This is a genomic window from Pseudomonas sp. HN2 (assembly GCF_020736465.1).
In the GTDB taxonomy this organism is placed as follows: domain Bacteria; phylum Pseudomonadota; class Gammaproteobacteria; order Pseudomonadales; family Pseudomonadaceae; genus Aquipseudomonas; species Aquipseudomonas moraviensis_A.
On the sequence record NZ_CP085885.1, the window covers coordinates 5,223,020 to 5,278,088 of the forward strand.

At 61.1% G+C, this 55,069-nt stretch carries 56 protein-coding genes (1 of these 56 only partly in view); 30 read left to right on the forward strand and 26 right to left on the reverse strand.

The genetic code is table 11. From position 1 onward, the window contains the following. Nucleotides 1-326: 326 nt before the first annotated feature. From LIS66_RS23140 to LIS66_RS23150, 3 genes are all read left to right on the forward strand, one after another. Nucleotides 327-1,562, forward strand: coding sequence for an MFS transporter (locus LIS66_RS23140; protein ID WP_227973106.1), 1,236 nt, complete (start codon nucleotides 327-329; stop codon nucleotides 1,560-1,562). Nucleotides 1,563-1,661: 99 nt separating this feature from the next. Next, nucleotides 1,662-1,940, forward strand: a complete 279-nt coding sequence (locus LIS66_RS23145) for a type II toxin-antitoxin system RelE/ParE family toxin (protein WP_227974544.1) — start codon at nucleotides 1,662-1,664, stop codon at nucleotides 1,938-1,940. A 14-nt stretch (nucleotides 1,941-1,954) separates the two neighbouring features. Continuing rightward, nucleotides 1,955-2,242, forward strand: coding sequence for a HigA family addiction module antitoxin (locus LIS66_RS23150; RefSeq protein WP_227973107.1), 288 nt, complete (start codon nucleotides 1,955-1,957; stop codon nucleotides 2,240-2,242). Nucleotides 2,243-2,246: 4 nt separating this feature from the next. Here the strand turns inward: LIS66_RS23150 and LIS66_RS23155 are convergent, their stop codons facing one another. Continuing rightward, nucleotides 2,247-2,798 (reverse strand): DJ-1 family glyoxalase III, encoded by a 552-nt coding sequence (locus LIS66_RS23155; RefSeq protein WP_227973108.1) that lies wholly within the window; start codon nucleotides 2,796-2,798, stop codon nucleotides 2,247-2,249. A gap of 66 nt (nucleotides 2,799-2,864) precedes the next feature. After that, nucleotides 2,865-3,311, reverse strand: a complete 447-nt coding sequence (locus LIS66_RS23160) for a DUF4879 domain-containing protein (protein WP_064364089.1) — start codon at nucleotides 3,309-3,311, stop codon at nucleotides 2,865-2,867. A 220-nt stretch (nucleotides 3,312-3,531) separates the two neighbouring features. Between LIS66_RS23160 and LIS66_RS23165 the strand changes: the two genes are divergently transcribed. Then, on the forward strand, nucleotides 3,532-4,827 hold the full coding sequence (locus LIS66_RS23165; protein WP_064364088.1) for an NCS2 family permease: 1,296 nt from the start codon (nucleotides 3,532-3,534) through the stop codon (nucleotides 4,825-4,827). Further along, nucleotides 4,824-5,903 (forward strand): tRNA (uridine(54)-C5)-methyltransferase TrmA, encoded by a 1,080-nt coding sequence (gene trmA / locus LIS66_RS23170; protein ID WP_227973109.1) that lies wholly within the window; start codon nucleotides 4,824-4,826, stop codon nucleotides 5,901-5,903. The genes LIS66_RS23165 and trmA overlap by 4 nt, the downstream gene beginning before the upstream one ends. A 54-nt stretch (nucleotides 5,904-5,957) precedes the next feature. On the opposite strand, the gene LIS66_RS23175 is transcribed toward trmA, so the two are convergent. Further along, nucleotides 5,958-6,404 (reverse strand): DUF2442 domain-containing protein, encoded by a 447-nt coding sequence (locus LIS66_RS23175; RefSeq protein WP_227973110.1) that lies wholly within the window; start codon nucleotides 6,402-6,404, stop codon nucleotides 5,958-5,960. After that, complete coding sequence (locus LIS66_RS23180) at nucleotides 6,401-6,829, reverse strand: DUF4160 domain-containing protein (protein ID WP_083353612.1); 429 nt, start codon at nucleotides 6,827-6,829, stop codon at nucleotides 6,401-6,403. Before LIS66_RS23180 ends, LIS66_RS23175 begins: the two co-directional genes overlap by 4 nt. Before the next feature lie 325 nt (nucleotides 6,830-7,154). Between LIS66_RS23180 and aroQ the strand changes: the two genes are divergently transcribed. Further along, a complete protein-coding gene (aroQ, locus tag LIS66_RS23185) occupies nucleotides 7,155-7,595 on the forward strand; it encodes a type II 3-dehydroquinate dehydratase (RefSeq protein WP_042610534.1) in 441 nt (146 codons plus the stop codon). Between the two features lie 5 nt (nucleotides 7,596-7,600). Further along, nucleotides 7,601-8,455 carry a shikimate dehydrogenase gene (locus LIS66_RS23190; protein WP_227973111.1) on the forward strand — a complete coding sequence of 285 codons (855 nt, stop codon included), beginning with the start codon at nucleotides 7,601-7,603 and terminating at the stop codon, nucleotides 8,453-8,455. A gap of 116 nt (nucleotides 8,456-8,571) precedes the next feature. Here the strand turns inward: LIS66_RS23190 and LIS66_RS23195 are convergent, their stop codons facing one another. Both LIS66_RS23195 and quiC read right to left on the reverse strand, forming a co-directional pair. Further along, nucleotides 8,572-9,249, reverse strand: a complete 678-nt coding sequence (locus tag LIS66_RS23195) for a TetR/AcrR family transcriptional regulator (RefSeq protein ID WP_227973112.1) — start codon at nucleotides 9,247-9,249, stop codon at nucleotides 8,572-8,574. Between the two features lie 102 nt (nucleotides 9,250-9,351). After that, entirely contained in the window at nucleotides 9,352-11,253 is a 1,902-nt protein-coding gene (gene quiC / locus LIS66_RS23200) for a 3-dehydroshikimate dehydratase QuiC (RefSeq protein ID WP_116657747.1), read from the reverse strand. 355 nt (nucleotides 11,254-11,608) lie between these two features. Here quiC and LIS66_RS23205 point away from each other — a divergent pair, with 355 nt between their 5' ends. After that, nucleotides 11,609-12,946, forward strand: coding sequence for an MFS transporter (locus LIS66_RS23205; protein ID WP_227973113.1), 1,338 nt, complete (start codon nucleotides 11,609-11,611; stop codon nucleotides 12,944-12,946). Between the two features lie 129 nt (nucleotides 12,947-13,075). On the opposite strand, the gene LIS66_RS23210 is transcribed toward LIS66_RS23205, so the two are convergent. Beyond that, nucleotides 13,076-13,954, reverse strand: a complete 879-nt coding sequence (locus LIS66_RS23210; RefSeq protein WP_064364083.1) for a DMT family transporter — start codon at nucleotides 13,952-13,954, stop codon at nucleotides 13,076-13,078. 388 nt (nucleotides 13,955-14,342) lie between these two features. Here LIS66_RS23210 and LIS66_RS23215 point away from each other — a divergent pair, with 388 nt between their 5' ends. Both LIS66_RS23215 and LIS66_RS23220 read left to right on the forward strand, forming a co-directional pair. Further along, entirely contained in the window at nucleotides 14,343-15,227 is an 885-nt protein-coding gene (locus LIS66_RS23215) for a neutral zinc metallopeptidase (RefSeq protein ID WP_042610540.1), read from the forward strand. Next, a complete protein-coding gene (locus tag LIS66_RS23220; protein ID WP_227973114.1) occupies nucleotides 15,228-16,181 on the forward strand; it encodes an alpha/beta hydrolase in 954 nt (317 codons plus the stop codon). A gap of 116 nt (nucleotides 16,182-16,297) precedes the next feature. Here the strand turns inward: LIS66_RS23220 and LIS66_RS23225 are convergent, their stop codons facing one another. The 3 genes from LIS66_RS23225 to LIS66_RS23235 all read right to left on the reverse strand — a co-directional run bounded on the left by LIS66_RS23225 (nucleotide 16,298) and on the right by LIS66_RS23235 (nucleotide 18,437). Then, nucleotides 16,298-16,891 (reverse strand): HAD family hydrolase, encoded by a 594-nt coding sequence (locus LIS66_RS23225; protein WP_116657749.1) that lies wholly within the window; start codon nucleotides 16,889-16,891, stop codon nucleotides 16,298-16,300. Beyond that, nucleotides 16,888-17,757 (reverse strand): acyl-CoA thioesterase II, encoded by an 870-nt coding sequence (tesB, locus tag LIS66_RS23230; RefSeq protein ID WP_042610543.1) that lies wholly within the window; start codon nucleotides 17,755-17,757, stop codon nucleotides 16,888-16,890. Before tesB ends, LIS66_RS23225 begins: the two co-directional genes overlap by 4 nt. Before the next feature lie 110 nt (nucleotides 17,758-17,867). Beyond that, on the reverse strand, nucleotides 17,868-18,437 hold the full coding sequence (locus LIS66_RS23235; protein ID WP_042610544.1) for a GNAT family N-acetyltransferase: 570 nt from the start codon (nucleotides 18,435-18,437) through the stop codon (nucleotides 17,868-17,870). An 82-nt stretch (nucleotides 18,438-18,519) separates the two neighbouring features. Here LIS66_RS23235 and LIS66_RS23240 point away from each other — a divergent pair, with 82 nt between their 5' ends. Together LIS66_RS23240 and LIS66_RS23245 are read left to right on the forward strand one after the other, a co-directional pair. After that, a complete protein-coding gene (locus LIS66_RS23240; protein ID WP_227973115.1) occupies nucleotides 18,520-19,440 on the forward strand; it encodes a histone deacetylase in 921 nt (306 codons plus the stop codon). A 185-nt stretch (nucleotides 19,441-19,625) separates the two neighbouring features. Next, the gene (locus tag LIS66_RS23245; protein WP_227973116.1) at nucleotides 19,626-20,867 is read left to right on the forward strand and encodes a TIGR03862 family flavoprotein; all 1,242 of its coding nucleotides are present in this window, start codon (nucleotides 19,626-19,628) and stop codon (nucleotides 20,865-20,867) included. 126 nt (nucleotides 20,868-20,993) lie between these two features. On the opposite strand, the gene LIS66_RS23250 is transcribed toward LIS66_RS23245, so the two are convergent. Next, a complete protein-coding gene (locus LIS66_RS23250) occupies nucleotides 20,994-22,331 on the reverse strand; it encodes a DEAD/DEAH box helicase (RefSeq protein ID WP_042610547.1) in 1,338 nt (445 codons plus the stop codon). 52 nt (nucleotides 22,332-22,383) lie between these two features. Next, the gene (gene yedA, locus LIS66_RS23255; RefSeq protein WP_042610548.1) at nucleotides 22,384-23,319 is read right to left on the reverse strand and encodes a drug/metabolite exporter YedA; all 936 of its coding nucleotides are present in this window, start codon (nucleotides 23,317-23,319) and stop codon (nucleotides 22,384-22,386) included. Between the two features lie 163 nt (nucleotides 23,320-23,482). Here yedA and LIS66_RS23260 point away from each other — a divergent pair, with 163 nt between their 5' ends. Next, a complete protein-coding gene (locus LIS66_RS23260; protein WP_227973117.1) occupies nucleotides 23,483-23,935 on the forward strand; it encodes an Lrp/AsnC family transcriptional regulator in 453 nt (150 codons plus the stop codon). A gap of 255 nt (nucleotides 23,936-24,190) precedes the next feature. Continuing rightward, complete coding sequence (locus LIS66_RS23265) at nucleotides 24,191-24,796, forward strand: hypothetical protein (protein ID WP_227973118.1); 606 nt, start codon at nucleotides 24,191-24,193, stop codon at nucleotides 24,794-24,796. A gap of 116 nt (nucleotides 24,797-24,912) precedes the next feature. On the opposite strand, the gene LIS66_RS23270 is transcribed toward LIS66_RS23265, so the two are convergent. The 3 genes from LIS66_RS23270 to LIS66_RS23280 all read right to left on the reverse strand — a co-directional run bounded on the left by LIS66_RS23270 (nucleotide 24,913) and on the right by LIS66_RS23280 (nucleotide 27,003). Then, nucleotides 24,913-25,518: a PolC-type DNA polymerase III gene (locus LIS66_RS23270; protein WP_042610549.1), complete on the reverse strand. Its 606-nt coding sequence runs from the start codon at nucleotides 25,516-25,518 to the stop codon at nucleotides 24,913-24,915. A 35-nt stretch (nucleotides 25,519-25,553) separates the two neighbouring features. After that, on the reverse strand, nucleotides 25,554-26,033 hold the full coding sequence (locus LIS66_RS23275) for an NYN domain-containing protein (RefSeq protein ID WP_016773064.1): 480 nt from the start codon (nucleotides 26,031-26,033) through the stop codon (nucleotides 25,554-25,556). A gap of 208 nt (nucleotides 26,034-26,241) precedes the next feature. Further along, nucleotides 26,242-27,003: a DUF2076 domain-containing protein gene (locus LIS66_RS23280; RefSeq protein WP_123420033.1), complete on the reverse strand. Its 762-nt coding sequence runs from the start codon at nucleotides 27,001-27,003 to the stop codon at nucleotides 26,242-26,244. 177 nt (nucleotides 27,004-27,180) lie between these two features. Between LIS66_RS23280 and LIS66_RS23285 the strand changes: the two genes are divergently transcribed. The 3 genes from LIS66_RS23285 (at nucleotide 27,181) to LIS66_RS23295 (ending at nucleotide 29,983) form a co-directional block, all read left to right on the forward strand. Next, nucleotides 27,181-27,855, forward strand: coding sequence for a YciC family protein (locus tag LIS66_RS23285; RefSeq protein ID WP_016773061.1), 675 nt, complete (start codon nucleotides 27,181-27,183; stop codon nucleotides 27,853-27,855). A 75-nt stretch (nucleotides 27,856-27,930) separates the two neighbouring features. Further along, the gene (locus LIS66_RS23290; RefSeq protein WP_227973119.1) at nucleotides 27,931-29,010 is read left to right on the forward strand and encodes an endonuclease/exonuclease/phosphatase family protein; all 1,080 of its coding nucleotides are present in this window, start codon (nucleotides 27,931-27,933) and stop codon (nucleotides 29,008-29,010) included. A gap of 52 nt (nucleotides 29,011-29,062) precedes the next feature. Beyond that, nucleotides 29,063-29,983 (forward strand): hypothetical protein, encoded by a 921-nt coding sequence (locus LIS66_RS23295; RefSeq protein WP_227973120.1) that lies wholly within the window; start codon nucleotides 29,063-29,065, stop codon nucleotides 29,981-29,983. 12 nt (nucleotides 29,984-29,995) lie between these two features. Here LIS66_RS23295 and LIS66_RS23300 read toward each other — a convergent pair whose 3' ends face one another. The 3 genes from LIS66_RS23300 to hrpB form a co-directional block, all read right to left on the reverse strand. After that, nucleotides 29,996-30,421: a hypothetical protein gene (locus LIS66_RS23300; RefSeq protein ID WP_064364073.1), complete on the reverse strand. Its 426-nt coding sequence runs from the start codon at nucleotides 30,419-30,421 to the stop codon at nucleotides 29,996-29,998. Between the two features lie 13 nt (nucleotides 30,422-30,434). After that, nucleotides 30,435-31,007 (reverse strand): hypothetical protein, encoded by a 573-nt coding sequence (locus tag LIS66_RS23305; protein ID WP_042610554.1) that lies wholly within the window; start codon nucleotides 31,005-31,007, stop codon nucleotides 30,435-30,437. 129 nt (nucleotides 31,008-31,136) lie between these two features. Next, entirely contained in the window at nucleotides 31,137-33,656 is a 2,520-nt protein-coding gene (gene hrpB, locus LIS66_RS23310; protein WP_227973121.1) for an ATP-dependent helicase HrpB, read from the reverse strand. 110 nt (nucleotides 33,657-33,766) lie between these two features. Here hrpB and LIS66_RS23315 point away from each other — a divergent pair, with 110 nt between their 5' ends. Next, a complete protein-coding gene (locus tag LIS66_RS23315) occupies nucleotides 33,767-34,186 on the forward strand; it encodes a hypothetical protein (protein ID WP_042610556.1) in 420 nt (139 codons plus the stop codon). 13 nt (nucleotides 34,187-34,199) lie between these two features. Then, the gene (locus LIS66_RS23320; RefSeq protein WP_227973122.1) at nucleotides 34,200-35,096 is read left to right on the forward strand and encodes a cation diffusion facilitator family transporter; all 897 of its coding nucleotides are present in this window, start codon (nucleotides 34,200-34,202) and stop codon (nucleotides 35,094-35,096) included. Here the strand turns inward: LIS66_RS23320 and LIS66_RS23325 are convergent. Next, nucleotides 35,090-36,028: a DUF6515 family protein gene (locus tag LIS66_RS23325; RefSeq protein WP_227973123.1), complete on the reverse strand. Its 939-nt coding sequence runs from the start codon at nucleotides 36,026-36,028 to the stop codon at nucleotides 35,090-35,092. The two genes, LIS66_RS23320 and LIS66_RS23325, sit on opposite strands and share 7 nt — an antisense overlap. A 450-nt stretch (nucleotides 36,029-36,478) precedes the next feature. On the opposite strand from LIS66_RS23325, the gene LIS66_RS23330 reads away from it, so the two are divergent. Together LIS66_RS23330 and LIS66_RS23335 are read left to right on the forward strand one after the other, a co-directional pair. Further along, a complete protein-coding gene (locus LIS66_RS23330) occupies nucleotides 36,479-36,958 on the forward strand; it encodes an Lrp/AsnC family transcriptional regulator (RefSeq protein WP_007909658.1) in 480 nt (159 codons plus the stop codon). 248 nt (nucleotides 36,959-37,206) lie between these two features. Next, the gene (locus LIS66_RS23335) at nucleotides 37,207-37,416 is read left to right on the forward strand and encodes a DUF2788 domain-containing protein (RefSeq protein ID WP_042610560.1); all 210 of its coding nucleotides are present in this window, start codon (nucleotides 37,207-37,209) and stop codon (nucleotides 37,414-37,416) included. On the opposite strand, the gene LIS66_RS23340 is transcribed toward LIS66_RS23335, so the two are convergent. From LIS66_RS23340 to LIS66_RS23355, 4 genes are all read right to left on the reverse strand, one after another. Further along, nucleotides 37,411-38,046 carry a pseudouridine synthase gene (locus LIS66_RS23340; RefSeq protein WP_042610561.1) on the reverse strand — a complete coding sequence of 212 codons (636 nt, stop codon included), beginning with the start codon at nucleotides 38,044-38,046 and terminating at the stop codon, nucleotides 37,411-37,413. The genes LIS66_RS23335 and LIS66_RS23340 overlap by 6 nt on opposite strands. A gap of 72 nt (nucleotides 38,047-38,118) precedes the next feature. Then, nucleotides 38,119-39,618 carry an AMP nucleosidase gene (gene amn, locus LIS66_RS23345; RefSeq protein ID WP_161806087.1) on the reverse strand — a complete coding sequence of 500 codons (1,500 nt, stop codon included), beginning with the start codon at nucleotides 39,616-39,618 and terminating at the stop codon, nucleotides 38,119-38,121. Nucleotides 39,619-39,796: 178 nt separating this feature from the next. Then, nucleotides 39,797-41,446 (reverse strand): acyl-CoA dehydrogenase family protein, encoded by a 1,650-nt coding sequence (locus LIS66_RS23350; RefSeq protein ID WP_227973124.1) that lies wholly within the window; start codon nucleotides 41,444-41,446, stop codon nucleotides 39,797-39,799. Between the two features lie 95 nt (nucleotides 41,447-41,541). After that, nucleotides 41,542-43,893, reverse strand: coding sequence for a hybrid sensor histidine kinase/response regulator (locus tag LIS66_RS23355; RefSeq protein WP_227973125.1), 2,352 nt, complete (start codon nucleotides 43,891-43,893; stop codon nucleotides 41,542-41,544). A 440-nt stretch (nucleotides 43,894-44,333) separates the two neighbouring features. On the opposite strand from LIS66_RS23355, the gene LIS66_RS23360 reads away from it, so the two are divergent. The 4 genes from LIS66_RS23360 (at nucleotide 44,334) to LIS66_RS23375 (ending at nucleotide 47,851) form a co-directional block, all read left to right on the forward strand. Beyond that, nucleotides 44,334-45,131 (forward strand): hydroxymethylpyrimidine/phosphomethylpyrimidine kinase, encoded by a 798-nt coding sequence (locus tag LIS66_RS23360; RefSeq protein WP_042610662.1) that lies wholly within the window; start codon nucleotides 44,334-44,336, stop codon nucleotides 45,129-45,131. 18 nt (nucleotides 45,132-45,149) lie between these two features. Then, nucleotides 45,150-45,773 carry a thiamine phosphate synthase gene (thiE, locus tag LIS66_RS23365; protein ID WP_227973126.1) on the forward strand — a complete coding sequence of 208 codons (624 nt, stop codon included), beginning with the start codon at nucleotides 45,150-45,152 and terminating at the stop codon, nucleotides 45,771-45,773. 15 nt (nucleotides 45,774-45,788) lie between these two features. Continuing rightward, nucleotides 45,789-47,072, forward strand: coding sequence for a glutamate-1-semialdehyde 2,1-aminomutase (hemL, locus tag LIS66_RS23370; protein ID WP_042610565.1), 1,284 nt, complete (start codon nucleotides 45,789-45,791; stop codon nucleotides 47,070-47,072). Nucleotides 47,073-47,296: 224 nt separating this feature from the next. Next, complete coding sequence (locus tag LIS66_RS23375) at nucleotides 47,297-47,851, forward strand: tetratricopeptide repeat protein (RefSeq protein ID WP_042610566.1); 555 nt, start codon at nucleotides 47,297-47,299, stop codon at nucleotides 47,849-47,851. Between the two features lie 166 nt (nucleotides 47,852-48,017). Here the strand turns inward: LIS66_RS23375 and LIS66_RS23380 are convergent, their stop codons facing one another. Next, complete coding sequence (locus LIS66_RS23380; RefSeq protein ID WP_016773045.1) at nucleotides 48,018-48,347, reverse strand: DUF1820 family protein; 330 nt, start codon at nucleotides 48,345-48,347, stop codon at nucleotides 48,018-48,020. A gap of 132 nt (nucleotides 48,348-48,479) precedes the next feature. Here LIS66_RS23380 and miaB point away from each other — a divergent pair, with 132 nt between their 5' ends. The 5 genes from miaB to lnt all read left to right on the forward strand — a co-directional run bounded on the left by miaB (nucleotide 48,480) and on the right by lnt (nucleotide 53,885). After that, nucleotides 48,480-49,808 carry a tRNA (N6-isopentenyl adenosine(37)-C2)-methylthiotransferase MiaB gene (miaB, locus tag LIS66_RS23385; RefSeq protein ID WP_064364064.1) on the forward strand — a complete coding sequence of 443 codons (1,329 nt, stop codon included), beginning with the start codon at nucleotides 48,480-48,482 and terminating at the stop codon, nucleotides 49,806-49,808. A 214-nt stretch (nucleotides 49,809-50,022) separates the two neighbouring features. Then, entirely contained in the window at nucleotides 50,023-51,021 is a 999-nt protein-coding gene (locus LIS66_RS23390) for a PhoH family protein (protein ID WP_042610568.1), read from the forward strand. Continuing rightward, complete coding sequence (gene ybeY / locus LIS66_RS23395; RefSeq protein WP_064364063.1) at nucleotides 51,014-51,508, forward strand: rRNA maturation RNase YbeY; 495 nt, start codon at nucleotides 51,014-51,016, stop codon at nucleotides 51,506-51,508. The genes LIS66_RS23390 and ybeY overlap by 8 nt, the downstream gene beginning before the upstream one ends. 5 nt (nucleotides 51,509-51,513) lie before the next feature. After that, nucleotides 51,514-52,353: an HlyC/CorC family transporter gene (locus LIS66_RS23400; protein WP_227973127.1), complete on the forward strand. Its 840-nt coding sequence runs from the start codon at nucleotides 51,514-51,516 to the stop codon at nucleotides 52,351-52,353. A gap of 8 nt (nucleotides 52,354-52,361) precedes the next feature. Further along, nucleotides 52,362-53,885 (forward strand): apolipoprotein N-acyltransferase, encoded by a 1,524-nt coding sequence (lnt, locus tag LIS66_RS23405; protein WP_064364062.1) that lies wholly within the window; start codon nucleotides 52,362-52,364, stop codon nucleotides 53,883-53,885. 90 nt (nucleotides 53,886-53,975) lie between these two features. Here lnt and LIS66_RS23410 read toward each other — a convergent pair whose 3' ends face one another. Further along, nucleotides 53,976-54,755, reverse strand: coding sequence for a YdcF family protein (locus tag LIS66_RS23410; protein WP_227973128.1), 780 nt, complete (start codon nucleotides 54,753-54,755; stop codon nucleotides 53,976-53,978). Nucleotides 54,756-54,858: 103 nt separating this feature from the next. Beyond that, a protein-coding gene (locus tag LIS66_RS23415) for a hypothetical protein (RefSeq protein ID WP_024014441.1) crosses the window boundary here: on the reverse strand, nucleotides 54,859-55,069 show its 3' portion. The gene runs 113 nt beyond the window's last position; only the last 211 of its 324 coding nucleotides appear in the window; the start codon falls outside the window, past its right edge; it ends in the stop codon at nucleotides 54,859-54,861.

The window sequence follows — 55,069 nt, forward strand, 5'->3', positions numbered from 1 at the left end:
CCCCCACGGATATGGAGTGCGGCGAATTCGGATTCGTTCTTTTTTTACAACCATCGCTACGCAGGGAGTCTGGCCAACTGGCCGTCAGATCAGTTCCGGTCGGGGTCTTGATCTGGATCAAGCAACGTTGAAAGAGTAGTCCCATTTTTGCCAATGAACTGCGTGGTCGTTTGCCGCGTGACAAGTTGTCTCATTGGCGCAGCAAGGTTCTGGCCTGGTGAACCCAAAAAGATTGATGCACATCTGACTGAATTTTTTCTCGTAGCAACTTCCTGTTACAGACTGGTGATAATCTCGCCGTTCACTCGTCCAAGACCTGCCTTCAGATGCCCACTCAAGAGCCCCTGCTGTTACGTCAGCATCGTCCGTTCATGGCCTTTTGGCTGGCGCGGATTTTCACCGCCAGCGGTTTTCAGATGCTCACCGTGGCGATTGGCTGGAACCTCTATCAACTGACCGGCAACGTGCTGGATCTGGGCCTGGTCGGCCTGGCCGAATTTGCCCCTCGCGTATTGTTCATGCTGCACACCGGGCACGTCGCCGATCGCTATGACCGGCGCAAGGTCGCCGCGCTCTGTCAGTCGTTGCAGGCATTGATTGCCCTGGCGCTGGCCATCGGCAGTGCCACCGATCACGTCACCCGCGAAATGATCTTCATCCTCGCTTTTCTCCTGGGGGCGGCGCGGTCGTTCGAGATGCCCACGACCCAGGCGCTGCTGCCAAGCATCGTCCCGAGTGCGCTTTTCCCGCGGGCGGTCGCCGCCGCGCAATCGGCGCAGCAATCGGCGACCATCGTCGCCCCGGCCCTCGGCGGTTTGCTCTATGCATTCGGCAGCGTCTGGGTCTACGGCCCGACCGTATTGCTGTATGTGATCGCCTGCTTGCTGATGCTCAACCTGCCGGCACGCCAGACGCCGCTGAACAAAGGCAAAGCCACGCTGGACTCGCTGCTGGCGGGGATTCGCTTCATCCGCAGCCGTCCGGACATCCTCGGCGCGATCTCGCTGGACCTGTTTGCCGTGTTGCTCGGCGGCGCCACGGCGTTGCTGCCGGTGTTTGCCAAGGACATTCTGCTGACCGGCCCGTGGGGCCTCGGCCTGCTGCGCTCGGCGCCGGCGGTGGGCGCGTTGCTGATGTCATTGTTCCTGGCGCGGTTTGCCGTGGAACGCAACGTCGGCCGGGTGATGTTCACCGCCGTCGGCATCTTCGGCGTCGCCACCATCGCCTTTGGCCTGTCGACCTCGTTCTGGTTCTCGCTGGCGGTACTGGTGGTGCTCGGCGCCGCGGACATGATCAGCATGGTGATCCGCGCCTCCTTCGTACAACTGGAAACCCCCGACGAAATGCGCGGCCGGGTCAGCGCGGTGAACGGCCTGTTCATCGGCGCCTCGAACCAGTTGGGCGAATTCGAATCAGGCCTCACCGCCCACTGGTTCGGCACCGTGCCGGCGGTGGTCATGGGCGGAATCGGCACGCTGGTGGTGACTGGGACGTGGATCAAGCTGTTTCCGACGTTGGCGAACCGGGACCGGATGCATGTGCCGGTGGAGGAGAAGGTCTGAGTTTTCTGGAAAAACTCACCTGCCAAGCACATATCAAGCGACAACGTGCGGTACATAGTTACCGCACTGGGTGTAATGTATCGCCTTACACTCGCCGCCATGATCAAATCCTTTCAGCACAAAGGCCTTCGTGGCTTCTATGAAACAGGTACGACTCGTGGAATTCGTGCCGACCATGCAAAACGGCTGTCGCGCATGTTGCAGTTCATGGATCGAGCGACGCTTCCCGGGGACTTGGACTTGCCCGGCTGGCGCCTGCATCCTTTGAAAGGTGAGCTAAGCGAATATTGGTCGCTCAGCGTGTCAGGCAACTGGCGAGTGATCTTTCGTTTTGTCGGTTCGGATATCGAATTGGTCGATTATCTGGACTACCGCTGACAGGAGGCAGGCTCATGCCCATGCACAACCCGCCACACCCCGGTGAAACCCTGCTGCTGGATGTCTTGCCCGAGCTTGGCATCAGCGTGAGCGAATTAGCACGGCACCTTGGCTTTGCACGCCCGCACCTTTCGCGCGTACTGCACGGACACGCGCCAATCAGCCCGGATCTGGCAGTACGACTTGAACGTGCAGGGATTGGCAAGGCGCGCGTGTGGCTAGGTGGTCAAACCGACTACGATCTTTGGCAAGCGGAGCACCGTGAGCAACCAATGATAGAACCCCTCGCAGCCCACGGCTGACCCGTCAGGCCATCAACTCCCCCGCCACCCTCATCCGCAACGCCTTGCCACCAAGCTGCTCGATCAGGGTCAAGGCAAATTCCAGCGCCGCGCTGGAGCCTTGGGCGGTGATGCAGTTGCCGTCGACCACCACCGGTTGATCAACAAACGTACAGCCCGACAACTGATGGCTGGCGCCGGGCAGGCAGGTCATGCGTCGCTGGCGCAGCACGCCTGATGCTTGCAGCGCAATGGCCGGGGCTTCGCCGATGGCGGCGAACAGTCGGCCGGCGCTGGCTTGGTCTTTGAGCAATTGCTGTAAGGGCTGGTGCGCAGCGAGATGCTGGGAGCCGACGGCACCGCCCGGCAGGACGATCAGGTCGAAGCGCTGCGCGAGTACATCGACGAGCATGCCGTCGGCGGTCAGCCGGGTGCCCCGCGCGCAGGTCAGCATGCGCCGGCCTTCAATACTGGCGGCAACCACTTCGATACCGGCGCGGCGCAGCACGTCGATCAGGGTCACGCTTTGCAAATCGTCGATGCCCTCGGCGAGGGCAATCAGGGCTCTGGCAGTCATGGGCGCTTTCCGCTGGTAGTCTGTAAAGCGTAGTCAGCTTTATCCCACCCTGTTCGAAGACAGCCGTTACTTGATGTAAAGCTGGGTCGACATCATGTTGCGCGGCGCGTTGAGCGAAGTGTTGCTGAAGCTGAAGGTGCCTTCCTGTTTACCGGCCAGATCGAAGGTATAAAGAGAACCGACGGTTTTGCTGCCGGGCGTGCATTCGGTGAGATTGCCATTATCGAAGGCACACACCGGGCCTCGGGTGCCGTTGACCTCGAAGCCATCCAGAGTCACCTGCGGCTGGTTCTGGCCATAGCCGACTTCCAGCACGTAGACCTTGATGTTCGGCCCGTTGTGATTGCACTGGGTTTGCGCCTGGTGATCGGCGATATCTTCCAGGCCACAGGACGGCGACTGCACTTTGATGACCTTTACCTGGGTCAATGGCGGCGCCGATGCCGCGAACGCCGGGACTGCCACCAGCAGTGCTGCAATCCATCCGAAAATCTTCATCCCGCCGTTGCGCATGCCTGCCCACTCCGAAAAATCAGCGCGCAGTATGGCGCAGTTGTCTGCTGCGCAAAACTTCGCCGACGATCGACACCAACATCCGCCAAATTCCTCACGCGGCTGGTATGATGCGCGGCTTTTTCCGGCCCACGACAATTTTCCAGGCGCTTGCGACGGTCTGTGCTTTGCTGTTGAGGTCGATACATTCACGGCGCCACGCGCGCCACGGGGAGCAGACATGCTGGAAAGGCTGTTTCAACTCAAGGCACACAACACCAACGTGCGCACCGAAATTCTCGCGGGCGTCACGACTTTCCTGGCCATGGCTTACATTCTGTTCGTCAACCCGAGCATCCTCGGCGAGACCGGCATGGACAAAGGCGCGATCTTCGTCGCTACCTGTCTGGCGGCCGCGATCGGCTCGACCGTGATGGGCCTGATCGCCAACTACCCGATCGCCCTCGCTCCGGGCATGGGCCTGAATGCCTTCTTTACCTACACCGTGGTCCTGCACATGGGCCACACCTGGCAGGTGGCGCTGGGTGCGGTGTTCATTTCCGCCGTGCTGTTTTTCCTGCTGTCGATCTTCCGCATCCGTGAATGGATCATCAACGCCATCCCGCTGCCATTGCGCTCGGCGATCGCCGCCGGTATCGGCCTGTTCCTGGCACTGATCGCCCTGCACAACGCTGGGATCGTAGTCAGCAACCCAGCGACCATGGTCGGTCTCGGCGATCTGACCAAACCGGCGCCGATTCTCGCCACAGTCGGCTTCGCGGTAATTGTCGCCCTCGAAGCGCTGAAAGTGCGCGGCGCGGTGCTGATCGGCATTCTCGCCGTCACCATCGCCTCGATCGCACTGAACGTCACCGAGTTCGGCGGCATCCTGTCAATGCCGCCGTCGCTGGCGCCGACCTTCCTGCAACTGGACATCAAAGGTGCACTGGACATCGGTCTGGTCAGCGTGATTTTCGCCTTCCTGTTCGTCGACCTGTTCGACAACTCCGGGACCCTGATCGGCGTCGCCAAGCGCGCCGGCCTGATGGGCAAGGACGGCCACATGCCGAAAATGGGCCGCGCGCTGATCGCCGACAGTACGGCGGCCATGGCCGGTTCGCTGCTGGGCACTTCGACCACCACCAGTTACATCGAATCCGCGGCCGGCGTCAGTGCCGGTGGCCGCACTGGCCTGACCGCCATTGTCGTGGCGATCCTGTTCCTGCTGGCGCTGTTCTTCTCGCCACTGGCGGCCAGCGTGCCGGCTTTCGCCACTGCACCAGCGCTGCTGTTCGTCGCCGTGTTGATGACATCGGGCCTGGCGGAAATAGACTGGGATGACATCACCGTCGCCGCGCCGGTTGTGGTCACTGCACTGGCGATGCCGTTCACCTATTCGATCGCCAACGGCATCGCTTTCGGTTTCATCGCCTGGACTGCCATCAAGCTGCTGTCCGGCCGCGCCCGAGAACTGAACCCGGCACTGGTGATTCTGTCGATTCTGTTTGTGATCAAGTTGGGTTGGTTCAACGCATGACTTTCAATTCCCAAGCCTACGCCGAACAACTCGAAGCCAAGGTCACACGTCTGCGTGAGCTGCTGGCGCCGTTCGATGCACCCGAGCCGACGGTGTTTGATTCGCCGCTGCAGAACTTCCGCCTGCGCGCCGAATTCCGCCTGTGGCGCGAGGGCGGCGAGCGGCACTACGCGATGTTCTCTCAGGATGACAAACGCACGCCGATCCTCATCGAAGAATTCCCGATCGCCAGCCTGCGCATCAACCAGTTGATGCCGCAGTTGAAGGCTGCGTGGCAGGCCAATTCGGCGCTGAGCCACAAGCTGTTCCAGGTCGAATTCCTGACCACGCTGGCCGGCGACGCGATGATCACCCTGTGCTACCACCGTCCGCTGGACGAGCACTGGCACGCGGCGGCGACTCAGTTGTCGGCCGATCTCGGTGTGAGCATCATCGGCCGCTCCAAGGGCAAGCGCGAAGTGCTTGGCCAGGACTATGTCGTCGAGAAACTCGAAGTCGGCGGTCGCACTTTCAGCTATCGCCAGCCCGAAGGCGCGTTTACCCAGCCGAACGGGACGGTGAACCAGAAGATGCTCAATTGGGCATACGAAGCGCTGGGCGATCGCAGCGACGATCTGCTGGAGTTGTACTGCGGCAACGGCAACTTCACCCTGCCGCTGGCCACCCGCGTACGCAAAGTGCTCGCTACCGAAATCAGCAAGACTTCAGTCAACGCGGCCCTGAGCAACCTCAGCGAAAATGCGGTGGATAACGTCACGCTGGTGCGTTTGTCCGCCGAGGAACTGACCGAAGCGCTCAACGAAGTGCGCCCGTTCCGCCGCCTGCACGGCATCGATCTGAAGAGCTATGAATTCGGCAGCGTTTTCGTCGACCCACCGCGCGCCGGCATGGACCCGGACACCTGTGAACTGACCCGACGCTTCGACAACATCCTCTACATCTCCTGCAACCCGGAGACCCTGGCCGCCAACATCGCCCAACTGCACGACACCCACCGCATCACTCAATGCGCGATGTTTGACCAGTTCCCGTGGACCCATCACATGGAATCCGGTGTGCTGCTGACCCGGCGTTGATTGCCGGAAGCTGGGAAGAGAAAGCCGTCGTGATTGACGGCTTTTTTGTGGGTGCTATGGCGCGATATCGGTTTTACGTGGACGCCCGCCTTTCTTGCCATTGGCTCGTGCGGCTGCTGATTTTGCAGCGCTGCTTTGACGCCCGTTGCGCGAAGCAACGACCGACGCCGCCATCCGCATGAGCGACGGGTTCGCCGAAATCATTCCGGCAATGGAAATATCCAGGTCTTTACCCTCATGGCACAGCGCAGTGCCGGCGGAGCCGATCGTCAGGCTTTCATAATCGGCTGCTTCAAACCCGTCGAACTCCGGATACTGCTTTACCGGCAACAACACACCGCTGCCGTCCTCGAAACGAATAGCCAGAGAGGATTCTTCGAGCCTCACGGATACTGCCTGCAAACTGCTGGCTTGTCGTGCTTCGCCAAGTTTGATGGCGGCATCGAGCATTTCTTCCGTCAGGGGACGATGCGCCGATGGTTTTGCCTTGATGACTTTCATAATTCGATTTCAACTCCTTCCAACTTGCCGATCAAGGTCAGCAGCACCTTGTCTGCTTCTGGGTGATAGCGCGCCGATCCGATCCGGTAGATCTGGTCGGTGACTGGTTTCATCACGGGCACTTCGTTTGTTTGGCAATCCCATATCTGGTTATCGAGACAAACGGTCTGCAAGCCCGACCACCAGATCCCGCGTGCTCGACGCAGGTGCGCCGGTTGTCCAAGTGACAGGCACAAGCCGTTCAGCACGGCGAGCGGCGGTCGACGGGACAGCGGCACGACGTCCCACAGATCAACTTCGTTGTGCCAGAAGCTGAACCGGATGCGGGCATTCCAGGCACCCGCATCTACATGGGCGTGGGGTGGGCAGTGTTCGCCTCTCAACATGATGCGAATCGACATTCCTTTGTAGCTGCATATCTTCATGCTAACCCATCCGTTAGGTTAATGGATTTCCAAACTCGATTTTCCTTTCGAGTCCGACAACCGGTTGCCACGAGCGAACGTGTCGGAGGTCATCCAAGGCTAGCGGGCATGGAGAGCGGGGCTTGGGAATTGATTGGAAAAAACGTAAGAAAAGCTGTCGTTACATCTTGAAATCAGGGCTCGCCTGAATTTGCCTGTGCGATCACCGAACATAAAACGCCCAGGTCATTTCTGTTCAATTGACCGATGTAACCATCTAGTACATTTTATCTCCACAGGCTGAAACCTCTCGGCCGATGCCAAAAACAATAAGTGGAGTTACCCCATGTCCCCTATCGTTCTGGTGCTCAACGGCCCGAACCTGAACCTGCTTGGCACCCGCGAGCCGGCGACTTATGGTCATGAGACCCTGGCGGACATTTCCGCGCTGTGTGGTCGCGCGGCTGACGAGTTTGGCCTGACCGTAGAGTTTCGCCAGACCAATCATGAAGGCGAGCTGCTCGACTGGATTCACGCGGCGCGCGGTCGTTGCGCCGGGATCGTGATCAACCCGGCGGCGTGGACGCATACGTCGGTAGCGATTCGCGATGCCTTGGTCGCCAGCGAGCTGCCAGTGATTGAAGTGCATCTGTCCAACGTCCACGCCCGTGAGCCGTTCCGTCATCATTCGTTTGTTTCGGGCATTGCCACGGCGGTGATGTGCGGATTCGGCAGCCATGGTTATCGCTTGGCGCTGGAACATTTCAGTCAGCGGTTGCGGGGGTGAAGGCCATGTCACGTTCCAGAGTGATACTCGCCGGGCTGATCGGCGCCGGGATTCAGGCTTCGCGCACGCCGGCACTGCACGAACACGAGGGCGATGCGCAGGGCCTGCGTTATCTCTACCAACTTATCGACCTCGATCAATTGCGCCTCGACAGCACGGCGCTGCCCGACTTGCTGCAAGCGGCCGAGCGGATGAACTACACCGGACTCAACATCACTTTTCCATGCAAGCAGGCAATCATCCCGCTGCTCGATGAATTGTCGCCGGAAGCGCGAGGGATCGGCGCAGTGAACACGGTGGTGCTGAAGGATGGCAAACGTATTGGCCACAACACCGATTGTCTCGGTTTCGCCGAAGGTTTTCGCCGAGGTCTGCCAGACGCTGCCCGCGAACGAGTAGTGCAGATGGGTGCTGGCGGCGCCGGCGCGGCGGTGGCCCACGCGCTGCTCAGTGAAGGCGTACGGCAATTGACGATTTTTGATGTCGATCGCGAGCGCGCGGAAAGTCTGGCGAACAATCTGAATCAACATTTTGGCGCCGGTCGCGCGCAAGCCGGGCGGGATTTGCCCGGGGCGCTGGCGCAGGCCGACGGCCTGGTCAACACCACGCCAATGGGCATGGCCAAGCTGCCAGGTACACCGGTGCCGGCGCAGTTGCTGCGCAAAGCAATGTGGGTCGCAGAGATTGTGTATTTCCCGCTGGAAACCGAATTGCTGCGCGACGCCCGGGCTCTGGGTTGCCGCACGCTTGATGGCGGCAACATGGCGGTGTTTCAGGCGGTCAAGGCGTTTGAATTGTTCAGCGACGTGGTGCCGGATGCGCAGCGCATGCTTGAGCACTTTCAGAGCATGAATGGCTGAGCCCTGCCGCCCCCTGTAGGAGTGAGCCTGCTCGCGATAGCGGTGTATCAGCCAATAGATGCATTGGCTGACGGAATGCCATCGCGAGCAGGCTCACTCCTACAGGGTGGGATGTGTCAGGCCTGCAGGTAGCGCAACACCGATTCGCAGATCATCTCGCGGTGGCGCTGCTTGATGGTTTCGTCCGGCAGATCGATCTGGAAGATTTCCCCCAGCGTGTGGCGGTTCGACACGCGATAGAAGCAGAACGAACTGATCAGCAGGTGCACGTCCAGCGCATCGATGCCACGCCGGAACAAACCTTCGTCCGCCCCCCGTTGCAGAATCCCGCCCAAGGTGTCGAGGATCGTGTTGTTCAGCGCCTTGATCGCATCGGAACGTTTCACGTACTCGGCGTTGTGGATGTTTTCGATGCTGACGATGCGCACGAAATCGACGTTGCGGTCGTGGTGATCGAACGTGAACTCCACCAGTCGGCGGATCGCCAGTTCGGGCGGCAGTTCGTCCAGGTGCAGGCGGTTTTCCGTGCTGCGGATATTGCCGTAGAGTTTCTCCAGCACCTCGACGTACAACTGCTCCTTGCTGCCGAAGTAGTAATAGATCATGCGCTTGGAGGTGTGGATGCGCTCGGCGATCGCGTCGACGCGGGCGCCGGACAAGCCCTGCTGGACGAACTCGACGATCGCCTCCTGCAGGATGTTTTCGCGGGTCTTTTCCGGGTTGTTCTTGCGACTCTTGCGCGGCACTGGGTCGGACTCGACAGCAGCGGCGGAAAGTTCTGAATTCATGGTCATCGCGGGCTCACGGCCATCACTGCACAAGCTGGCGATTATGGGCCGCGCGGGACAGTGAAGGAAGCCGCGCGGCCCGTGTTTAATCCCGCGTTTACGAATTCCCTACAACTTCGCCTGACGCGCCGCGCCGCTGCGGGATTTGGCCATCGCCGCCAGCCTTACGGCAACGTTGGCCGCGCCATAACCGGCGTAACCGTTCTTGCGCTGGATGATCTCGAAAAAGAAGCGCCCTTCGAACGGCTCGGTGTACACATGAAACAGCTCGCCGCCCTGGGCGTCACGGTCGTAGAGCACGTTGTAATAGGCCAGCTCGCTGAGAAACTCATCGTCGAAATCGAAACGCGCGGCGAGGTCGTCGTAGTAGTTCAGCGGGATGTCCAGCAGCGGCACGCCGGCCTCTTTGGCGCGACTGACCTGGGCGAAGATGTCGTCACAATCGAACGCGATGTGGTGCACACCGGAGCCGCGATAACTCGACAACGCGTGGGAGATCGCGGTGTTACGGTTCTCGGAGATATTCAGCGGCAGCCGGATCGAACTGTCGCGGCTGCGCAGTGCGCGGCTCTTCACCAGACCGTACGGATCGGGCAGCACCACTTCGTCGTCGGCCTCGAAATCCAGCAGGCTCTTGTAGAACAGCACCCAACTGTCGAGGCTGTCGGCCGGCAGCGCCATGGCCATGTGATCGATTCGCTTGAGGCCGCCGCCGGTCTGTGCGTCCGGCAGCAGATTGAAATCGGTCCCGTAAACGTCGGCGTCCTCGTCGACCAGATAAATCAGACTGCCGTCCGGTGCGCGCACCGCCGCCAGTTCCAGTTCATTCGGCCCGACCAGCCCGCGATAGGGCTGCCCCTTGTAAGCGACCGCGCGGGCCAGCGCACTGGCGCTGTCCCTGACCCGCACAGCCGTGGCGCACAGCGACGGGCCATGGGCTTCGAAGAAGCTGTGGGCGAACGAATAAGGTTCGCAGTTGAGGATCAGATTGATATCGCCCTGACGCAGCAGGCTGACATTCTTGGAGCGATGCTGCCCGGCCTTGGCAAAACCGAGGCGTTGCAGCCAGTGACCGAGCTTCGCCCCGAGCGCTTCGTCGACGGCAAACTCAAGAAACTCAACGCCGTTGTATTCGCTGGCCTGCGGCGTTTCGAAAAGGATGTCGCGGTTGGCCACCGGCGTCGATTCCTGCTCGAGACGCTGACGGGTTTTCTCTTCCAGATAAAGTAGCGAACGCAAACCGTCGGCGGCGTTGGCCCGTGGCGGCGCGGCACGGAAGCCGTCGTTGAAGATTTCCAGCGACAACGGCCCGCTATAGCCGCTCTTGATGATCGGCGCGAGAAAACCCGGCAGATCGAATTCGCCCTGCCCCGGGAAGCAGCGGAAATGCCGGCTCCACTCCAGCACATCCATCTGCAGAATCGGCGCGTCGGCCATTTGCACGAAGAAGATCTTGTCGCCGGGAATATCGGCGATGGCGCTTGGATCGCCCTTCAGCGACAGCGTGTGGAAGCTGTCGAGCAACACGCCGAGGCTCGGGTGATCGGCCTGACGGACGATGTCCCAGACCTGTTGATAAGTGTTGACGTGCCGGCCCCACGCCAGCGCTTCGTAACCTATGCGCAAGCCGCGGGCGCCGGCGCGCTCGGCAAGCAGGCGCAAGTCATCGACGAGAATCTGTTGATCGCCCAGGCTGTCGGCGGAAGCATTGCTGCACACCAGCACCAGATCGGTGCCGAGTTCCTGCATCAGGTCGAACTTGCGCTCTGCGCGCTCCAGGTTGCGGGCCAGGCGATCACGGCGGCAGCCTTCGAAATCACGGAACGGCTGAAACAGGGTGATGGCGATGCCGAGATCGGCGCACATCTGTTTAACTTCGCGGGGACTGCCGTCGTAGTACAGGAGGTCGTTTTCGAAAATCTCCACGCCGTCGAACCCGGCGGCGGCAATGGCTTCGAGTTTTTCCGGCAGGGTGCCGCTCAAGGAAACGGTGGCAATGGAACGCTGCATGTTTCAACTCCCGGACTGCGCCGCTTTTGTGTAGGAGCTGCCGAAGGCTGCGATCGTTTGATCTTGATTACCTAAACAGCAAAATCAAAAGATCGCAGCCTTCGGCAGCTCCTACGAGGGAATGGGTTTTTATAGTGAGGGAAATTATTGGCTGCATCCCTGCGCGCAGCAATTTAAAGTGTACTACCCGGTTAGTTTTGCGTGCGATTATCGAACACTATGGCGATTTGGCGAATTGACGATTTTTTGTTCACTGCCCAACATCGGTTGCACATCGAGTCCGGCCACTAACCGCCGGACAAGGTGTTCGACCGTAAAGAACACCAAATAACAAATCCAAAAACGGGTGGAACACATGATTCCTTCACAGACTTCCCGCATGGCTCCGGCCATGAGCACTGCCACGGGTGGCATCGGCGACAAGATCCGCGGCGCCATGGCGGTCGGCAAGACCCGCTGGGGCATGCTGGCGCTGGTATTTTTTGCCACCACCCTCAACTACATCGACCGCGCCGCCCTAGGCGTCATGCAGCCGATCCTCGCCAAGGAAATGAGCTGGACGGCGATGGACTACGCCAACATCAACTTCTGGTTCCAGGTCGGCTACGCGATCGGGTTTGTCCTGCAAGGACGGTTGATCGACCGGGTCGGCGTCAAGCGCGTGTTCTTCTGCGCCGTGCTGCTCTGGAGCCTCGCCACCGGCGCCCATGGCCTGGCGACTTCGGCAGCCGGCTTCATGGTCTGCCGCTTCATCCTCGGCCTGACTGAAGCCGCCAATTACCCGGCCTGCGTGAAAACCACGCGCCTGTGGTTCCCGGCCGGTGAACGTGCAGTCGCTACCGGCATCTTCAACGCCGGCACCAACGTCGGCGCGATGTTCACGCCGATGCTGCTGCCGCTGATCCTGCATGCGTGGGGCTGGCAGGCGGCGTTCCTGTGCATGGCCGCACTCGGCGGGATCTGGCTGTTGTTCTGGGGCCTGAAATACTTCAACCCGGAAGATCACCCACGGGTAAAACAATCGGAACTCGATTACATCCAGCAGCAAGTCGAATCGGAACAGGCCCGCGTGCCATTCAGCAAGATCCTGCGCATGCGCGGCACCTGGGCCTTCGCCCTCGCCTACTCGCTGACTGCGCCGGTGTTCTGGTTCTATCTGTACTGGCTGCCGCCGTTTCTCAATCAGCAATACAACCTCGGCATCAATGTGACGCAGATGGGTATTCCGCTGATCATCATCTACGTCACGGCTGACTTCGGCAGTGTCGGCGGCGGGATCCTGTCCTCGTTCCTGATCGGTCGCGGAATGAATTCGATCAAGGCGCGGCTGCTGTCGATGTTGCTGTTTGCCTGCTGCATCATCGGCGTGGTCATGGCCGCTGGTTCCGCCAATCTGTGGGTCGCCGTCGCTGCAATCTCCCTGGCCATCGGCGCGCATCAAGCCTGGACCGCGAACATCTGGAGCCTGGTGATGGACTACACGCCCAAGCACATGATGAGCACGGTGTTCGGCTTCGGCGGCATGTGCGCGGCGATCGGCGGGATGTTCATGACCCAGATCGTCGGCCACATCCTCACCGTCACCAACAACAACTACACGGTGCTGTTCACGCTGATTCCGGCGATGTACTTCCTCGCACTGACGTGGATGTACTTCATGGCACCGCGCAAGATTCCGACCGTTAGCGAATAACCTGCCTGTATCGCCCCCCCCCCTGTAGGAGTGAGCCTGCTCGCGATAGCGGTATTTCAATCGACACTTATGTTGACTGATACACCGTCATCGCGAGCAGGCTCACTCCTACAGGGGATTTGCGTTTCTTCAGCGCCGGCTCTGCTGCCACGCCGCCGCCAATCCGCTGCAGCAGATCACCGCAATACCAATCACCGTCAACCCGCTCGGCGTGTGACTGAACAGCAGCCAGCCCAACAACCCGGCAAAGACGATCTGGCAATAGCCGAACGGCGCCAGCAAGGCTGGTGCTGCGTGACGGAAGGCCTGGGTCAGAAACAGGTGAGCAGTCATCCCGCAGCTGCCCAGCGCCAGCATCAGCGCGGCGTGTGGCAGACTCGGCACTTGCCAGAAGAACGGCACCAGCGCGCTCATCACCAGGGTATTGCACAGCCCGGCGAAGAAGTTGCTGGTGGTCGGGCTGTCGACTTCGGCGAGCTTGCGCGTCAGCAGTTGGTAAAAGCAGAAAAACAGTGCCGAACAGAACGGCAGCAGGATCGCCGGGGTGAACAGTTCGCCACCCGGGTGGACGATGATCAGCACGCCGATGAAACCGCAGATCACCGCGATCCACTGCCCGCGCGTCACCCGTTCCTTGAGCAGCGGCACCGACAATGCGGTGACCAACACCGGTGCGAGAAAGTTGACCGCCGTGGCTTCCGCGAGCGGGATGTACAACAGCGCCGTGGTGAAAAACAGGCTGGTGCCGAGCAGACACAGGGCACGGGCGAGCTGCCATAACGGTTTTTTGGTGCGCAGCACACGCAAGCCGGATTGCGGCAGAAAAATCCCCGCCATCAACAGGGTGTGCACCACATAGCGCGCCCACACCACCATCACGATGGGATAGAACCCGGACAGGTATTTGGATAAGGCGTCGTGACTGGAAAACAGGAACGTCGCCACGACAATCAGCAGGATCCCCTTGAAGGGCTGGTTGACACCGGAGAGCGGGGTGCTGACGGTCATTGGCAATCTCTGAAAAAAATACCCAGGCGAGCGTTCGCGCTGGCGGCAATCGGTGTGGCAATCATAGTCGGCGCAGCTTTCAGCAACCGCACAGGTTGCCATCTTCTTCGCCGGGAAACCGCCGTTGAGCAAAACCGTGAGGCAAGATTCCCGCCACTTCGGCTCTCGGCAAGTCTGCAACATCACAGACTGCTGTCGAAACAGCCGGTTCATGACCTGGCCGGGATAAATTCTTCTCCGGATTGAATTCGCCGCCCGGCCGACCGTCAATAACAAGCCCGCACCACGTGGGCGCGTGTGAATGGACGGACGACCGGACTGGCGCCACACTCACACAGCGGCAACACTCATCACCTGACTCATCACCCGCAATAAAGAGGATTCCCACATGCTATGGAAAAAAGGCCGACGCAGTGACAACGTCGTCGACGCCCGGGGTGATGATGCCGGCGGTGGCGGTGGCATGCGCTTCGGTGGCGGCAAGGGCCTTAGCCTGACGGCCATCGTGCTGATCGTCGGCATCGGCTGGCTGACCGGCCAGGACCCGATGCAGATCCTCGGCCAGTTGACCGGACAGATGGACCAACCGGCACCCACCTCGCAAACCCGCCAGGCACCGCCGGCCAATGATGAACAGGCCGAATTCGTCCGCTCGATCCTCGGCGACACCGAAGACACCTGGGGTCCGATCTTCCAGCAGGCCGGACGCCAATACAAAGACCCGACACTGGTGCTGTTCAGCAATCGGGTGAATTCGGCGTGCGGCATGGCCACTTCTGCCACCGGCCCGTTCTATTGCCCGGCCGACCAGAAGGTCTATCTGGACATGGCCTTCTTCCAGGAAATGTCGCAGCGCTTCAAAGCCGCCGGCGACTTCGCTCAGGCTTACGTGATCGCGCACGAGGTCGGTCACCATGTGCAGACACTGCTAGGCGTGTCGGCGAAGATGCAGACGGCGCGTCAGCAAGGTCGGCAAATGGAAGGCGACGGCGGCCTGCTGGTCCGTCAGGAATTGCAGGCCGACTGCCTCGCGGGCGTCTGGGCGTATAACGCGCAGAAGCGCCTGAACTGGCTGGAACCCGGCGACATCGAAGAAGCCTTGAACGCCGCCAACGCCATCGGCGATGATCGCCTGCAGCAACAGGGTCAGGGCCGCGTGGTGCCGGACTCGTTTACCCACGGTACGTCGGCGCAAAGGGTGCGCTGGTTCAAAACCGGATTCGCGCAAGGCCAGGTAAGCCAGTGCGACACCTTCGCGGCGAAAACCCTGTAAATGCATAAATGGCTTGTGGCGTTACTGTTCATCGCCGGCACCGCGCAAGCGGCCGGCGTCGATGCGATCAGCCCCGGTCGCCTGCAACTCAAGGCCGGGGAAATGGCAGTGGGCATCGGCCCGGCGCCGGAGAAAATCGAGCGCGTACTGATCGTCATTCACGGTCGCTTGCGCAACGCCGAGACCTATCGCAAAAGCGCGCAAAGCGCCGCCGAACTCGCCGGGCAGACCGCACACACGCTGGTGATCGCCCCGCAATTTCTCAATGAAAGCGATGTCACTTTGTATTCCTTGCCGCCGACGGTGCTGCGCTGGCAAGGCAACGAGTGGATGGGCGGCGGCTTGTCCACCGGGCCGAATCCGCTGAGTTCCTATGCCGCGCTGGATGAAATCGTCGCGCGGGTCAGCGATCGCAAACAGTTTCCGGACGTGAAGCAGATCGTGATCTTCGGCCACTCCGGCGGTGGTCAGGTGGTGCAGCGCTACGCCTTGCTGGCCAAGGATCAGCCAGCGCTCAAGGCCAACGGCATTCGCTTGCGCTTTGTAGTCGCCAATCCTTCTTCTTATGCGTACTTCAACGAGCAGCGGCCGGTGGCGTTCGATCACGCGCAATGCCCGGGTTTCAATCGCTGGAAATATGGACTGGCGGACATGCCGGTGTATGCCGGCGGGCAAACGCCGTTGCAGGTCGAGAGCAGTTACGTCAAACGCGAGGTGATTTATCTGCTCGGCCAGCAGGATGTCGACCCGGAACATCCGGCGCTGGACAAGAGCTGCGCGGCCGAGGCGCAAGGGGCTTACCGCTTGATGCGCGGCAAGCTGTATTTCGGCTATCTGCTGCGCCGCCATCCTGAGGGGGTCAATCAGCGACTGATTGAAGTGCCCGGGGTCGGGCATGACGGGGATGGCATGCTGACTTCGGCGGAGGGGCAGAAGGCTTTGTTTGATCAGTAGGTTTTGTGCTGAATGTGCCGAAGCTATCGCGAGCAGGCTCACTCCTACAGGGGAACGCATTCCAAATTGTAGGAGTGAGCCTGCTCGCGATGAGGGCATCACTAACAGCAAATCTCTTAAGCCTGAAGCATCCGCCGCAACTCGACACAATCCCTTGCATGCCAATCGGTCAATTCCGGCCACGGGTTATCCGGCAGATTCACCAACACCGTCCGCGCTCCCGCCGCGCGACCGCAATCCAGATCGAAACGGTAATCGCCGACCATCACCATGTCACTCGCTGGCACCTGCCAGGCCTCGGCCAGTTTCAGCAAACCGCCGGGATGCGGCTTTGGCGGTGCTTCGTCGCGCCCCAACACATCCTCGACCGCGAAACAGTCAGCCAGACCGATCGCCTCCAGCGTCACGTGCGCCAGCTCCCGCGCATTGCGCGTGAGTATGCCGAGGCGATAACCCCGCGCATGCAGGTCACGCACCAGCTCCACCGCGCCGGTGGCCGGGGTCGAGCCCAGTGCCAGATCGCGTTCATGCTCGAGCAACCAGGCATGTTTGGCCGCTGCTTCATCCGCTGGCAAGGCGGCGAGATGGCTGAGGATGTCGTCCTCCGGCGGAATCGCCAGCGCCACGCGAATCGCCGCGAAATCATGCACGGCCACGGTCAGCGTGCCGTCCATGTCGAACACCCAATGGCGAACCTCCGTCAGGCTCATGCCCAGTCCTTGCGATGGCGGATCAGGCCTTCCTGAGTCACCGAAGCGACCAGTTGCCCGGCACGGTTGAACACGCTGCCACGGGAAAAACCGCGGGAATTGCCGGCCCATGGGCTGTCCATCGCGTAGAGCAACCAGTCATCGGCACGCAGGTCATTGTGGAACCACAGCGCGTGATCGAGGCTGGCGACCTGCATGTCTTTCTGCCAGACCGATTTGCCGTGGGGCAGCATCGAAGTGGTCAGCAGGCCGAAGTCCGAGGCGTAGGCCAGCAGGTATTTGTGCAGCGCCGGGATGTCGGCCAGAGCGCCGTCAGCGCGGAACCACACGTACTTCACCGGATCGGCCGGTTGCGGGTTGTACGGATCTTTTTCGGTGACCGGGCGTACTTCGATCGGTTTCGGGCACAGCAGTTTTTCGCGCATGTGCTCGGGGATCAGGTGCGCACGCTGCTGGGTCAGTTCCAGTTCCGACGGCAGGTTTTCCGGGCCGACCACCACGGGCATCTGGCCCTGATGCTCGAAGCCTTGCTCGTCGTACTGAAACGAAGCGCTGCACGTGAAGATCGGGTGGCCCTTCTGGATCGCCGTGACCCGGCGGGTGCTGAAGCTGCCGCCATCACGGACACGATCAACCGAATAGACCACCGGCAACTTGGCATCGCCCGGGCGCAGGAAATAACCGTGCAGCGAGTGCACGTGGCGCGCTTCTTCCACCGTCTGACTGGCCGCCGACAGCGACTGTCCGAGCACCTGACCGCCGAACAACTGGCGGAACCCCAGATCCTGGCTGCGGCCACGGAACAGATTTTCTTCGATCGGTTCCAGGGTCAGCAGATCGACCAGATCTTCCAGCACTTGGCTCATTCAGACTCTCCTCACACAACGCAATGGCCGCGCAGTCTTGGCTGCGACGGACGATTCAGGTTCTGGCACGGGCCAATACAATGGCGGCCATTGTAAACGTCCGGGTCGGCTTATTCATGCAAGGTTTGCAGCCATTGTTCGCGGCTGATGCGATACAGGACATGTCGGCGCAACGGGTGATCGGGCGCAAGCCTGGGGTGATCGAAATCGTCCTGCGGGTCGTGATGCATGCCGATCGCCTGCATGACCTTTTCCGACTGGGCATTCTGCTCGGCGGTAAACGAGACGATTTCCTCCAGTTTCAAGCGGTCGAAGCCGGCGCGCAGCGCGGTCCACGCCGCTTCACTGGCGTAGCCCAGGCCCCAATGCTCCTTGGCCAGACGCCAGCCGATCTCCACCGCCGGGGTGAACGGCGCATCGAAGCCGACCACGCCGAGCCCGGTGAAACCGATGAACTCGCCCGTGTCCTTGCGCTCCAGCGCCCACAGGCCAAAACCATGCTCGGCGAAATGCCCGCGCACGCGGCCGATCAGCGCGGCACTTTCCAGCCGGGTCAGTGGCGCCGGAAAGTAGCGCATTACCTGTGGATCGGCGCACATCGCGGCGAATGCCGGCAAATCCTCGTCCTGCCACTGACGCATCAACAAGCGCGCGCTTTGCAGCTCCAGTATCGGCTCCATCGTCCCCTCCATTTCCATGCCGTTGAGTCTACATCGCTGGTAGGATCGCTCACTTGTTCCCAGGTTCTGCGCGAAACAAGCCATGCCCTTGCCGTTGATCTATCACGAAGACTACAGCCCCGAGTTCCCGGCGGATCACCGCTTCCCCATGGACAAGTTTCGTCTGTTGCGCGATCACCTGGTCGATAGCGGCCTGACCCGCGACGCCGACCTGCTGCGCCCGCAGATCTGCCCCAACGACATCCTCGCCCTCGCCCATGACCGCAGCTATATCGAACGCTACATGAGCGGCGAGTTGTCCCGCGAAGACCAACGGCGCCTCGGCCTGCCGTGGAACGAAGCGCTGGCGCGGCGCACCGTGCGTGCGGTGGGCGGTTCGATCCTCGCGGCAGAGAAAGCCCTTGAGCATGGCCTGGCCTGTCATCTGGCCGGCGGCACCCATCATGCCCATTACGATTACCCGGCTGGCTTCTGCATCTTCAATGACCTGGCAATCATCAGTCAGTACCTGTTGCAGAGCGGCCGGGTCAATCGCGTGCTGATCTTCGACTGCGATGTGCATCAGGGCGACGGCACCGCGCGGATTCTGCACGACACGCCGGAGGCGATTACCGTTTCCCTGCACTGCGAGAAGAATTTTCCCGCACGCAAGGCCGACAGCGACTGGGACATTCCGCTGCCCAAGGGCATGGGCGATGCCGATTATCTGCAGGTGGTCGATGACACACTCAACTACCTGCTGCCGCTGTATCAACCGGATCTGGTGCTCTACGACGCCGGCGTCGATGTGCACAAGGACGATGCCCTCGGTTATCTGCAACTGACCGACGAAGGCGTTGCCGAGCGCGATGAACGGGTGATGCGGCATTGCCTGGGCCGGGACATCCCGGTGGTCGGTGTGATCGGCGGTGGCTACAGCAAGGACCGCCACGCCCTCGCCCGCCGCCACGGCATCCTCCATCACAGCGCGCAACGGGTCTGGGATTCACACGGCTGTCACTGAAACAGGCTGCGTGACCCACAATCGTTGTGGAACTGCCTGTGGATAACCCGTAGCAGCTGCCGAAGGCTGCGATCTTTTGATCTTGCTGCAAAATCCACAGCAAAGATCGCGGCCTGCGGCAGCTCCTACAGAGGGCTCGGCTGTTAGAATGCGCGCCTTGTCCCGCCATACCGCAGCGCACGCCCATGACCCAGAATTCCGTCCCCGCCAACACTCACGTCGCCATCATCGGCGGTGGCCCCGCCGGCCTGATGGCCGCCGAAGTGCTGAGCCAGGCCGGAGTCCGCGTCGATCTTTATGACGGCATGCCCTCGGTGGGGCGCAAATTCCTGCTGGCCGGGGTCGGCGGCATGAACATCACCCACTCCGAAGCCTACCCGGCGTTCCTCGCGCGCTACGCCGAGCGCGCGCCGCAAATCGCCCCGCTGCTGCGCGCATTCGATGCTGATGCGCTGTGCCGGTGGATTCACGAGCTGGGCATCGAAACCTTCATCGGCAGTTCCGGCCGCGTATTCCCCACCGACATGAAAGCCGCGCCGCTGTTGCGCGCCTGGCTCAAACGCCTGCGCGACAGCGGCGTGGTTATCCACACCCGCCATCGCTGGCTCGGCTGGGACGCCGACGGCGCGCTGCGCATCGCCAGCCCGGAAGGTGAATTCAGCGTAAACCCCGACGCCACCCTGCTCGCCCTCGGCGGCGGCAGCTGGTCGCGCCTGGGCTCGGATGGCGCGTGGATGTTGCCGCTGGAGCAACGGGGCGTGGATCTGGCGCCGCTGCAGCCGAGCAACTGTGGCTTCGAGGTCCAGGCCTGGAGCGATCTGATGGTGAGCAAATTCGCCGGCGCGCCGCTGAAAAACATCGCCATCGGCTTGAACGACGATATCCCGCGTCTAGGCGAATGCGTGATCACCGCGACCGGGATTGAAGGCAGCCTGATCTACTCCCTGTCGGCGCCGATTCGCGAGGCAATCAATCGCTACGGCGCGGCGGTTATTCACATCGACCTGCTGCCCGGCCGCCCTGTGGATAAATTGCAGGCGGCGCTGAGCAAACCCCGCGGCTCGCGCTCAATGGCCAAGCATCTGCACAGTCAGGTCGGGGTTGATGGGGTAAAAGCCGCGTTGTTGCGCGAGCTGACCGATGCCGAGACATTCGCCGATCCGGCGCTGTTGGCGCGAGCGATCAAGGCATTGCCACTGACCCTGGTGAAAACCCGGCCGCTGGACGAGGCGATCAGCAGCGCCGGTGGCGTCAGGTTCGAAGCGATGGATGAGCGTTTGATGCTCAAGGCGGCGCCGGGCGTGTTTTGTGCGGGCGAGATGCTCGACTGGGAAGCGCCAACCGGTGGCTATTTGCTGACCGGGTGTTTTGCCAGCGGACGGGCGGCGGGTTTTGGGATGTTGGAGTGGTTACGGCGGGGGAACTGAGTCGCCCCTGCCCCTCACCCCAGCCCTCTCCCCGAGGAGAGGGAGCCGACCGAGGTGAAGCATCCCCCAATCAGTCCCCTCTCCCTTTGGGAGAGGGTTAGGGTGAGGGGCTTTTGATTTTTGATCTCAAGGCTTGCGCTTGCGCGGCCCGGTATTGAACACCGGCACTTTGCGCACTGGCTTGATCGATGGCTCCGGTGCCGAGGTCTCACCGCTGTCGACCCACTTGCCCAGATTGCGCTTGCCGCCACCGCCCGACACTTTCGGCTTCTTCGGTTTTTTCGGCTTCTTGATCACCTGACCGCTGGCATCGGTATCCGGCACGCGGTGCTCGGGTTCGAAATCCGGTTCGTTCTGGCGCTTCAGAGTCTGGCGCGTGAGCATTTCGATCGCCGAGAGCATGTTCACTTCATCGGCACACACCAGCGAGATCGCCTCACCGGTGGCACCCGCGCGGCCAGTGCGGCCGATGCGGTGAATGTAGTCCTCGGCGACGATCGGCAGATCGAAGTTGACCACCAGCGGCAGATCTTCGATGTCCAGGCCCCGGGCGGCCACGTCGGTCGCCACCAGAATCTGCACTTCACTGAGTTTGAAACGGTCCAGTGCGCGCTGGCGGGTAGCCTGCGGTTTGTCGCCATGGATGCCGTCAGCATTCACACCCAGGCCTTGAAGTTTTTCCACCAGCGCATCGACGCCGTTACGGGTCTTGGCGAACACCAGCACCTGCTTCCACTTGTTCTTGCGCATCAAGTGCACGAACAGCTCGGCCTTGCGCTTCTTGTCCACTGTCACGATCCACTGCTTGACCGTGTTGGCGGCGACATTGCGCGGACTGACTTCGACGCTCAGCGGATCGTTGAGCATCTGTCCGGCGAGCAGGCGGATGTCATCGGAGAAGGTTGCGGAAAACAGCAGGGTCTGGCGCTTTTTCGGCAGCATGCGGTAGATATTCGCCAGTTCTTCGGAGAAGCCCAGATCGAGCATGCGATCGGCTTCATCCAGCACCAGCGTTTGCAACTGATCCAGTTTCAGCGCGTTCTGACGGAACAGGTCGATCAAGCGACCCGGCGTGGCCACCAGCACATCGACGCCGCCGCGCAGCTTCATCATCTGTGGGTTGATGCTGACACCACCGTACACCGCATAAGTGCGCAGAGGCAGGTTTTCCGCGTATTGGCGCACGGCTTCGTGGACCTGTTCGGCCAGCTCGCGGGTCGGCACCAGAATCAGCGCACGCGCCGAGTTGGCGTTGACTTTCGGCCCTTGCATGGCCAGCAACTGCAGCAGCGGCAAGGCGAAACCGGCAGTTTTGCCGGTGCCGGTCTGGGCCGCTGCCATCAGGTCGCGACCGGCCAGCACCGCAGGAATGGCTTGCGCCTGCACCGGCGTCGGGGTCTGGTAGCCGAGCGTCTCGAGGGAGCGCAGCAAGGGTTCGATCAGGCCAAGGGAGGCGAAAGTCATGGGAATACCGTAGGAAAAAATCACGCGGGGATGCAATGCCGCGCAGTTTACCCTAATTCGTACGCGCTTCCGTCGGAACGGCTTTCGCCTCTTCCACCGGTGGCTGCGCCGGCCGGCGCCACTGCGGCAGGCTGATCAGCAGCACCGCGCTGATGATCACCAGCATCGCCAACGCCTCTTCGATGCCGATGGTCTCGCCGACAAACACCACGCCGAGCAACACCGCCACTGCCGGGTTGACGTAGGCATAACTGGTCGCTGCCGCTGGGCGCACGTGTTTGAGCAGATACATATAGGAATTGAAGGCGATGATCGAGCCGAAGAAAATCAGATAGGCCAGCGCCAGCCAACCCTCGAGCGGCGGCATCGCTTCCAGGTGCTCGCCGCTCAGCGCGCTGCCGATCAGCAAGACCACGCCGCCAATCAGCATTTCCACAGCACTGGCCATCGCCCCTGCGGGGAGCGGCAGATGCTTGCTCCACACCGAACCGAACGCCCAGCTCGCTGCCGCGAAGATCAGCAACACCGCGCCGAGCGGACTCGATTGCAGGTTGGAACCCATGTTGAGCATGGCGATGCCAATGATCCCCAGCGCCACACCGGCCCATTCCAGCCGCGTATTACGCGCGCCCCAGAAATAGCCGAACAGCAAGGTGAACAGTGGCACCGTCGCCACCGCCAGCGCGGCGACACCCGAGGCCACACCGGTGTGCTCGGCGACGCTGACCGCGCCGTTACCGAAACTGAGCAGCAGAATGCCGACCAGCCCCGCCGCTTTCCACTGCGCCCAGCTCGGCGCCGGAGCCCCGCGCCAGCGCAGCCACGCGTACATCAAGCTGCCGGCAATGACGAAACGCACCCCGGCCAGCAACAGCGGCGGCCAGTATTCGACACCGATGCGGATCACCAGATAAGTCGACCCCCAAATCACATACAACGCAAAAAACGCAGCGATCAACGGCAGGGAAAAACGGCGCAAGGCAGGCATGGGCAGCTCGACAGTCAGATTTCTGTGGACTGTTTATTCTAGAAAGGCTGCCACGCAAAAATAAGTTACAAAACCTGTTTATCGCGCCGGTACACTTTTGAAATCACGGAGATCGCCGGGTTAAGCCGCGATTTCGAAAGTCTGGCCATTTCAGGAGTTCGCCTTGGACAAATACGACCGCATGCTGCTCGGCGCACTTCTGGAAAACGGCCGCGCGTCCTACGCTGATCTGGCGCGCAAGGTTAACCTCTCAGCCCCCGCCGTCGCCGAACGCGTGGCCAAACTGGAAGCGGCCGGAGTGATCACCGGTTATCAAGCAAAAATCGATATGGCGAAAATCGGCCTGCCGATCCAGTGCGTGATCGAACTGCGCCTGAACCAGCACGGCAACCAGAAGGCCTACGATGAACTGATCAAAATCCCGCAGATAACCGAATGCCATCGGGTCACCGGCGCCCCGTGCGTGATCATGCAAGCGGCGGTGGCCTCGATGCCGGAGCTGGAAGAGTTGATCGATCGGGTGGCGAAGTTCGGGTTCAGCAAGACGTCGATTGTGCTTTCAAGCGCAGTCGAAAAGCGTGTGCCGTTGGGGCACATCGAAGGCAACGGTAAATAATCAGGCACACCGAAAAGATGAATGTGGGAGCGAGCCTGCTCGCGAAGGCGGTGCATCAATCAATACAAAGCTGACTGACACACCGCCATAGCGCCGATAAAACCAGCCGCACTAAATGCTCATGAAAACCAAGCGAGGGCGAGACAGGCCAGCTATAAACCTGGCTTCATTGCGCGCACTTTAAAACTTGAGGCCAGACAGCGTAAAAAACTGGAACACGCTATTCAAGCAGCGGTTGCCAAAGACACGCAGCAGTTGGCTCAAGAAATAGCGGAGTGGGAAAACGAGCATCAGGATTGGAAAATAGATCACGAACTCGCGCTAGGAATTCTCGCTGGCAATGGCCAATCAAAAATTGATGCAGTTCTGCGCGTGAATCCGTTCACGGATATTTCCCACTTGGGCACGTCAATTAATTTCTCGGTCGCAGATAACGGCATTCTCGAATGCACACTCTCGGTACACGGGACCAAAGTGATCCCTCAAGACATCAAGTCGCTGCTACAGAGTGGAAAACTGTCGGTGAAAAAAATGCCGATCAGTAAATTTAATGAGCTGTTACAGGACTACGTATCCAGCTGCGTTCTGCGTGTGGGTCAAGAACTGCTAAATATTCTTCCCGAACACCTCGTCATTGTTACGGCCGTTGACTTACTCCTCAACTCCGCGACCGGCCACTTAGAGGATCAGCCCATCCTCAGCGTCGCTATTTCTCGCGAGACACTGTCCAAGCTCAACATGCAAAGCATCGACCCATCAGACTCGATGAAGAACTTTGTACACGCTATGAACTTCAAGAAAACGACAGGCTTCATGCCGGTAAGCAAGATCAATAGCCAGCAATTCAACAGTCTGGCCTAAAGCAAAAATCGCAGCCTTCGGCAGCTCCTAGAAGACATTTGATGTTTCAAAGTACACATCGTCTTATCCCATAATGGTTAAGGTGGTGTGTACAGCACGCTGCAGTGGGCCAGGGATCAGCGATAACGCTGCAAATGCTCGCCGACTTTTGCGGCAGGGACTTTCTGCAACTTGCACAGCAGGTCGTGATTCAACTCGCGCACCCCATGCTTGCCCCGCAACTCATCCGCCAGATGCGCCATCAGGTTCGCCGCCATCTCCGCATCGGCCATGGCCCGGTGAGCCTGGCCGGTGTGCGGCAGGCGCGCGAACGTGGTGAGCGTGCCGAGCTTGTGATTCGGCGCCGCCGGCATCAGCCGCCGCGCCAACAGCAGTGAACAGGCGAAATTCTGCAGGCGTGTGCGCTTGATCCGGCCCAGTTCGAAATCCCAGAACTTCTGGTCGAACGAGGCATTGTGCGCCAGCAGCGGCGTGCAACCGACGAATTCGTTGACCTCTTCCATCACCCGTTCGGCGGGCGGCGCGGTGCGCAGCATGGCGTTGCTGATGCCGGTCAGTTGCTCGATGAACGCGGGGACGCGCACGCCGGCGTTCATCAGGCTCTGGTAACGCTCGACAATGCGGCCGTTTTCCAGCATGACCACGGCAATTTCCGTAGCGCGGCAGCTGCTGTTCGGCGACAGGCCGGTGGTTTCAAAGTCGATGACTGCAATGCGTTCCAAACCGGGGTGTACTCCGTTCAAATCAATGGTTCAGCTCAGTTCTTCAACAGCAGCGCGCCTTCGATCGGCACGTAGCGGCTGGCGGCGCGGATCAGCGAGTTGGCGGTCAGGCCAGGGACGCCGTAGGCCACCGCTTGCACGCCGTGTTTGTTGATGATGCGTTCGAGCAGCATGTCGAAATCGCCGTCACCGGAGGCCAGCACCACTTCGTCGACATGGTCGGCGGCGTCCATGATGTCCAGCGTGATACCTACGTCCCAGTCGCCCTTGGCCGAGCCGTCGCTGCGCTGGATGTAGGGCTTGAGCTTCACGGTGAAGCCGAGGTTGCGCAGGATCTGCTGGAACTGCTGCTGCTTGCTGTCGCCTCGGTCAATCGCGTAGGCGTAGGCCTCGACGATTTGCCCGTTCTTGCTGATGTCCGCCCACAGTGCGGCGTAGTTGAAGTGGCAACCATAGGCCTGACGCACGGTGTAGTAGAGGTTCTGCACATCGGCGAACACTGCGATTTTTTTCACCGGAGTTCCTGTGAGCGCGCAAGCGCACGAAGCGGGGTCAGGCGTTCAGGCCCGAAAAAGGCGCCCAGTATGCCAGTAAATAGCAGTGTGGCGAGGGAGCTTGCTCGCGCTGGATTGCGCAGCAGGCCCCTCTTTTCAAAGGAAAGGGCCGCCAGGCGCCCCGGCGGGAGCACGCTCCCTCGCCACCCGGGTCGATGCTGACCGTTGGTCAGACGAAGGAGTCGTCGTCATCGAAGAACGATGAATTGTCATCGCTGTAATCGGCGTCGCTGAAACCGTTCTGGTCATTGCCGGAAAAGCCATTGTCCGCCACGCGCTGATCATCGCCCCAGCCACTGTTGCTCTGGTCGGCGACCTGCGCCGGTTCTTCCTTGATGATCTCGACGATTTCTTCCGGTTGCTGGTTGTGATGGAACAGGCTGCTGATGCCCTGCGCCAGCATTACACCGCCGGCCACGCCCGCGGCGGTTTTCAGCGCGCCGCCGAGGAAGCTGTTGGCCGCCGGCGGGGCTGCCTGCTGCCCATAGCTGGGCGGCGCGTTGGCGAAGTTCTGTTGTGGAGCCGGCGCCTGGTAGCTCTGCTGCGGCGCCGGTTCGCGCCAGCCGCCGTTGGACGACGGTGCTGCGCTCTGGCTCGGCGCCGGACGCGAACTGCCGCCGCCAAAGATACTCGACAGAAACCCACCGCCGCCGCTCGCTGCCGGAGCGCCGCTCTGCGCCTTGGCCGATTGCAACTCGGCCTGCAGACGCTGGACCTGCTGGGTCAGCTGTTTGTTCTGCTCGTCGAGGCTTTTCAGCGCGGCCTCTTGCACCAGAATCGCCTGGGTCATGAAATAGCCTGCCGCCGGTTGGCGTGTCAGGTGTTCCTTGATCCGCGCCTCGGCCTGGGCGTCGCGCGGGGCTGCCTCCGTTTCGGCCTGTTGCAGCCGGGAAAACAGTCCATCGATCAGGGTTTGCTCTTCGCTGTTCATGGCGACCTCGTAGATTGCCGGTAATAACGTGCCCACGCCCACTCCGGGTGTGGTGCTCTCCTGTAATGGAGACAGTGACAAAACGTTTCAATGGCCTTTACCGAATGTTTACGTTTGTGTCGGCCCGCGTTGCATCGGTTAAAGTGAGCCACTGTTTTCGACCTGCGATACCGACTGATGAATGCCCTCGAAGTACTGCGCGACTCTTTGTATTTTTTCAAACGCCATCTGGGCAGCATCGTGCAGTTGTGCCTGCCGCTGGTGATTGTCGAAGCCTTCCTGCAGCAGGCGGTCGATCACGCCACCGGGCCGGACACCTTTGCCGGGGTCAGCATCATCGTCGGCCTCCTGGTATATCCGCTGTACACCGCCGCGCTGATTCTGTTTCTCGATGCACGCAGCCGTGGCGAGTCGCCGCGCAACCGCGACCTGCTGGCGATGGCTGCAACCCTGTGGCCGCGCTTCGCCGTGCTGACCGCACTCAACACCCTGCTGATTCTGCTCGGCCTGTCGCTGTACTTCCTGCCGGGCCTGATGCTGATGGTCATGCTCGCGTTCGCCGAATACCTGCTGGTGCTGCGTGGCCTCGGGCCGTTGCAGGCGATGAAGGAAAGTCTGCGTCTGACCCGCGGGCATTTCTGGCGCATCCTGCTGTGCATTCTCTGTGTGATGACGCCGCTGTGGCTGCTCAAGGGCGCGACGCTGGCGGTCTACCCCGAGCCGCAGAATCCGCTGATCGCCGGGCTGATCGACAGCGCCCACAGCTTCCTGCAACTGTTCACCAGCGTCGTGCTGTTCCGCCTGTTCATGCTGATCAGCGAATTGCCTGACAAACGTAACGGAGCAGTCTGACCGCGCCGCGCTTGGGCTTCGCCGCTGCCGTCAGGTATGCTCGGAGCCACTTTCTGTAACGCTATAAGCCGAGCCATGACCCGTCTGCTGCGCTACACCCTGTTGCTCGTCATCATCGCCGTCGTCCTGTTCGGCGTGCTGCTGTTCAGCCTGACCTGGCGCCCGGACGCCCGCGAAACCCTGCCGGTCAATTGCAGCACCACGGCGCCGACGCTGGTGCCCGGGCAAGCGTTGAAAGTCATGACCTGGAACGTGCAATTCCTCGCCGGCAAGCGCTACGTGTTCTGGAATGATCTGGCGCAGGGCGACGACGACGCGCCGACGCTGGAAGACATGGCCTTCAGTCTCGACGAAGTGGCGCGGGTGATTCGCGACGAACAACCCGATGTGGTGCTGTTGCAGGAACTCGACGACGGTGCCAAGGCCAGCGATTACCAGAATCAGCTCAGGCTGTTGCAGGAACGCGTCGCCGACCTGTATCCGTGCAGTGCCAGCGCCTTCGACTGGAAAGCCGATTTCGTCCCCGAGCCCCATATCTATGGCAGCGTCGGCCGCCAGTTGGCGACGTTGAGTCGTTATCGCATCGAACACGCCGAGCGCCTGCAACTGCCGGTCGCCCCGAGCAACTTCATCAGCCGTCAGTTCCAGCCCAAAGACGCCTTGCTGGCAGTCAAACTGCCGCTCAGCGATGGCGGACAACTGACCGTGTTCAACACCCATTTGCAGCGCGCCAGCCAGCCGGACGGCAACTTGCAGGCGCAGGTGGCCGCCGTAGCCAAAGTGCTCGACAAATACGAAAGCCAAGGCCTGCCCTGGCTGATCGGTGGTGATTTCAATCTGTTGCCGCTGGGCCAGTACCGGCGCCTGCCCGTCGAGCGCCGCACGCCCTACTCCGCCGACAGCGAACTGCACTTGCTGTGGGACAAGTACCCGATGATCCCGACCAACAACGAAGCCGGCGGCATCGACCGGGCCAGATGGCTCACCCATTACCCCAACGACCCCGGCCTCAACGGCCCGGATCGCACGGTCGATTATCTGTTCTACAGCCCCAGACTCAAGCGCGTGGAAGCGCAAGTACGGCAGGACGATACCCTGCGCATCTCCGACCACTTACCCGTGATTGCGCGATTCCTGCTGCCAGCGGCGCCCTAGCTCAATCGGTAATCCACGGCCCGACCGCGCCGAATTCAAGACATGGAAAAGCATGAAGATTTTATTGGTATGCAAGGACATCGGTGGCTACGCACGCAAACTCGCGGAGCACTTGAGTATCGCCGACCAGGTTTGCTTCATCGACACTGCTGCGCTGGCGAAACCCTTCGACCGCGCACCGAAGATCTTGCGGCGCCCGCTCAACCGCTGGGCGCAGTTGCGCCAGTTCAGCAAGGCCGTGGCGGCTGGGGGGCGCTTCGACGTTGCCCTGATCATCAACCCGGCGCAAATCGATCCGAAGCAACTGACGACAGGCTTGAACGCAAGCGAGCGCAAGATTGCGTATCTATACGACAGTTTCAGTCGCTGGCCCATGAGCCGTGAGGCGCTGGCCGTGTACGACGAGGTGTTTTCGTTCGACCCGGAGAATGCCGAGCAATACGGTCTGAAAAAACTGCACAATTTTATTTACGACGACTATGTCGCCGATGGCGATCCCGGCGAATATTCAGCTTTTGTGGTGATGGCGGGGAAAGATCGAGTGCCCGCGCTGGAAGGTCTGGCCAAAGCATTCGATCAATTGGGGGTGACCGATTACAAATTCCTGGTGCAGTGCAAACCGATTCCCGGTGCGCATCCGGGAATCACCTTTTTCGAGCAGCGTATGTCACTCGAATCGGTTGGCGAACTGGTGAAGCGTTCGCGGATCATTCTCGACATTTCCAAGCCCGGGCAGGCCGGTTTGAGCTTCCGCTTTTTCGAAGCCATGGCCGCGCGCAAGAAAGTCATTACCACCAACAGGCACGTGCTGGATTACGACTTCTATAACCCGGCGAACATACTGGTGATCGACGAAGCCGACCCGGTCATTCCGGCTTCGTTCGTCTCTGCCCCATACGCCGACATCCCCGCGCCGATCTATCGCAAATACACTTTGCAGGGCTGGACCGAGACTGTGTTCGCATCGAGATAGTCTGCGGTCGGCTCAGAACCCCGGCGGAACATAGCCCGGAACGTAGCGGACGTTAGCGCACTTGCCGTGCAGTATTCGCCCGTCTTCGATCAGGAACTGGGCGATCTTCTTCTGCTGATTGATCTTCGCCTGCAACTTGCAGGTAGAACTATGACCGACCTGTTGGTAGTGCTCGGTGTACACCATGCCATTGCCGGTATGGTTCATTGAAGTACCGGCCGCTTCGGTGGTGGTCCAGCTCGCGGACTTGTACCAGGTCAGCACAGCCAAAGGTTCGCCGTTCGCGCCGATTTCCTTTTTCATCGAATCGGGAGTGCCGAACAGGTCCAGTGCTTCCTGAAGATCGCGGCCTTCCCAGCGGTTCTGCGCAATGGTGGAACAGCCGCTCAACAGCAACCCCGCCAACAGGGTTGCCAACCATAAACGTGTGTAAGTCATTTGACGCCCCGGCTTATTTCTTGAGTTCGAGCAGACTGTCGATGTTGTCCATCATCTGGCTCTTTTGCTGAATCGGCGCGAGCTTGAAGAACATCTGCTGCAGCATTTCGATCATCTGCAGGTATTCCATCTTGCCCACGGCGGCCATGTCGTTTTTCGCGCGACTGCCCGGCGCGCAGGCAAACTTCAGCGCCTGCTGGACCCAGAACTCTTTCGGGGTCTGCCATTGGTTGGCAACTTTCAGATGACGCATGGTGTAAGCGAGACGCTCGATGGACTGGCCATTGATAAACCGAACCTTGCCGGTAGAGCACTGGGCTTCGAGGTTGTAGACGTCGATCATCGGTTTGCCGGGCTCTTCATAAACCAGGGTCACCGCGACCATGGTCGCGCCTTTGGTTTTCTGCGAAGGCACCACCGACGTCGCGTCCGCTACGTACATGATGTTTTTTTGGGGCACGCCGTTGCCGTAGATAATCCACCAGTCGCCAATCGGATTGGGCTCCTCGGCCATGGCCGAACTGGAGGCGGCCAATAGCGCAGCCGACAAGAAGATCAACTTCTTGAACTTGAAGAAAGAGGTCATGGGCAGTTCCGTTCCTTGGGCACAAGTTGCAGGCAGCAACACTTGTTATTGTTCAGGCCGCGATTTTGGGAGCCTGAACTAACGAGGGCAATTAGCACGGATGGGCTAATGGCGCGCTGCCATTGCAGGTCAGGTGCCCCGTGGTTTTGCCCGTGCGGTGGCTTCGGCGACCAAGGGATCATCCGGCCAATAGTGCTTCGGATAACGTCCCTTCAGATCCTTCTTCACCTCGGCATAGGTGCTGCGCCAGAAGTTGGCCAGATCCTGAGTGACCTGCACCGGGCGCCGCGCTGGCGAGAGCAGATGCAGCTTGACCACTTGCCGGCCGCCGGCAATCCGTGGCGTATCAGCCAAGCCGAACAGCTCTTGCAGACGTACTGCGAGAATCGGTGGATGTTCGCTGTAATCCAGTCGAATCGATGAGCCCGACGGCACGCTCAAATGATGCGGTGCCAGTTCGTCGAGCTTGTGTGGCAGCGGCCACGGCAGCAGGTTGCGCACGATGCTCGACAGATCGAGGTTGGCGAAATGGCTGAGCCGCGAGACCTTGCCCAGATACGGCATCAACCAGTCTTCCAGCGAATCGAGCAGCGCCGCATCGCTGACATCCGGCCACTGGCTGTCGTCCTGAGTGCTCAGATCGAGCTGGCGCAACAGCGCCACCCGCGCCTGCCACTGGCGCAGTTCCGGCGTCCACGGCAGCAACTCCAGCCCCTTGCGCCGGACCAGATTGACCAGGGCCTGACTGCGTGCGTTTTCATCAAGACCGGTCAACGGTTCACGGCTGAGAATCAGCTCGCCGACCTTGCGCTGACGCTCGGCGCGCAGCACGCCTTCGCGCTCATCCCAATCCAGTTGATCGACACTGCGCACTTGTTCGGCGAGCACCGAATCGAACAGTGCCGGATCGAAATCCGCCGCCAGATAAATGCGTTCTTCGCGCTGGCCCTGACGGCTTCCGAGGTCGGCGATGACGATCCACTCATGCTTCATCAGGCTGTCGGCCTCGGCGAACAGCGCAGCGCGACCGTTGGCCAAACGGTATTCGGCACCACCGGCGCGCCGTTGCTGAGCGACGCGATCCGGGTAGGCCAACGCCAGCAGTGCGCCGAGCCAGCGCGGATGCTCGGGCTCGTTTACCGGTTCGCTCGGCTTGCCACGCAGGTAGCCGCGATACTGCCGGGCCAGTTGCCGGGCGCGTTGCACCCCGCCCTGCGCACCTCGACCGGCGCGCTCTTCGCCGGAAAGCAGGACCAATCGGCTGTGCAAATCCGCACCTGCGCCGCGCAGGATATCGCGCTCGCCGAGCAGTGCCGCCACATCGCAGGCCATCGCCGCCAGGCCCAGCGCCTGACCGCGCAACAACAAGTGCGCAATGCGTGGATGCGCCGGCAGTTCGGCCATCGCCTGACCGTGGGCCGTCAGCGTGTCGCCGTGCAAGGCGCCAAGACGTTGCAGCAAGTCCTGCGCCTGGGCATACGCGGCGGCAGGCGGCACGTCGAGCCAGACCAGTTCGCTCGGCGTGACGCCCCAGCGCCCCAGTTGCAAAGCGAGGCTGGCCAGATCCGCCGAGAGAATTTCCGCGCTGCCATAAGCCGCGAGTTGTTCATGCTGATCCTGCGACCACAGGCGATAACACACGCCCGGCTCCAAACGCCCGGCGCGGCCGGCACGCTGGGTGGCGCTGGCCTTGGAGATTCGTTGCGTGTCGAGACGGGTCATGCCGCTGCCCGGGTCGAAACGCGGCACCCGCGCCAGCCCGGCATCGATGACCACGCGCACGCCGTTGATGGTCAGGCTGGTCTCGGCGATGTTGGTCGCCAGCACCACTTTGCGCTGACCGGACGGCGCCGGATCGATCGCCGCGCGTTGCGCATTGAGGTCGAGTTCGCCGTGCAGCGGGCACAGCAAGACGTCTTTGCGCTCGCCAATGGCGTCGGCCAATTGCTGATGCACGCGACGGATCTCTGCTTGCCCGGGCAGGAACACCAACAGGCTGCCGGTCTCGTCGTGCAGCGCCTCAAGCACGGTTTGCGTGACGCGCTGATCGATGTATTCACCCGGCTGAAACGGCCGGCCCCAGCGCATCGTCACCGGGAACATGCGCCCTTCGCTGCGCAGAATCGGCGCGTCATCAAGCAAGCCGGAAAGGCGCTCGCCTTCGAGAGTGGCCGACATCAGCAGAATCTTCAGCGGCTGTTCAGCGCGAAACAGCTCGCGACCGTTCAGACTGAGGGCCAGCGCCAGATCGGCGTCGAGACTGCGTTCATGAAATTCGTCGAAGATCAGCAGGCCCACGCCGTCCAGCGCCGGGTCGTCCTGCAAGCGCCGGGTGAGGATGCCTTCAGTGACTACCTCGATACGCGTCTTCGGGCCGACCTTGCTGTCGAGGCGGATGCGATAACCGACGGTTTCACCGACCTGTTCGCCAAGCTCGCTGGCCAAACGCTCCGCCGCCGCCCGCGCAGCCAGACGTCGAGGTTCGAGCATGACGATGGTCTGCCCGGCCAGCCAGGCTTCATTGAGCAAGGCCAAGGGCACGCGGGTGGTTTTACCGGCGCCGGGCGGTGCTTCGAGCATGGCTTCGTGGCGAGACGCGAGGGCTTCACGCAGGGCGGGTAAAACATCGTCGATCGGCAAAGAAATCATGCTGGCTCCCAAACAGAGCCGCGAGTATAACGACGAACTGTCTGACGTTCGTCAGGGTCTTAACTTCACAAGACGAAGCTTCGTTATTTGATGACTCAGGAGACATTTCCATGCGCTTACCCTCTCGCCTGATTGGCGGTGTTCTGGTTGCCACCCTGCTCACGCAACTGTCGGCGTGCGGTTCGATCTTCTACCCGGACCGCCGTGGCCAGATCGACGGCAAGATCGACCCGGCGATTGCCGTGCTCGATGCCGTCGGCCTGCTGTTCTACATCATTCCCGGGCTGATCGCGTTTGCCGTCGACTTCGCCACCGGGGCGATCTATTTCGAACCGGGCCACACCGCGCAGATCGATCCGGCCAAGCTCAAGCAAGCCATCGGCCCGGACGGGCAGGTCGACAATCACAAGTTGCAGGCGATTCTTGAGAGCGAACTGGGTAAAGACTTTCCTCTCGACGACCCGCGTCTGATTCAGCACAAGGGCAGCACTCAGCAACTGGCGATGTTCGGCCTGCAACCGGCCGCCTGAAAAAGGACGTTCAATGACCTCCAGCCCCGAACACGCCCGTCTACTGCGGCTGGCGACCCGCGCTTCGGTGGCGGTCGCCTGCACGTTGATCGTCGCCAAGGCCATTGCCTGGTGGCTCAGCGGATCGGTGAGCATGCTTGCCGGCCTCACCGACTCGGCGCTGGATGGCGTCACCTCGATGCTCAATCTGCTGGCGGTGCATTACGCGCAGCGCCCGGCGGATGACGATCACCGTTATGGGCACGGCAAAGCCGAGTCGCTGGCCGGGATGGCGCAGGCGTTGTTCATCGGTGGCAGTGCGGTGTTGATCGCGTTCCAGGCTTACCAGCGCTTGCAGACGCCGGAGCCGCTTGGCGCTCCATGGCTGAGCATCGGTGTGATCGTGTTTTCGCTGCTGCTGACGGCGGCGCTGCTGATGTTGCAGCATCGGGTGATCAAGCAGACCGGCTCCAACGCCGTACGCGCCGACTCGCTGCATTACCGTTCGGACCTGCTGCTCAACGGCAGCATCCTGATCGCGCTGGTGCTGGCCGGAATGGGTTTCGCGCAACTGGATGCGTGGTTCGGCCTGGGGATCGCTGCGTATATTTTCTGGAGCGCGATCCAGATTGCCCGCGAGAGTTTTTCGGTGTTGATGGACGAAGAACTGCCGACCGATGTCAGCCAGCACATGCTCGAACTGGCCTGCAGCGTGCCGGGCGTGCTCGGCGCACATGACCTGCGCACGCGGATTTCCGGCAATCACTGGTTCGTACAATTGCATCTGGAACTGCCGGGCGAACTGACCCTGTCAGCCGCCCATGGCATCAGCGATCAAGCGGCGGCGGCGATTCACAAGGTTTATCCGAAGGCCGAAGTGCTGGTGCACGCCGACCCACAGGAAGTGGTGCTCGCCGCCCGCACTCAATAATTGACTTGGTAACCGCGACTGCTCAGGCAGTTCCCCTGCGCCTGGCGATAAGCCTGAACCACCTCGGGCGCGGGTTGATAAGTCGCGGTGCGCGGGTCGAAACCGCTTTGCTGCACGGCGTACTGATAGCACTGATAACCGTCCTGCTGCACTTGCTGCGGCGACTGGCCGTTGGCCGGGTAGGCTTCGACGTCATAGCCTTGGGATTGCGGTTGCAGCTGTTGCTGCAGCGGCGGCTCGACCACCACGTAATCCTGCGTCGCCTCTTGATAGGCGTAATAGGACCCGGCAGCGAGGAACAACAGCGAACCACCGATCCACACCTCACGGGCGTAATCCGGCAAATACTGGATGCGGATCCCGCGCGGTGGCTGCACGACGATGTAGCGTGGGCCTTGCGGGCGGTACCAGTAGCCGCCGGAATAGAAGTAATCCTGACCGCGATACGGCACGCGGTAATCGCGATCCGGGAAGCGGTCGATTACATGACCCGGTCGATACTGCGGGCCGGGGCCCCAGCCATTGCCATGACCGTTCGGACGACCCGGCCAGCGGTTGTCATCGGGACGCGGCCGCGTCTGCCATTGCTGATTGTGATAACCGTTCTGCGGGCGTTCGTCGCGGTAGTAACCCTGACGCGGCTCCTGCGTCTGGCGCACGGCGTCGGGCCGCGGCTGGATCGGCAAGTTGTTGCCCGGTTGCCGAGGCGGTTGCGGACGATCATCGGCACGGTTGCGGTTGTGCCATTGCCCGTCATTGTTGGGCGGCTGGCCGTTGTGTTCGAACTGACGGCTGTTGTCGCCACGGATGATCCCGTCGTTCTGCGGCACGTTGCCCGGCCCGCGATTCTGCGGCTCATCCGCCAGCGCTTGCGCACCGACACCCACACACAGCAAACCAACACCGGCCAGACGCCAGATGCGCGAATTCATGCTTTTCCTCACTGCGGGAGCCTGTCGTTGGGAGGGCCTGTTGCTGAGACTCGAAACTGGCCTACCGGGTTCTGCAACAGGTTATCAGTCGCGGGACTTATTTATTGAGGCGCGCACATGAAATCGCAGGCAAGAAAAAAGGGAGACCCGTCGGCCTCCCTTCTAGAGAACTTCGTCCTGGCTCGACGCTTTTGACGTCGGCTCACCTCACGCCGTCTTCTGGACAGTGTGCAGCTCGGGGGCCGGCACATCCCCGGTGGGGGTGGCGGCCGCGGCGGGCCTGATTGGGCGGGCCGCGTGGACTGTGTTACCGAGCAGTGATTCTGGTGATAAGAATAGGCCTGAGGCCGCGACAGATGATTGCGAAAATTGCTCAATTAAACACTGCTTGCGCAATTTTTAACCCTGGATAGATAATCCGCCGCAATAGTTACGACCAAGGACAGATTGATGAGCAAACTCGACCGGTACGACCTGAGTATTTTGGCGGAATTGCAGCGTGACGCCCGTATCTCCAACCAGGAACTGGCCGAGCGCATCGGTCTGTCGCCCTCGCCCTGCTCGCGCCGGGTCAAGCAACTGGAGGACGACGGCTATATCTCCCGTCAGGTGGCGTTGCTCGATCGCAAGATGCTCGGCTTGAGCCTGACGGCGTATGTGCTGATCGGCATGGACCGGCATACGCCGGAACGCTTCGAGAATTTCGAAGCGGCAATCCGCACATTGCCGCAGGTGCTGGAGTGCAGTCTGGTGACCGGGGTGGATGCCGATTACCAGTTGAAAGTGGTGGTGCCGGATATGGATCACTATCAGAAGTTGCTGCTGGGGCATCTGACCCGGATTGAAGGAGTCACCAGCGTGCGCTCGAGTTTTGTGCTGAACCAGGTTTTGAACAGCACTGAATTGCCGTTGACTCATTTGCGTAGCTGATCAAAAGCCCTCACCCCAGCCCTATCCCGGAGGGAGAGGGCGCCGACCGAGAGATGCTCTAGAAGTACACCGACCTGAATATTTCAGGTCGATGTAAGACGCCAGACACCTCGGTCAGTCCCCTCTCCCTCCGGGAGAGGGTTAGGGTGAGGGTCAGTCGTCAGATCAGACCCAGATCAATGCCACCCCACACACCTTGACGTATACTCGCCGCGCCCTTTTAGCCGCGCCCATGCCGGAGAAACCCAATGGATCCAGCCGTATTTGAAGAGTGGATGATGACCGGTCTGGTCAGCATCCTGATCATTTTCATGGGTTTCATCGTCTGGGATCTGGCAAAGAAGTCCAAGGCCGGGCGCTTTGGCTCGTTGATTCTGTTTTTCGTGCTGGGGCTGGGCGTGGCCGCGTTCATCATCAAGAGCGTGGTGATCGGCCTGATCGAATCCGGCGCTTTATAAGCGCGCCGGTACTTCCTTCCACTGGCCCTGATCGAGCCCCTCGATCGTCCAGTCACCAATCCTGACCCGCACCAGACGCAACGTCGGCAACCCGACCGCCGCGGTCATGCGCCGCACCTGACGGTTGCGTCCTTCGCGAATCACCAGTTCCAGCCAGCTCGTCGGCACGCTTTTGCGAAAGCGCACCGGCGGATTGCGCGGCCACAATTCAGGCTCGTCCAATTGCCGCGCTTCGGCCGGCAAAGTCATGCCGTCATTCAGTTCAACGCCATCACGCAGGCGCTGCAACTGCTCGGCCGTCGGCTCGCCTTCCACCTGCACCCAATAGGTCTTCGCCAGTTTGTGTTTCGGATCGGCGATGCGCGCTTGCAACTGGCCGTCGTTGGTAAGCAGCAATAAACCTTCGCTGTCGCGATCCAGACGTCCGGCCGGATAAATCCCCGGCACATCGATGTAATCCTTGAGCGTCGCCCGCCCTTCACCGTCGCTGAACTGCGTCAGCACGTCGAAAGGTTTGTTGAACAGGATCAGTTTCGGCTCCGCCGGCGGTGCTTTTGCGACACGGCGTGGCGAGGACGATTGCGGTTTCACACCGGGACGGCGCGAAGGTGGACGTGGAGGACGGGACATGGCGAACAGGACATCTAACGATCAGGGCTGTTAATGCTAGTGCCCTGACCGCCAAATGACCACGACTAACCGTTAGCGGAACGGCGGTTCGTCGAAGCTGCGCAGTTTGCGCGAGTGCAGCGAGTTGAGTTCAGTGCGCAGCAGATCCACCGCTTCGATACCGATCTTCAAATGCTGGCTGACCGCACGCTCATAGAAGGCGTTGGCCGAGCCCGGCAATTTGATTTCGCTGTGCAGCGGTTTGTCCGAGACGCAGAGCAGCGTGCCGTACGGCACTCGCAGGCGATAACCTTGCGCTGCGATCGTGCCGCTTTCCATGTCCACTGCAACCGCGCGGGACAGGTTGATCAACGGCCGCTCCTGCGCCCAGCGCAGTTCCCAGTTACGGTCGTCATAGGTCAGAACCGTGCCGGTGCGCAGGCGTTTCTTCAGGTCGTCGCCCTTCTCGCCGGTAACATTCGCTGCTGCCTGTTGCAGAGCAAGCTGCACTTCGGCCAGGGCCGGGATCGGAATGTTCGGCGGCACCACGCGGTCGAGAATGCCGTCGCGACGCATATAAGCGTGGGCCAGCACGTAGTCGCCGATGGTCTGCGACTGACGCAGGCCGCCGCAGTGGCCGATCATCAGCCAGCAATGCGGACGCAGCACGGCGAGGTGGTCGGTGATGTTCTTGGCGTTGGACGGGCCGACGCCGATGTTCACCAGCGTGACGCCATGGCCGTCGTTGGCGATCAGGTGGTAGGCCGGCATCTGGTAACGGTGCCAGACCACACCGGCGGCGATGGCTGACGCTTCGCCGTGATCCATGCTCTTCTCGATGATCACGTTGCCCGGCAGGACCATGCGCACGAACCGCGGGTCATTGCGCAGTTGCTCCAGGCCATGAACGATGAACTGGTCGACGTAGCGGTGATAGTTGGTCAGCAGAATCCACGGCTGCACATGGCGCCAGTCACTGCCGGTGTAATGCACCAGACGGCGCAGCGAGAAGTCGACCCGCGCGGCATCGAACAGCGCCAGCGGCAGCGGATCGGTGTTTTCCCAGTCGTAGAGACCGTCGGCAATGCCATCAGTGGCAGCGGACAGATCGGTACTCGGGAACACCCGCGCCAGCACGGCGGCGGTGACGCCGGAACCGGCGAGTTCATCGCCCTGCTCGACCACGTACGGATAGGGAATGTTCTGCTGGCTGACGCCGACTTCGACGGTCACGGTGAAGTCGTGCATCAACGGCGTCAGTTGTTCGAGCAGGTATTTGCGAAACGCCGCCGGGTGGGTGACGGTGACGCTGTAAGTGCCCGGCAACTGCACTTTGGCGTAAGCGCGGGTGGTCTGCGGCACTTCGCCCTGGCAGTGGTAGGTCAGACGCAGTTCGGGATAGCGAAACAGGGCACGCTGTTCGGCGTCGGGTTCGACGCGGTCCTTGAGGTAACGCTTGAGCGCTGAATTCAGCGCGGTGGTGGCCCGCTCATGCAGCTCGGCCAGACGATCCACGGCTTGTTCGGCGGTTTGAACGACAATAAACGCTTCGGTCACGATCAGCTTCCTGTGTTCTGACTTGCAGAGCTTCATCTTGCCTGCATCGTGGTCGCACGGGAACAGTGGCATGTTGGCAACCGCACATTATGTCGGTCACATACGATCCCTGTAGGAGTGAGCCTGCTCGCGATAGCGGTCTACCGGTCGACATTTGCATCGACTGATGCACCGCTATCGCGAGCAGGCTCACTCCTACAAGGGTTTCGTGGGGTCAGAAAAGCTGTGGAGTCGAGCGGGCGACGATGGCTTCGACGTCCAGCCCACGGGGCAATGCGCCGTAGACGCGGCCTCCACCGCTCAGGCGACTGGCAATGAAGGCATCGCTGACGGTTGAATTCCCCGCCTCCAACAAAAGCTTGGCCTGCAACCCAAGCGCGATGTCTTCGGTCAACTGCCGCGCCCGGTACTGAATATCACCGGTATCCTTGAATTCCGCCTGCAACTGCTGGATATGCGCAGCCAGACGCTTGTCGCCATGGCCGTCGCCCAGTTCGCTGAACAGCACGTCGAGCACGCCCGGCTCTTTCGACAAAGCGCGCAGTACGTCCAGACACTGCACGTTCCCCGAACCTTCCCACGTCGAATTCACCGGCGCTTCGCGGTACAAGCGCGGCAGGATGCTGTCTTCGACGTAGCCGGCGCCGCCCATGCATTCGGCGGCTTCGTTGATCATCCCCGGCGCGCGTTTGCAGATCCAGTATTTGCCCACCGCCGTCACCAGCCGCGCGAACTGCGCTTCGTGGCGATCATTCAGGTTGTCCAGCGCCCTGCCCATGCGCAGACTCAGGGCCAGCGCGGCTTCGCTTTCCAGCGCCAGATCCGCCAGCACGTTTTGCATCAGCGACTGCTCGCTGAGCAATTTGCCGCCAACCTTGCGATGAGCGCAGTGATGGCTGGCCTGGGTCAGCGCCTGGCGCATCAGCGAACTGGAACCGACCATGCAATCGAAACGGGTCATCGCCACCATCTCGATAATGGTCGGCACGCCGCGCCCTTCTTCGCCGACCATCCACGCCAGTGCGCCACGAAATTCCACTTCGCTGGAGGCGTTGGACTGGTTGCCAAGTTTGTTTTTCAGACGCTGGATGTAGAACTGATTGCGCGTGTCGTCCGGGCGATGACGAGGGAGGAGGAAGCAGCTCAAACCCTTGTCGGTCTGCGCCAGCGTGAGGAAGGCATCGCACATCGGCGCCGAACAGAACCACTTGTGGCCGACCAGTTCGTACGCCTGCCCCGGGCCGCTGGCACCGACCGGATAAGCCTTGGTGGTATTGGCGCGAACGTCGGTGCCGCCCTGCTTCTCGGTCATCGCCATGCCGATGGTGACGCCGGCCTTGTGCGCCATGCCGACATTACGCGGATCGTATTCGGTGGCGAGGACTTTGGGCAGCCACTGTTCAGCCAGGTCCGGCTGCAAGCGCAGGGCCGGCACGCTGGCGAAGGTCATGGTCAACGGGCACCCACTGCCCGCTTCAGCCTGGCTGTGCAGATAGGTCATCGACGCGCGGGCGACATGGGCGCCGTCCTGCGGGTGCGCCCAGGGCAGCGAGGTCAGGCCATGTTCGATCGCGGTACGCATGAGTTCGTGATAAGCCGGATGAAACTCGACCAGATCAATGCGGTGACCGTAGCGATCATGGCTGGCAAATACCGGTTTGTTCTGGTTGGCGAGAAATCCCGCCTCCATCAAAGGCCCGCCCGCCAGTGCGCCATAGGCATCGATCCGCGACTCGGCCCAACCAGCGCCGAAACGCCGCGACCACTCCTGCAGCGGCAGATCGATGCGGTACAGGTTGGTGCCTTCCAGCGACGGTGGCTGGTTGGTGACTTCATGGGTTTCGGCGAACTGATGCAAGTTCATGACGGTGCTCCTTGTTCAGCAATGGCACCAGTTAAGCACTGGTGCTTTTTTGAACAAAGTGTCATACGCGCCGTTTTTGCGGCGCTTTTACCCCCTCAACAGCTGAGCACGCGGCGCTGCAACGCAGCCTGCAGATCCTCGAATTTCACCGGTTTGGGCAGATAGTCGATGGCCGCGCCCGGGGTGCAGTGTTCGCGGTCAGCGGTCAACGCCAGCATGAATACCGGCAGGTGCGCACAGCCCGGCAGCGCATGGATCTGGCAGCACAACGAGGCGCCTTCATGGCTGGGCAATTGGCAATCGATCAACACCGCATCGAAGCTTTCCCGTTGCAGGCAGTCCAGCGCGGCGGCGCCGTTGTCAGCGCTGCGCACGCGGAAACCGAGCTTGAGCAACATGCCGCGCATCACCAGTTGATTGACGTTGTTGTCATCCACCAGCAGCACCGTGCAATCCTGCGGCGCACGAATGCAATCGCGGGGCGGCTGATCCGCAGGAGCTTCGATAACCGGCAGCTCGAATTCGACATCGAGCTGGAAACGGCTACCGCGTCCGGGCTCGGAGCGGTGGGTGAGTTTGCCGTCGAGCAATTCGACCAGTTGCCGACAGATCGCCAGCCCCACCCCCAGGCCGCCGTATTCGCGAGTCATCGAACCGTCGAGCTGGAAGAAGCGCTGATACAGGGTCGCCTCGCCGAGATCGGTGAAACCGATGCCGGTGTCGATCACCGCGAACGACAGCGCCATGCGGTTATCCATCGAAGGCCGCCCGGTGACGCGTAGCGCAAGGCCGCCGACACGGGTGAACTTGATGGCGTTGTCCAACAGGCATTCCAGGCACTGCGCCAGTTTCGCGCTGTCGCCAAGCAAGCGATCCGGCAGGATCGGCAGCACGTCGACCTTGAAGTCCAGCGACTTGCCCGCCGCATTTCCCTCGAACTGCACGCGCAGCGCTTCGACCACTGCGCGCAGGCTGAAACTGCCCGGCGTGGCCTTGAGCTTGCCGGCCTGCAATTCAGTCAGGGTGAGGATGCCATTGACCATGCGCATCATGTCGCGGGCGGATCCGGCGGCAGTCTGCTGGTACTGCTCCAGTTCGGGATCGAGGTCGACGGTCTGCATCAGCTCCAGCGAACCGATCACCCCGTTCATCGGCGTGCGCAGTTCATGGGTCAGGGTGGCGAGGAATTCATCCTTGAGCTTGTTGCTGTGGGCCAGTTGCTGGTTGAGCACCTCGAGCTTCTGCCCGGCGTCGTACAAGGTCTGGGCCTGTTGTTCGCGCATGGCGTTGATGCGATCGGCCAGCGCCAGCGACAGCAGCGCGACCTCGATCGCCGAGCCGATCTGGCTGGCGTACATGGTCAGGAACACGTTGGGCAGCAGGCCCAGCACCATCAGCGTATTGACGATGCCGCCGAGCAGGAATGCCGACCAGGCGATGATGAAATAACGCGCCACGCGCAGGCCGCGCCACCAGGCAAGAATCCCGGCGGCGAAGATCACCACGGTGAAGGTCAGCGCCAGTGTGGTCGCCAGGCGCAGGGCCAGGGCGTAACTGGTCATCAGCGACAGACCGACCACCATTGCACTGAAGGCAATCAGACCGATCAGCAAACGATCCAGCCAAGGGCTGTGGGTTTTGGTCTGCAGGAAACTGCGGGCGAACTGGCTGCCGAACAGTCCGGCGCATCCAATGAAGAACGGCGTCGCAGCGTTGGCCCACCACGGGTTGTCCGGCCAGAAATATTCGACCGCTGCACCGTTTACCGACAACTGATAAAGGCCGAACGAGCCGATATAGAAGATGTAATAGAGATAACTGGTGTCGCGCACGCTCAGGTAGATGAACAGGTTGTAGACCAGCATCCCCAGCAGCACGCCATAAATAATGCCGAGCACATACAGGCGCACCGGTTGGTCTTCCAGGTACGCGGTACTTGACCACAACGTTACCGGCGCCTGGATCGAGCCTTCGCTGGCCAGTCGCAGATACAGCGTCTGTTGTTGGTTCGGTTTGAACGGCAGGTCGAACAGGTAATTGTTCTGGCGGATCTCGCGGCTGGCGAAAGGCAAGGCATCGCCGGTCTGGCGCACCAGTCGGTATGCACCGCTGGCGTCGGGCAAATAAAGATCGAGGTGATCGAGCGGCGGATACGCCAGCTCCAGCAGCCAGGTGCGCTGGGCGGCCGGATTGCTCGGACGATAATGCAGATCGATCTTCAGCCAGAACGCCGAACGCGAGTAACCGGCATTGAGCGTGGCTTTATCGTGGGTTTTGAACTGGCCGGCGGCATCTTGCGCACGGACGTCGGCAATCGTCGCCTGACCGCTCGGGTCTTCGAACACTTGCAGCGATCGGCCCAGCGGCAGGCTCTGGGTGAATTCGTCGAATTCGACAGCGCTCGCCATGAGGGGCAAGCAGAACAGCAACATCAGCAAATAGCGCATTGAAGCCCCAGCGTGGCTCGTCCGGTTGTGTCAGGAAGCCCCCCCATTCCCTTTGAGTAGACGTAAAACCGGTATTACCTGTGATTGTTTGGATCCAGCCTAGCATAGCCGTTGATGGCCATTGAGCACCATGGAAATTTTTCCTACAACGGCTCTAGAACGGGCGTTCCAGAGCAAAGCAGCGGCCTAGAGCTGTTGCATTGGTCAGGAAGATCAATGCGATCCGCTTTTGTGGCGAGGGAGCTCGCTCCCGCTCGGCTGCGCAGCAGTCGTAAAACCTGTAAATGCGCTGCGCCTGGATAAATGCAGGGGGCTGCATCGCAACCCAGCGGGAGCAAGCTCCCTCGCCACAATGGTAGCTGCAGTGTTGTCCGACAATCTGCTCGCAAACGCAGTCAGGAGGAACCCGCAAATCAGCTTTGGTGGTAAGCTCGCGCACCATGAATATCTACAGCTCCCGCCCCGTTGTCCTCTGTCTCTCCGGCCACGACCCCAGTGGTGGCGCCGGCTTGCAGGCAGATATCGAAGCCCTGCTCGCGCAGGGTTGCCATGCGGCTCCGGCCGTCACCGCCCTGACCGTGCAAGACACCGTCAACGTCACTGACTTTCGCGTTCTCGACCGTGAGTGGGTGCTGGCCCAGGCCAATGCCGTGCTCAACGACTCCGAAGTCGCGGCGGTGAAACTGGGCATGCTCGGTTCGCTGGAAATGGTCGACACCATCGTCGAGCTGCTCTCGGCGCACCCGCACTTGCCGGTGGTCTGCGACCCGGTGCTGCGAGCCGGTGGCGGCGGACGCCTGGGCAAGGACGAGGTCGGCTACGCGATGCGCGAGCGTCTGCTGCCGCTGTCGATCATTGCCACGCCCAATCTTCCTGAAGCGCGGATCCTCGCCGAATTGCCTGACGGCACTGCCGACGAATGCGCAGAAAAACTCCTGCCGTTCGTCAAGAACCTGCTGATCACCGGCGGCCACGGCGACGAAACGGAGATCCACAACCGCGTGTACAGCCGCGACGGTCTGCGCGAAACCTTTATCTGCCAGCGCCTGCCGGGCAGCTATCACGGCTCCGGTTGCACGCTGGCCAGCGCCCTCGCCGGTCGACTGGCCCAGGGCGAACACTTGGCCAGTGCCGTGCGCACTGCGCTGGATTACACCTGGCGGACCCTGCGCGACGCCGAACAACTGGGCAAAGGCCAGTTCGTGCCGCGCCGTCTGCCGCTGGATTTCTGCTCGTAACGTCGTGAGGTCTGCCCGATGAAACTCCGTGGCCTGTATGCCATCACCGACAGCCAGTTGCTGGCCGGCAAGTTTCTGTCTTACGTGGAGGCGGCGCTGGAAGGCGGCGTCACCCTGCTGCAATACCGCGACAAGAGCAGCGACGAGGCCCGCCGTCTGCGCGAGGCCGAAGCGCTGCGCAATCTGTGCGAACGCTACAAGACTCAGCTGATCATCAACGACGACGCCGAACTGGCCGCGCGCCTCAACGTCGGCGTGCATCTCGGCCAGACCGACGGCCCGCTTTCGCCGACCCGCGCCCTGCTCGGCTCGAAAGCCATCATCGGTTCGACCTGCCACGGGCAGATCGCCCTGGCCGAACAAGCCGCCAAAGAAGGCGCGAGTTACGTCGCCTTCGGCCGCTTCTTCAATTCCACCACCAAACCCGGTGCGCCGAGTTGCAGCCTCGACCTGCTCGACGAAGCCAAACGCAAGCTGCACTTGCCGATCTGCGCGATTGGCGGCATCACCCTCGATAACGCCGCGCCGCTGGTCGAGCATGGTGTCGATCTGCTCGCCGTGGTCCATGGCCTGTTCGGTGCTGACAGCAGTGCTGAAGTGACCCGCCGCACCCGTGCCTTCAACGAACTTCTGAAAATCTGATTTGAGAGCCCGATCATGTCTCGTTCCGAAACCCTGTTTGCCAATGCTCAGAAACACATTCCCGGTGGCGTCAACTCGCCGGTTCGCGCGTTCAAGAGCGTCGGCGGCACCCCGCTGTTCTTCAAACACGCCGAAGGCGCTTACGTCACCGACGAAGACGACAAGCGTTATGTGGATTATGTTGGGTCGTGGGGTCCGATGATCCTTGGCCACAGCCATCCGGACGTGCTCGATGCGGTGCGCAATCAGCTGCAACACGGCCTATCCTATGGCGCGCCGACCTCGATGGAAACCGAGATGGCCGATCTGGTCTGCTCGCTGGTGCCGTCGATGGACATGGTGCGCATGGTCAGCTCCGGCACCGAAGCGACCATGAGTGCGATTCGTCTGGCCCGTGGTTTCACCGGCCGCGACAGCATCATCAAGTTCGAAGGCTGCTACCACGGCCACTCCGACAGCCTGCTGGTCAAGGCCGGTTCCGGCGCACTGACCCAGGGCGTACCGAGCTCGGCCGGCGTGCCGGCAGCGTTCGCCAAACACACCCTGACCCTGCCGTTCAACGACATCGATGCGGTTGAGGCGATGCTCGCCGAAGTGGGTGAGGAGGTGGCGTGCATCATCGTTGAGCCGGTGGCTGGCAACATGAACTGCGTGCCGCCAGCGCCGGGCTTTCTCGAAGGCCTGCGTTCGCTGTGCGACAAGCACGGCGTGGTGCTGATCTTCGACGAAGTGATGACCGGTTTCCGCGTCGCCCTCGGCGGTGCCCAGGCGCACTACGGCGTGACGCCGGACCTGACCACCTTCGGCAAGATCATCGGCGGCGGCATGCCGGTGGGCTGCTTCGGCGGCAAGCGCGAGATCATGCAGCGCATCGCCCCGCTGGGGCCGGTGTATCAGGCAGGTACGCTGTCGGGTAATCCGCTGGCGATGGCGGCCGGCCTGACGACTCTGCGTTTGATCAGCCGCCCGGGTTTCCACGCCGAATTGACCGACTACACCACGCGCCTGCTCGATGGCCTGCAAGAACGCGCCGATGCTGCGGGCATTCCGTTCGTGACCACTCAGGCCGGCGGCATGTTTGGCCTGTATTTCAGTGGGGCCGACGACATCGTCACTTTCGACGACGTGATGGCCAGCGACGCGGCCCTGTTCGGTCGCTTCTTCCACCTGATGCTGGAAGGTGGCGTGTACCTGGCGCCGAGTGCGTTCGAAGCCGGTTTCACCTCGATCGCCCATGGCGAAGCCGAGTTGCAACTGACGCTGGACGCTGCCGAGCGCGCCTTCGCCGCATTGAAATAATCGCCACACCGCTGACGTTGGCTATGGCCAGCGTCAGCTTTCACCTACATAGCCTCGGTTTTTCCGACGTGCCTGCGCAAATCCTGCCCGAATCGGGCGATATATTCCCCACGCAGCAGAAAAACGAGTAAAGACTTTGTAAGGTTGGCCCTGCTTATTTCATAATGCGCGCTTATTGGATCCCTCGACGGGTCCGCGTGCCCTTCAGAGGTAAGTCGATTCCCATGAACCGCACCGGCCGCACCCTTGCATTGGGCTGCCTGTTGCTCCTTCAGCCCCTGCTCGCGCATGCACAAGCAGGCGGCAACTCGTTGTTGATCCCGGCGATGGGTCGTTGCACCCTCAATACTCAGCCGCAAGACGTCACGCAGGCATTGGCCGCCTGCCAGAAAGCGGCGGATGAAGGGGATGCGCAAGCGCAGTACGAGTTGGGTGAGTTCTACTACGACGGCAAGAACGCGACGCGCGACCTCAATCAAGCCCTGAGCTATTTCGAAAAGGCCTCGTTGCAAGGCCACGCTCAGGCGCAATTCAAGCTCGGCAGCATGTTTTTCCATGGTGAAGGCGTGCAGGCCAACAATATCCAGGCGTACATCGTGCTGAAGATGGCGGCGGTCAACGGTGCCGAAGAGGCATTGGACACGGCCGACGAAGTCTCGGAAAAGATGTCCCGCGAAGATCTGGAAACCGCCACTCAGGTGCTCGGACAGATTTTCCGCAAATACCTCATGGAACTGCAGAGCGCCGATGGGCGTACGCCATTTTCACCTCTTCCGTAAGCCCCCTGTGGCGAGGGAGCTTGCTCCCGCCGGGGTGCGAAGCAGCCCTAAACCCTGCAATCCCGATCTGGCTGACACAATGCATTTTCTGGTCTGACGACTGCTGCGCAGCCGCACGGGAGCAAGCTCCCTCGCCACAACATCATTCCAGCTTTGAATCTGTTTTTTACTTCTCAGGCATCGGCATCGGAAACGGCATGACATTGCCGACCGCGCCGCGGGCTTCGCTGATTTTCGGCGTGCCCAGACGTTCCACTTCGTCGATGCGCACAATCGAATGCATCGGCACAAAGCTGCGCACCACGCCTTCGAATTGCGCCTTGAGCTTTTCTTCGCTCGGATCGACGACCATCTGCGTGCGCTCGCCAAAGACGAATTCTTCAACTTCCAGGAAACCCCACAGATCACTTTGATAGATCTGCTTGGCGTACATTTCGAACACCTGGCCCTGGTTGAGGAAAATCACCTTGTAGATTGGAGCTTCGCGTTTGGTCATGGCGGGCGGATAACATCGGGGTAAAAATGAGGGCGCGAACTATAGCATAGCCACCGGACGCACAGCGGTAGGAACCTGACGGCTTGTTCCCTATAATGCGCGGTTCTTTGAATCACGTGACGACCCGAATCCATGGCCAAGAAGCTATACATCGAAACCCACGGTTGCCAGATGAACGAGTACGACAGCTCGCGCATGGTCGATCTACTGGGCGAACATCAGGCCCTGGAAGTCACCGCCCGCGCGGAAGACGCCGACGTGATTCTGCTCAACACCTGCTCGATCCGTGAGCGCGCGCAGGATCGCGTGTACTCGCAGCTCGGCCGCTGGCGCGAACTGAAGCTGGCCAACCCGGACATGGTCATCGCCGTCGGCGGTTGCGTGGCCAGTCAGGAAGGTGCGGCGATCCGCGATCGCGCTCCGTATGTTGACGTGGTGTTCGGCCCCCAGACCCTGCACCGTCTGCCCGAGATGATCGACGCCGCGCGCAGCAGCAAGCTGCCGCAGGTTGACGTCTCGTTCCCGGAAATCGAAAAATTCGACCACCTGCCCGAGCCACGCATCGACGGCCCGAGTGCCTATGTGTCGGTCATGGAGGGCTGCAGCAAGTACTGCACGTTCTGCGTGGTGCCGTACACCCGTGGTGAAGAGGTCAGCCGGCCGTTCGATGACGTGATCGCGGAAATCATTCACCTTGCCGAAAACGGCGTGCGCGAAGTGACCTTGCTGGGGCAGAACGTCAACGGCTATCGCGGCTCGACTCACGACGGTCGCCTGGCCGATCTGGCTGAGCTGATTCGTGTGGTCGCCGCTGTCGATGGCATCGACCGCATCCGCTACACCACGTCACATCCGCTGGAGTTCTCCGACAGCCTGATCCAGGCCCACGCCGAAGTGCCGGAACTGGTCAAGCACCTGCACTTGCCGGTGCAGTCGGGCTCGGACCGGATCCTCGCGGCGATGAAGCGCAACCACACGGCGCTGGAGTACAAATCCAAGCTGCGCAAACTGCGCGCGGCCGTTCCGGGAATCTGCATCAGTTCGGACTTCATCGTCGGCTTCCCCGGCGAGACCGAAAAAGACTTCGAACAGACCATGAAACTGATTGCCGATGTCGGCTTCGATTTCTCCTACTCGTTCGTCTACAGCCAGCGCCCGGGCACGCCCGCCGCTGATCTGGCCGATGACACCCCGGAAGAATTGAAAAAAGAACGTCTGAATGCGCTGCAACATCGCTTGAATCAGCAAGGCTTCGAGATCAGCCGACAAATGGTCGGTTCGATCCAGCGCATTCTGGTGACCGATTATTCGAAGAAAGACCCGGGCGAGCTGCAAGGCCGTACCGAGAATAATCGTATCGTCAACTTCCGCTGCGACAATCCGACCCTGATCGGCCAGTTCGCCGACGTGCACATCGATGCGGCGCAACCGCACTCGCTGCGCGGCTCTTTAATTCAATAACGCCGCATTTCTCCTGTGGGAGCGAGCCTGCTCGCGAAGGCGGTCTGTCAGACACATCAATGTTGAATGTGTCGCCGCCTTCGCGAGCAGGCTCGCTCCCACAGGTAAAGCGCAGCGGCGCTGATCGGCTGAGATATTTAAGAGCTTTCGCACCCACGCCACTGGCGTTATCCTTGATTTCATCCTAATTGCCCCAGGGCGGCTAAATACGACCTTGAACGCACCCATCGAACCACATCGTTTTCTCCTCGAGCCTTTTGAGGCTCGCCGCTTCGCCAATCTGTGCGGGCAATTCGACGAGCATTTGCGCTTGATCGAGCAGCGCCTGGCCATCGAGATCCGCAATCGCGGAAACCAGTTCGAGCTGATTGGCGACCCCAAACTCACCACGTCTGCGGAAAACCTGCTGCGCCGCCTGTACCGGGAAACCAAGGGTACCGAGCTGTCGCCAGACCTGGTGCACCTGTTCATCCAGGAATCGGCCGGCGCGGATCTCGACAATCCAGCCCCCGCCGAACCGACCGTCGCCCTGCGTACGAAAAAAGGCATGATTCGCCCACGCGGCTTGAATCAGCAGCGCTACGTGAAGGAAATCCTCGGCAACGACATCAACTTCGGCATCGGCCCGGCCGGTACCGGCAAGACCTATCTGGCCGTGGCCTGCGCGGTTGATGCACTGGAACGCGAGCAGATCCGCCGCATCCTGCTGGTGCGTCCGGCGGTCGAAGCGGGTGAAAAACTCGGCTTCCTGCCCGGCGACCTGTCGCAGAAGATCGACCCGTACCTGCGCCCGCTGTATGACGCACTGTACGAAATGCTCGGCTTCGAATACGTCGCCAAGCTGATCGAAAAACAAGTGATCGAAGTTGCGCCGCTGGCGTACATGCGCGGTCGCACGCTGAACAACAGCTTCATCATTCTCGACGAAAGCCAGAACACCACCGTCGAGCAGATGAAGATGTTCCTCACGCGCATCGGCTTTGGCTCCACCGCCGTGATCACCGGCGACATCACCCAGGTCGACCTGCCGCGCGGCACCAAATCCGGCCTGCACCATGTGATCGAAGTGCTGAAAGACGTGCCCGGCATCAGCTTCACCCACTTCCAGCCCAAAGACGTCGTGCGCCACCCGTTGGTGCAGCGGATTGTCGAGGCCTACGAGCGCTTCGAGACCCGTGCCGAAGCCGCGAAGGAAGCCTCGCGCGATGCTTGAGCTGGATCTGCAAATCGCCACCGAGGCCAGCGCGCCCAGTGAAGCCGAGTTCCGCCAGTGGTGCGAACTGGCCCTGCGTCAGCGCACCGCTGATTCGGAAATGACCATTCGTCTGGTCGACGAGCAAGAGGGCCGCGAGCTCAACCACACCTGGCGCCACAAGGATTACGCGACCAATGTGTTGTCGTTCCCGGCGGAAGTGCCTGACGAGTTTCTCGACATCCCGCTGCTCGGCGACCTGGTGATCTGCGTGGCCGTGGTCGAACGCGAAGCCGCCGAGCAGGGCAAGGAACTAAAGGCCCACTGGGCACATCTGGTCATTCACGGCTGCTTGCATCTGCTGGGTTACGACCATATAGATGACGACGAAGCCGAGGAAATGGAAGCACTGGAACGCGAGTTGCTTGCCGAACTGGGCTATCGCGATCCGTACGCGGACGACGAAACCGAACACTCCCCCATCGTTACAACAAAGGATTCAGAGTAATCGCTATGAGCGAAGATCGATCGAGCAACGGGCAGAAGTCATGGCTGGGTAAATTGACCCAGGCTTTTGCCCACGAGCCGAAGAACCGCCAGGAGCTCCTCGAGCTGCTGCGCGACGCACATCAGAACAAACTGCTGGACAGCGAAGCGCTGGCCATCGTTGAAGGCGCCATTCAGGTGGCTGACTTGCAAGTGCGCGACATCATGGTGCCGCGCTCGCAAGTGATCAGCATCAAGGCGACCCAGACACCCCGCGAATTTCTCCCGGCCGTGGTCGACTCGGCCCACTCGCGCTATCCGGTCATCGGCGAAAGCCATGACGACGTGATGGGCGTGCTGCTGGTCAAGGATCTGCTGCCGTTGATCTTCAAAGAGAACGGCGACAGCTTCAACATCAAGGATCTGCTGCGCCCGGCCACGTTTGTACCGGAGTCCAAGCGTCTGAACGTGTTGCTGCGTGAATTCCGCGCCAACCACAACCACATGGCCATCGTCATCGACGAGTACGGCGGCGTGGCCGGTCTGGTGACCATCGAAGACGTGCTCGAACAGATCGTTGGCGATATCGAGGACGAGCACGACGTCGAGGAAGACAGCTACATCAAGCCGCTGCCCAGCGGTGATTTCCTGATCAAGGCGCTGACGCCGATCGAGAACTTCAACGAGTTTTTCGACAGCGAATTCTCCGACGACGAATTCGACACCGTCGGCGGTCTGGTGATGAGCGCGTTCGGCCACTTGCCAAAACGCAACGAAATCACTGAAATCGGCCCCTATCGTTTCCGCATCCTGAACGCCGACAGCCGTCGGATTCATTTGCTGCGTCTGACACCTATTGCTCGCTAAGGACTGAAATGCGCTGGACTACCCGCCCCGGCTGGCCCGGTAACCTGCTGGCCGTGGCGGCCGGTGCAATCACCACTTTCGCTCTCGCCCCGTTCAACATCTGGCCGCTGGCGTTGCTGGCGGTCGGTCTGTTCTATGCCGGTTTGCGTGAGCTGAGCCCTCGTCAGGCGCTGGGTCGTGGCTGGTGCTTCGGCTTCGGCCTGTTTGGCGCCGGCACCAGCTGGATCTATTACAGCATTCACCATTTTGGCGGCGCTTCGGTATTGCTTGCCGGGTTCCTGATGCTGCTGTTCACAGCGGCGATTGCCTGGTTCTTCGCCTTGCCCGCCTGGCTGTGGGCGCGCTGGTTGCGCCGTAACGAGGCGCCGCTGGCGGATGCCCTGGCTTTTGCTGCGCTGTGGGTCGGGCAGGAAGCGTTTCGCGGCTGGTTCCTCACCGGTTTCCCGTGGCTTTACTCCGGTTACAGTCAGCTCGACGGCCCGCTGGCCGGGCTCGCGCCGGTGGGCGGTATGTGGCTGGTGTCGTTTGTGCTGGCACTGACGGCAGCACTGATCTACAACGCGCCGCGCTTGTTGCAGGCGCGGCGCAAGGGTTTTATCGCTGCCGGCCTGGTACTTCTGCTGGGCCCCTGGATAGCGGGCGTCGCCCTCAAAGGCCACGCCTGGACCAGCCCGTCCGGCGCACCGCTGACGGTGGCTGCGATTCAGGGCAACGTCGCGCAAAGCATGAAATGGGACCCGGCCGAGCTCAACGCACAACTGGCGCTGTACCGCGACTTGAGTTTCCGTTCCAAACCGGTCGACCTGCTGATCTGGCCGGAAACCGCCGTGCCGGTGTTGAAGGAGTCCGCCGAGGGCTACCTGACGATGATGGGCAGCTTCGCCGCCGAGCGTAAATCGGCGCTGATCACCGGCGTCCCGATCCGCCAGACCGTGCATAAAGAGAGACGCTTCTTCAACGGCATCACCGTGGTCGGCGAAGGCGACGGCACTTATCTGAAGCAGAAACTGGTGCCGTTCGGCGAATACGTGCCGTTGCAGGATGTGTTGCGCGGTTTGATCGCGTTCTTCGACCTGCCCATGTCGGACTTCGCTCGCGGCCCTTCCGATCAGGCGCTGTTGCAGGCCAAGGGTTACCAGATCGCACCGTTCATCTGCTACGAAGTGGTCTATCCGGAATTCGCCGCCGGGCTATCGGCACGCAGCGATCTGCTCCTGACGATCAGCAATGACACCTGGTTCGGCACTTCCATCGGGCCGCTGCAACATCTGCAAATGGCGCAGATGCGCGCACTGGAAGCCGGACGCTGGATGATCCGCGCGACCAACAACGGCGTTACCGGCCTGATCAACCCGTTCGGGCAGATCACCGAGCAGATTCCGCAGTTCGAACAGGGCGTGCTGTACGGCGAAGTGGTGCCGATGCATAACCTGACGCCTTATCTGCAATGGCGTTCGTGGCCGTTGATTGTGCTGTGCCTGCTGCTGTTTGGCTGGGCGCTGATGGCGAACCGGATGTCGAAAACCCTTTAAAAGCTTCGCGAGCAGGCTCGCTCCCACAGTTGGAATGCATTTCAATGTGGGAGCGAGCCTGCTCGCGAAGAGGGCATTAGCAGCAGCGAGTCAATCGTGGTTGGCTTCACCTCGGTAAAACAGCGAATACCCCACCTGCCCCACCGCCTCATTGAGCAACTGCCCGCTCTGCCAGATCGACTTGAACTCCGGCAGCCAGCCACCGAAAGGCCGGGCGTTATCGGTGCCAAGGAAACCCACCGGCGCTGGCACTACTTCGAATCCCGCCTGTTGAAAACTCCACACCGCGCGCGGCATATGCCACGCCTGTGTCACCACGACGACCCGCTTGATCCCCTGCGGCAAGAGAATATCCGCCGTGAACCGCGCGTTTTCCCATGTGGTGCGGCTCTCGCCTTCCTGCCAGCGCACGCTCACGTCGAAGTCATCACGCAACGAATCCGCCATCAATTTCGCCTCGGTCGGTGGCGTGCCGTAATGCAGGCCGCCGCTGGTCAGGATCGGCAAGCCCGAGGCCTTGGCCAGGCGCGCTGCGTAACGCTGACGCTCGAGACCGACGCCGGTTGGCTGGTCTTCGCCCCAGGCGAGATCACCGCGCTCACGTCCCGAGCCCAACACCACAATAGCTTCGGCGCGTTGCCCAAGCGTCGCCCATTCCTGCCGGGCCAGCGGCGGCTCGCGCTCCAATGCCTTGGCGCTCCATTGCACCACGACCGGCAGGCTCATCAGCCACAGGCCGCCAAAGCCAAGGGCAAAACACACGCCAGCCAGACGCGGTCGCGAGCGGCGCAGCCACCAGGCGGACAGCAACAGCAGCAAGAGAATGCCGGGCGGCAATAAAAGTTGTTTGATGAAATATCGAAAGGGCATCGGGCATCTCCAAAGATGCCCGAAGCCTAAGAGTGTTAATCAAGGGTTACAACCAATAGGCGGGATCCTGTTGCAAAAGATCCGTTCCCGACCTGCCATGCGCTTACTTGGCCTGCACAGAGCGAACCTTGCCGGTGTCTCTGCGCGGCGCCTTGTCCTTGAGCCAGATGACCTTGGCCGAATGTGCTGCATCGAGCTGCTTCACTGCTTGAGACAGGCATCCCTGCGTTTCACGTTCACTGCGATCCAGATAGGCCTTGACCAGTTTGAACTCGGCGGGGCTCAAGCCACGCAATTCCAGTTCCAGGGGGCGC

What these genes read in the sequence shown, in the direction of transcription:
- LIS66_RS23140 (WP_227973106.1), top strand. Translation starts at nt 327, where the DNA reads ATGCCCACTCAAGAGCCCCTGCTGTTACGTCAGCATCGTCCGTTCATG.
- LIS66_RS23145 (WP_227974544.1), top strand. Translation starts at nt 1,662, where the DNA reads ATGATCAAATCCTTTCAGCACAAAGGCCTTCGTGGCTTCTATGAAACA.
- LIS66_RS23150 (WP_227973107.1), top strand. Translation starts at nt 1,955, where the DNA reads ATGCCCATGCACAACCCGCCACACCCCGGTGAAACCCTGCTGCTGGAT.
- LIS66_RS23155 (WP_227973108.1), bottom strand. Translation starts at nt 2,798, where the DNA reads ATGACTGCCAGAGCCCTGATTGCCCTCGCCGAGGGCATCGACGATTTG.
- LIS66_RS23160 (WP_064364089.1), bottom strand. Translation starts at nt 3,311, where the DNA reads ATGCGCAACGGCGGGATGAAGATTTTCGGATGGATTGCAGCACTGCTG.
- LIS66_RS23165 (WP_064364088.1), top strand. Translation starts at nt 3,532, where the DNA reads ATGCTGGAAAGGCTGTTTCAACTCAAGGCACACAACACCAACGTGCGC.
- trmA (WP_227973109.1), top strand. Translation starts at nt 4,824, where the DNA reads ATGACTTTCAATTCCCAAGCCTACGCCGAACAACTCGAAGCCAAGGTC.
- LIS66_RS23175 (WP_227973110.1), bottom strand. Translation starts at nt 6,404, where the DNA reads ATGAAAGTCATCAAGGCAAAACCATCGGCGCATCGTCCCCTGACGGAA.
- LIS66_RS23180 (WP_083353612.1), bottom strand. Translation starts at nt 6,829, where the DNA reads ATGAAGATATGCAGCTACAAAGGAATGTCGATTCGCATCATGTTGAGA.
- aroQ (WP_042610534.1), top strand. Translation starts at nt 7,155, where the DNA reads ATGTCCCCTATCGTTCTGGTGCTCAACGGCCCGAACCTGAACCTGCTT.
- LIS66_RS23190 (WP_227973111.1), top strand. Translation starts at nt 7,601, where the DNA reads ATGTCACGTTCCAGAGTGATACTCGCCGGGCTGATCGGCGCCGGGATT.
- LIS66_RS23195 (WP_227973112.1), bottom strand. Translation starts at nt 9,249, where the DNA reads ATGACCATGAATTCAGAACTTTCCGCCGCTGCTGTCGAGTCCGACCCA.
- quiC (WP_116657747.1), bottom strand. Translation starts at nt 11,253, where the DNA reads ATGCAGCGTTCCATTGCCACCGTTTCCTTGAGCGGCACCCTGCCGGAA.
- LIS66_RS23205 (WP_227973113.1), top strand. Translation starts at nt 11,609, where the DNA reads ATGATTCCTTCACAGACTTCCCGCATGGCTCCGGCCATGAGCACTGCC.
- LIS66_RS23210 (WP_064364083.1), bottom strand. Translation starts at nt 13,954, where the DNA reads ATGACCGTCAGCACCCCGCTCTCCGGTGTCAACCAGCCCTTCAAGGGG.
- LIS66_RS23215 (WP_042610540.1), top strand. Translation starts at nt 14,343, where the DNA reads ATGCTATGGAAAAAAGGCCGACGCAGTGACAACGTCGTCGACGCCCGG.
- LIS66_RS23220 (WP_227973114.1), top strand. Translation starts at nt 15,228, where the DNA reads ATGCATAAATGGCTTGTGGCGTTACTGTTCATCGCCGGCACCGCGCAA.
- LIS66_RS23225 (WP_116657749.1), bottom strand. Translation starts at nt 16,891, where the DNA reads ATGAGCCTGACGGAGGTTCGCCATTGGGTGTTCGACATGGACGGCACG.
- tesB (WP_042610543.1), bottom strand. Translation starts at nt 17,757, where the DNA reads ATGAGCCAAGTGCTGGAAGATCTGGTCGATCTGCTGACCCTGGAACCG.
- LIS66_RS23235 (WP_042610544.1), bottom strand. Translation starts at nt 18,437, where the DNA reads ATGGAGCCGATACTGGAGCTGCAAAGCGCGCGCTTGTTGATGCGTCAG.
- LIS66_RS23240 (WP_227973115.1), top strand. Translation starts at nt 18,520, where the DNA reads ATGCCCTTGCCGTTGATCTATCACGAAGACTACAGCCCCGAGTTCCCG.
- LIS66_RS23245 (WP_227973116.1), top strand. Translation starts at nt 19,626, where the DNA reads ATGACCCAGAATTCCGTCCCCGCCAACACTCACGTCGCCATCATCGGC.
- LIS66_RS23250 (WP_042610547.1), bottom strand. Translation starts at nt 22,331, where the DNA reads ATGACTTTCGCCTCCCTTGGCCTGATCGAACCCTTGCTGCGCTCCCTC.
- yedA (WP_042610548.1), bottom strand. Translation starts at nt 23,319, where the DNA reads ATGCCTGCCTTGCGCCGTTTTTCCCTGCCGTTGATCGCTGCGTTTTTT.
- LIS66_RS23280 (WP_123420033.1), bottom strand. Translation starts at nt 27,003, where the DNA reads ATGAACAGCGAAGAGCAAACCCTGATCGATGGACTGTTTTCCCGGCTG.
- LIS66_RS23285 (WP_016773061.1), top strand. Translation starts at nt 27,181, where the DNA reads ATGAATGCCCTCGAAGTACTGCGCGACTCTTTGTATTTTTTCAAACGC.
- LIS66_RS23290 (WP_227973119.1), top strand. Translation starts at nt 27,931, where the DNA reads ATGACCCGTCTGCTGCGCTACACCCTGTTGCTCGTCATCATCGCCGTC.
- LIS66_RS23295 (WP_227973120.1), top strand. Translation starts at nt 29,063, where the DNA reads ATGAAGATTTTATTGGTATGCAAGGACATCGGTGGCTACGCACGCAAA.
- LIS66_RS23300 (WP_064364073.1), bottom strand. Translation starts at nt 30,421, where the DNA reads ATGACTTACACACGTTTATGGTTGGCAACCCTGTTGGCGGGGTTGCTG.
- LIS66_RS23305 (WP_042610554.1), bottom strand. Translation starts at nt 31,007, where the DNA reads ATGACCTCTTTCTTCAAGTTCAAGAAGTTGATCTTCTTGTCGGCTGCG.
- hrpB (WP_227973121.1), bottom strand. Translation starts at nt 33,656, where the DNA reads ATGATTTCTTTGCCGATCGACGATGTTTTACCCGCCCTGCGTGAAGCC.
- LIS66_RS23315 (WP_042610556.1), top strand. Translation starts at nt 33,767, where the DNA reads ATGCGCTTACCCTCTCGCCTGATTGGCGGTGTTCTGGTTGCCACCCTG.
- LIS66_RS23320 (WP_227973122.1), top strand. Translation starts at nt 34,200, where the DNA reads ATGACCTCCAGCCCCGAACACGCCCGTCTACTGCGGCTGGCGACCCGC.
- LIS66_RS23325 (WP_227973123.1), bottom strand. Translation starts at nt 36,028, where the DNA reads ATGAATTCGCGCATCTGGCGTCTGGCCGGTGTTGGTTTGCTGTGTGTG.
- LIS66_RS23330 (WP_007909658.1), top strand. Translation starts at nt 36,479, where the DNA reads ATGAGCAAACTCGACCGGTACGACCTGAGTATTTTGGCGGAATTGCAG.
- LIS66_RS23335 (WP_042610560.1), top strand. Translation starts at nt 37,207, where the DNA reads ATGGATCCAGCCGTATTTGAAGAGTGGATGATGACCGGTCTGGTCAGC.
- LIS66_RS23340 (WP_042610561.1), bottom strand. Translation starts at nt 38,046, where the DNA reads ATGTCCCGTCCTCCACGTCCACCTTCGCGCCGTCCCGGTGTGAAACCG.
- amn (WP_161806087.1), bottom strand. Translation starts at nt 39,618, where the DNA reads ATGAAGCTCTGCAAGTCAGAACACAGGAAGCTGATCGTGACCGAAGCG.
- LIS66_RS23350 (WP_227973124.1), bottom strand. Translation starts at nt 41,446, where the DNA reads ATGAACTTGCATCAGTTCGCCGAAACCCATGAAGTCACCAACCAGCCA.
- LIS66_RS23355 (WP_227973125.1), bottom strand. Translation starts at nt 43,893, where the DNA reads ATGCGCTATTTGCTGATGTTGCTGTTCTGCTTGCCCCTCATGGCGAGC.
- LIS66_RS23360 (WP_042610662.1), top strand. Translation starts at nt 44,334, where the DNA reads ATGAATATCTACAGCTCCCGCCCCGTTGTCCTCTGTCTCTCCGGCCAC.
- thiE (WP_227973126.1), top strand. Translation starts at nt 45,150, where the DNA reads ATGAAACTCCGTGGCCTGTATGCCATCACCGACAGCCAGTTGCTGGCC.
- hemL (WP_042610565.1), top strand. Translation starts at nt 45,789, where the DNA reads ATGTCTCGTTCCGAAACCCTGTTTGCCAATGCTCAGAAACACATTCCC.
- LIS66_RS23375 (WP_042610566.1), top strand. Translation starts at nt 47,297, where the DNA reads ATGAACCGCACCGGCCGCACCCTTGCATTGGGCTGCCTGTTGCTCCTT.
- LIS66_RS23380 (WP_016773045.1), bottom strand. Translation starts at nt 48,347, where the DNA reads ATGACCAAACGCGAAGCTCCAATCTACAAGGTGATTTTCCTCAACCAG.
- miaB (WP_064364064.1), top strand. Translation starts at nt 48,480, where the DNA reads ATGGCCAAGAAGCTATACATCGAAACCCACGGTTGCCAGATGAACGAG.
- ybeY (WP_064364063.1), top strand. Translation starts at nt 51,014, where the DNA reads ATGCTTGAGCTGGATCTGCAAATCGCCACCGAGGCCAGCGCGCCCAGT.
- LIS66_RS23400 (WP_227973127.1), top strand. Translation starts at nt 51,514, where the DNA reads ATGAGCGAAGATCGATCGAGCAACGGGCAGAAGTCATGGCTGGGTAAA.
- lnt (WP_064364062.1), top strand. Translation starts at nt 52,362, where the DNA reads ATGCGCTGGACTACCCGCCCCGGCTGGCCCGGTAACCTGCTGGCCGTG.
- LIS66_RS23410 (WP_227973128.1), bottom strand. Translation starts at nt 54,755, where the DNA reads ATGCCCTTTCGATATTTCATCAAACAACTTTTATTGCCGCCCGGCATT.